The sequence below is a fragment of the Streptomyces sp. NPDC056835 genome, from assembly GCF_042789485.1.
Taxonomy (GTDB): Bacteria; Actinomycetota; Actinomycetes; order Streptomycetales; family Streptomycetaceae; genus Streptomyces.
This window is the reverse complement of record NZ_JBHUBB010000005.1, coordinates 1-57671: the sequence shown is the minus strand read 5'-3', so window position 1 is coordinate 57671 and position 57671 is coordinate 1. Positions and strand designations below refer to the sequence as shown.

Below are 57671 nucleotides of genomic sequence, written 5' to 3'. Positions count from 1 at the left end.
GGCCGTAGGAAGGCCATCCGGGGCTTCCAGCGGTCCGGTGCGCCTAAGTCTTGTCCCGTAATGACCTTCAAGTCGAAGGAGACGCCGCGGTCTCCGCCCAGGCCGGAAGAGCCGCCGGGGAAGGGGTGGTTGAGGGTGCTCCCGTTGCCGATGCTCGTTGTGTGCAGTGGCATCAGGTACTCGGCTTCGTGGCCGCAGTCACACCTCTCACGTTGATTCCCGGCACCAGCTTCACCCTTGTCACGCAGCAGGTGATCGCGGGTTCGCGGTCCGATGGCGCGCTCGTCTCGTTCGGCTCGGCGTGTGGCTCCTGGTACATGCAGCGTTCGCTGCAGTTGGCTTGTCGGCCCTTGTCATGTCGTCGGCGCAGGCGTTGACGGTGGTGAAGATCCTGGGCGGGATCTATCGCATCTGGTTGGGCGTGACCACGTGGCGCTCAGCTTGTCGAGGCATCGATGCAACGAGACGGGTGCGATGGCGCTCGCCGTGGACTCAGCTTGGGGGCTTCGGGCAAGGTCTGTGGTCCAACGTCCTCAATCCGAAGGCGGCGTCGGTCTATCTCACCCTCGTTCCGCAGTTCCTCACGTCCAGCCGTCCCATCGCGCCGCAGATCGCGGCGCTTGCGATCGCGCATGTGATCGTCGTCCTTGTCTGGCTGCTGTTGTGGACGTCGGTGGTGGCCGCCGCGCGTTCGGCGATCGACACGCCCCGGTTCCGGCGTGGAATGTGTCGTCTGGCGGGAGTTGTGGTGGTCAGCTTGGGGATTCGAGCCGCAACGGCGAGGTAAGCCCCTGCACCCTTTGGTTGTCCCGGAGGCGCCGGTCACGGGTAGATGATCTTCGTGTGACTGGTGTGATCACGGCGTCGGAGTCGTCCTGGATAGTCCCGTTCACCGGGCTGAGCCCCCGCCGTTTCGGGAAGCTGATGACCGCGCCGCGCCGTGAGGGTGCGGACGCCGCACCGCGGGGCCGGCCGTGGGCCTGCCTCTCCCAGACCGCGTGTTGCTGGTCACCGCGTACTGGTGGACGAACTTGACGATGCGCCAGCTCGCCCCGCCGTTCGGCGTCTCGAAGTCGACAGCCGCCTGATCGTCGTGGTCGGCGAGCCCCTGCCGGGCAACGGAAACGACTGCAAGGCGGGGGCGGAATCCGGCGCTAAGGCCGCCGTCGGTAAAACGCTGACGATGGCCGACGGCGGCTATCCGGGCACCGGGCTCCTCTTGCCCCCACGGCCGCACCCCGGGTGAAAAGTTGCCCCAGTGGAAGCAGGAGCACAACCGCTCGCACAAACAAGTCCGCGCCCGCGTCGAGCACTTCTTCGTCCGCATGAAGACCTGGAAAATCCTAGCTGCAGCATGGGCGTCGCCTGGGTTCTTCATGAACTCGATGCCGCCGCTGTCTTTACCTTCGGTCGCCGCGCTGGGCAGCATCGCGAAGAAGCGTGACAGTGCTCTGAGCCGCTCCACCGACAGTCATTGTTGGGACCCTGCATCTTCCAGGAGTTTCGTCCACACGAAACGGCTATTTCTTGTATAGGCAGGGCGAAGCGTGGAACCTACACACAGCGACCACGTACTCGCGAGGCCTGAGCGACCGTCATCAACAGGCCGCCCCTGCCCAGTACGTCTCGCCGGGAATCCGCTCTCTCACTGCCGTAGCAGAGCGGGGGTCATGAGGCTTGATTTCCGTTCTTTGGTCGCCTGATCGTGTGGGTCCCCAGGATCCGGGCCAGTCGGCTGGCGCGCCGGGGGTGCGCCGGGGGCGCGCGCCGAAGACCCGATGGCCCTGTGCACCCCCGCACGCTGACCAGGCGATATTGCTACCAGTAGTTGATCCACAGCATGCTGTTACAGGCGTCTCCGCTATGCGGGGTGCTCGCGAACGTTCCACTTGGCGACCCATGAACGACGGGGTGAAATGTCCGGTTCTTCGATATCTGGCGCGGGCCGGCCCCCTTCAGGGCGGGACGCGCGGGACACCGCACGTGCGCTGCTGGCCCGGGCCGCCCATCCCCTGTTGCTGCTCTCGGTCGTGGTCGTCTTCGCCATGACCGCGCGGCACGGCTGGGACCCGAGCCGTGTCACCTTCGTCTTTCAGCTCACGATGCTCTGCTACCTCGCGGGGCTGGAGCGGCTGATCCCGTACGAGCGCACCTGGCACCCCAGTCGGCGGGAGTGGCGCTGGTACGCCGTGTACTACCTCCTCACGGCGGTGGGCGGCGGGCTGGCGCAGTCATTGGTGGTGGCCGCTGTGGGCGTCGTGGCCACCGCCGAACCCGCGCTTCCGCTCTGGGGCGAGATACCTCTCGCCCTGCTGCTGGGTTCGCTGGCCAGCTATGTCGTGCACCGGCTCGGACACACCAATCCGTGGTTGTGGCGACTGCACGGCGTGCATCATGTGCCCGACAAGGTCAACGTCGCCAACAACGGCGTCAATCACGTCATGGACGTTCTGATCTCCCAGGGCTTCACTCAACTGGCACTGGCCCTCGTCGGGTTCTCGCAGACGGCCGTCTTCGGAGTGGGCCTGTTCGTCGTCGCCCAGGGGTATTTCGTCCATGCCAATGTCGCCGTGAGGCTCGGCCCGCTCAACCATGTCTTCGTGGGGCCCGAACTGCACCGGCTGCACCACAGCACCGATCTGGCCGAGGCCGGGCACTACGGCTCCGACCTCTCCATCTGGGACCGGGCGTTCGGCAGCTTCACCTGGCGGCCCGGTCGCGAACCGGCCGCGGTCGGCCTCGTGGACCCGGATTCGTTCCCCGGGACCGGCTCGATCGTCGCCACCCTGGTGCATCCCTGGCGACGGTCGGCGAAGGCCGGTGAAACCGCGGGCTGACCTCCCAGCTCCCAGCTTTCGCGAACACATCGCTTTCGCGTCGCCCGTACCGCACCCGCTCTCCGCCACCGCATCGGCGCTGAGGCCCGGGTGCCCGTGCCTGCCCTTCGTGCACGTTGCGTGTTGACGACTCAAGGACCCTTCCATGGCTGAATCGCTCCCCACCACGCCTCCCGAGAAGATCGCACTCATTGGCATCGGCTGCCGATTCCCCGGCGGAGCCGGTGACCACCGGACCTTCTGGCAGAACCTGCTGGACGGGAAGGACTGCATCACACCGACACCACGCGACCGGTACGACGTGACCGCCCTCGGCAGCCGGGACAGGACCAAGCCCGGCCGTCTGGTGGGTGGCCGGGGCGGATACATCGACGGTTTCGACGAATTCGATCCCGCCTTCTTCGGTATCAGCCCCCGCGAGGCGGACCACATGGACCCACAGCAGCGAAAGCTGCTGGAGGTGACCTGGGAGGCGCTGGAGGACGGCGGCCAGAAGCCGGCCGAACTCGCCGGAGGCGATGTCGGTGTGTTCATCGGCGCGTTCACCCTGGACTACAAGATCCTCCAGTTCTCCGACCTCCGGTTCGACACCCTCGCCGCGCACACGGCGACCGGCACGATGATGACAATGGTGTCGAACCGCATCTCGCACTGCTTCGACTTCCGCGGCCCCAGCGTCTCCATCGACACCGCGTGCAGTTCATCCCTGGTCGCCGTGCATCTCGCCTGCGAGAGCCTGCGCCGAGGTGAGAGCACCCTCGCCCTGGCCGGCGGCACCCTGCTGCATCTGACGCCCCAGTACACGATCGCCGAGACCAAGGGCGGCTTCCTGTCCCCGGAAGGCCGCTCCCGTACGTTCGACGCCGGCGCGGACGGATATGTGCGCGCCGAGGGCGTCGGTGTCGTAGCGCTGAAGCGTCTGTCCGACGCCCTGCGGGACGGTGATCCGATCCACGCCGTGATCACCGCGAGCGGGGTCAACCAGGACGGCCGCACCAATGGCATCACGGTACCCAGCGCCGACGCCCAGGTCACCCTGATCGAGCGGGTGTGCGCCGCGGCCCGGATCGCACCGGGCAGCCTCCAGTACGTGGAAGCCCACGGCACCTCCACCCCGGTCGGCGACCCCATCGAGGCCGACGCGCTCACCCGGGCCCTGGCCATCGGCCGCGAACCGGACGCTCCCTGTTATGTCGGCTCGGTCAAGACCAACATCGGGCACACGGAGTCGGCCGCCGGAATCGCCGGTCTCATCAAGACCGCCCTCAGCATCGAACACCGCACGATCCCGCCGCACATCAACCTGGAGCGGATCAACCCCGCTATCGACCTCGACGCCGCGCCCTTCAGCATTCCGGCGCGGGTCACCGACTGGCCCGCGCACAAGGGCCCGGCGCGGGCCGGCGTCAATTCGTTCGGCTTCGGCGGCACCAACGCGCACGTCCTGCTGGAGGAGGCACCGCCGTCCACCGCCGAGGCGCGGCCGTCGGTACCCCGCCCGCGCCACAGCGTCCTCCCGCTGAGCGCGCGCGACGCGTCCGCCCTGCCCGTACTGGCCGAGGCGATCCGCCGGGAGCTGGCGGAGCCCGCCGCGGGCGCCCCCGGGCGGGCCGTGCCCCTCGCGGACCTCGGTCACACACTCGCGCACCGCCGCCAGCACCATGACGCCCGGCTGTCCGTCGTCTACTCCTCCCGTGACGACCTGGACGACGCGCTCGCGGCGCATGTACGGGGCGAGGCCCACCCCCGCGTGCTCGTGGGCCGACGGCGCGAGGACCGACGGCGGCCGGCGTGGGTGTTCACCGGCATGGGCCCCCAGTGGTGGGGCATGGGCCGCGAGCTGTTCGCCTCGCAGCCCGTCTACCGGGACGCCGTCGTACGCTGCGACCGCGAGATCGCCGCGCTCACCGGCTGGTCCCTCATCGAGGAGATGAGCGCGGACGCGGCCGACTCCCGGATGGCGGAGACCTGGCTCGCCCAGCCCGCCAACTTCGCCGTACAGATCGGCCTCGCCGCGCTGTGGCGCGCTCATGGGGTGCACCCCGGCGCGGTCGTCGGTCACAGCACGGGTGAGGTCGCCGCGTTCTACGAAGCGGGCGTGTACAACCTGCGCGACGCGGCGCGGATCGTCGTGCACCGCAGTCGTCTGCAACAGCGGCTGGCGGGTACCGGAACGATGCTCGCCGTGGGCCTCACGGAGGACGAGGCGGCGCGCCGCCTCCAGCCGTACGGCGACCTGGTGTCCGTCGCCGCGGTGAACAGCCCGGGCGCGATCACCCTCGCCGGGGATGAGACGGCCCTTGGCGCACTCGCCGAAGAGCTGCGCGCGGAGAAGGTCTTCGCCAAGTACCTCACCGTCCGCGTGCCCTACCACAGCGCCCGCATGGGGGAGATCAAGGACGAACTGCTGTCCTGCCTCTCCGGCATCGAACCACGCCCCGCCCAGGTGCCGCTTTACCTCACCGCGCGTGAAGGCCGGGCCCATGGCACCGAACTCGACGCGGACTACTGGTGGAACAACGTCCGCGACCGCGTCCTGTTCCGCTCGGCCGTCGAGCGCATGGCCGACGACGGCCACCGCGTCTTCCTGGAGATCGGCCCGCATCCCGTACTGGCCCACGCGATCAGGGAATGCCTGGCGAACAGACCGGCCGAGCAAGGCGCGGAGGTGGTGACCCTGCCCTCCATCCGCCGTGAGGAGGACGAGGAGATCCGCTTCACCACCTCGCTCGCCGCGCTCCACAACTCCGGCTTCGACATCGACTGGGGCGTGCTCCAGCCCGCGGGAAGGCACGTACCGCTACCGGGCTACCCGTGGAAGCGCGACCGGTACTGGACGGAACCGGATCCCGTGGCGCGGGTCAGGCTCGGCCGGGTCGACCACCCTCTCCTCGGCCGCCGGCTGGCCACCGCGGAGCCGGTGTGGGAGACGGAGCTCGACCTTGAGACCGCCCCGTACCTGGCCGACCACCGCATCCAGGGGCGAGCCGTGTTCCCGGCCGCCGGCTACCTCGAAATGGCCGCTCAGGCGGTACGGACCCTGACCGGCGGCACCGAGACCGCGCTCGGCGACATCGAACTGCGCAAGGCTCTGTTCCTTCCCGATGACGCGCCCCGCACCGTGCAGTTGGCGTTCTCCCTGGAGGACTCCTCCTTCACCGTCGCGACCGGCACCGGCGAGAGCGGGGAGCGCGTGGTCCACGCCAGCGGTGTGGCCCGCGCCGACCACCGCCCCGCTCCGCCGGCGCCGCTGGACATCGACGCGGTCAGGGCACGCGGCGAGCGTCATCTCGACAGCGGAGCCTGCTATGCCTCGCTGAGCTCTCTCGGCTACCACTACGGTCCCGCGTTCCAGGGCATCGAGGAGGTGTGGACCGGCCGCGGCGAGGCGCTGGCCCGGATCCGCCCGCCCGAGGCCATCGGCGACGCCGCGGCGCGCCACCATGTCCATCCCGTCCTGCTCGACTCCTGCTTCCAGGCTCTTCTCGCCGCCGGGAGCCTGGACGGTCCGCGCGCCCTGCCCGCCCCGGCGGGGGACGACGGCCGGGCGGGCGGGTCCACCGGCATCCTGCTGCCCCTGTCCATCGCCGAGGTACGCACCGGCCCGGTCGGCGACCGGCCGCTGTGGGTCCATGCCACCGTCACCCGGCGGCGGAACGGCGAACTCGTCGGGGACATCGCCCTGTACGGCGACGACGGCCTCCCGCTGGGCCAGGTCAGCGGTTTCCGGGCCGCCGACGTGGAGCAGGCGTCGGCCGCCGTCGGGCTGGGCACGATCGACAACTGGCTCGCCGAACCCACCTGGACCGCGTGCCCTCTTGAGTCCGATCCGGCCACCGCTCCCGCGCCCGGCGGCTGGCTGCTGTTCGCCGACGCGCCCGGCGGAGTCGCGGACGCGCTCGCGGAGCTCGTCACCGCGGCCGGAGGCCGCTGTCACCTCGTACGCCCCGGCGACTCGTACACGATCGGCCGAGGCGCGCGTACCTCGACCGTGCTGCCCGGCAGCGCCGACGACCTGCGCCGGCTGCTGGCCGATCTGGCGGAGGACTCGGAGGGTTCCGATCCCGCCATGGCCGTCGACACCGTCGTGCACCTCTGGAATCTCGATCTGCCGGCCCTGGACGAGACCGAGCGCGGGCGCCTCGAAGAGCACAGCGCCACCGGGGCGTACTCCCTGGTCGCCCTCGCGCAGGCGCTTCAGGAGGACCGGCGGCAGATCGCCGCGCCCGCCGCTCTGCATATCGTCACACGCGGTACACAGGCCGCCGATCCCGGCGACGCCGTCGAGCCACTGGGCGCTCCGGCCTGGGGCATCGGCCGCGTCCTGCGCCACCAGGAACTGACCGCGCATCGGGGCAAGCTGATCGACCTCCCCCTCGTACCGGACGGCGCGCGGGCGGCCGACGGGCGAGGGGCGGAGGCGCGGTCCCTGCTGGACGAGATCCTGACGGCCGCCGCGCATCCCGGTCAGTACGAGGACGAGATCGTTCTGCGCCGAGGCCGCCGCCTCATCAGCAGGCTCACCCGCCCCAGCGGCCTCACCCGCCCTCTTCCGCCGCGGCTGCGGCCGGACGGCGCCTATCTCGTCACCGGGGCATTCGGCGCCCTGGGCCGGCTCCTGTGCCGCTTCCTCGTGCGGCGCGGTGCCCGTCACCTCATCCTCGTCGGCCGTACCCCCCTCCCCGACCGCGCCACGTGGCGTGAGCTGGACAGCGACTCGCCCGCCGACCGCAACGCGCGGTTCGTCAAGGAGCTGGAGGCCCTTGGCGCGCACGCGGTCCACGCGCGGCTCGACGTCAGCGACGAACCGGCCCTGGTGGCGTGGCTGGACGCCTACCGGAGCCAGGACGCCCCGCCCGTGCGCGGCGTGTTCCATCTCGCCGGGCACGTGCGGGACACGCTCGTGCCCGCCATGGACCGAGCGGCCTTCGACTCCGTACTCGCGCCCAAGGCGGCCGGTGCCTGGCTGCTCCACCGGCAGCTGCGCGACGCACCGCTCGATCACTTCGTCCTCTTCTCTTCGATCGCCTCTCTGCTCACCACCGCGGGCCAGACCAACTACGCGGCGGGAAACGCCTTCCTCGACGCGCTGGCCCACCACCGCCGCGCCCGCGGACTGCCCGCGCTCAGCATCGACTGGGGCCCCTGGGCGACCGGCATGATCGAGGAGCTGGGTCTGGTCGAGCACTATCGCGCCGGCCGCGGTATGAGTTCGCTCTCGCCGGACGCGGGCATGGCCGTGCTGGAGCGTGTCCTCGGCCAGGGGCGTCCCCAGCTGCTGGTCGCCACGGTGGTGGACTGGAAGGTCTTCCTCGCCTGGTACGCGTCGCCGCCGCCGCTCGTCACGGAACTCGCCGACAGCGCCGGCACCGGCACCGGATCCGACGAGGACGGCAGCTTCCTCGATGTCTTCCGCGCTGCGGACGAGGAGCGCCGCGCCGAGTTGGCCGCCGAGCGGTTCACGGTGATGGCCGCCACCGTGCTGCGGGTGCCCTCCGAGCAGGTCGAGCGGACGAACAGCCTGGCCGCCCTCGGTCTCGACTCGCTCCTGGCGATGGAGCTGCGCGCTCGCGTCCTCGCCGAGACCGGTGTCGCCCTGCCTCTGGTGGCTCTGCTCAGCGGCGCTCCCGCCGCCGAACTGAGCGGTCAGCTGCACCGGGCGGCGGCTCTCGTCGCGGAGACGGCGGAGATGGCGGAGACGGCGGAGACGGCGGACACCTCGGGTACCGCCGCCGCGGTCGAGATGTACGAGGACGAGTCCTGTCATCCCCTCACCCAGAACCAGAAAGCGCTGTGGTTCCTCAAGCAGCTCAACCCCGACGGCTTCGCCTACAACATCGGCGGCGCCGTCGAGGTCAGGACCCGGCTGGAACCGGAGCTGATGTTCGACGCCGTCCGTGCGCTCGTGGCGCGGCATCCCATGCTCCGCGCCAACTTCTCGCTGGAGGACGGCCGTCCGGTGCAGCGGATCTCGGCCGCGGGCGAACCCGACGTGGGGCTGTTCGACGTCCAGGACCGGGACTGGAACGACATTCACGATCTGATCGTCCGCGAGTACCGCCGGCCGTACGACCTTGAGAACGACCCGCTGATCCGGATCCGGCTGTTCAAGCGCGGCCCGGACCGCTGGATCATCATGAAGGCCGTCCACCACATCATCTCGGACGCCGTCTCGACCTTCACGTTCATCGAGGAACTTCTCTCGCTGTACGAGGGGACGCGCGAGGGCCGCCCCGTCGCGCTGCCGCCCGTACCGGCCCGGTATCTGGACTTCCTGAACCGGCAGAACCGGTTCCTGGCGTCTCCCGACGCGCGGCGCATGCTGGACTACTGGCGCGGCAGTCTGCCCGCCGAGGTGCCGGCCCTCGATCTGCCCACCGACAAACCGCGGCCGGCGGTGCAGACCCACAACGGCGCGTCCGAGTTCTTCGTCCTGGACGCGGACCTCAGTGCCCGCGTGCACGCCCTCGCCCGTGAGCACGACGTCACGGTCTACATGGTGCTGCTGAGCGCCTACTACGTCCTTCTGCACCGCTACTCGGGCCAGGACCGGATCATCGTCGGCAGCCCGGTGACCGGCCGCACCGATGAGGAATTCGCCGCCGTCTACGGCTACTTCGTCAATCCGCTCCCGCTGTACGCCGACCTGTCGGGCGCCCCGTCCGTCGCCGCGCTGCTCTCCCAGGTCCGCCGGATCGTTCTGGGCGGGCTCGACAACCAGGAGTACCCGTTCGTCCTGCTCGTGGAGGAGCTGGGCCTTCAGCACGACCCGAGCCGGTCGGCGGTCTTCCAGGCGATGTTCATCCTGCTGGCCCACAAAGTGGCCTCCGAGCAGTACGGATACCACCTGGACTACATCGAACTCCCCGAGGAGGAAGGCCAGTTCGACCTGACGCTGTCGGCGTACGAGGACGAGGCGGAGCGGTGCTTCCACTGCGTCCTGAAGTACAACACCGATCTCTTCCTGCCCGAGACCGTGGGCCGGATGGCCGAGCACTACGTGAATGTGCTCGACGCCCTCACCCGCGCGCCCGCCGAGCGGCCGGTGGCCCGTCTCGACCTGCTCGGCGCCGAGGAACGCGCGCGCCTCATCCATGACTCCACGGCGCTGGGGCGCTCACTCCCCCACGACAAGCCGGTGGACCAGCTGATCTCCGAGGCCGCCGCCCGCCACCCGGACGCCGTCGCGGTCTCCGTACCGTCCGAGACGGGCGGCACCGAGCATCTGACGTACGGCGAGCTGGAAAGCCGGGCCCGGCGCCTGGCCGGCCGCCTGGCCGACCTGGGTGCGGGGTGCGGGGATGTCGTCGCCGTGTGCCTGCCCAAGTCACCCGGGCTGATCGTCACCTTGCTCGCCGTCCTCAAGGCCGGCGCCGCGTATCTGCCCCTCGATCCCGACCATCCCACCGACCGGCTCGCCCTCATGCGGGACAACGCGGGGGCGGCCCTCGTCATCACCGGCGCCGCGGACCGGGAACGGCTCGCGGCCCCGGGGGTCCAGATTCTCACCGATGTCCTCGTGGCGGACGGCCCCGCCGGGGCGGACGGCGGCGCGCCACTCCGCTACGGGCCCCGCACCGATCCGGACTCGCCCGCCTATGTCATCCACACCTCCGGGTCGACGGGCCGCCCCAAGGCCGTGCGCGTCAGCCACCGCGCCCTGGCCGCCGTGCAGGCCGCCTGGCAGGAGGAGTACGGCCTCGGCAGGGAGCCCGGTGTCCATCTCCAGCTGGCCGCCGTCTCGTTCGACGTGTTCACGGGCGACCTCGTCCGCGCCCTGTGTTCGGGCGGCCGGCTGGTCCTGATCGGCCGCGATCTGCTGCTCAACACCGCCCGGCTGTACGAGACGATGACCGCCGAGGGCGTCGACTGCGCCGAGTTCGTCCCGGCCGTCGCCCGCGCGCTCATGGACCACTGCGCGTACGGCGGCCACCGGCTGGACTTCATGCGGCTGCTGATCGTCGGCTCCGACGCGTGGAAGGTAGAGGAGTACGAGCGGTTGCGCGGCCTGTGCGGCCCGGACACCCGGGTGATCAATTCGTACGGCCTGACCGAGGCGACGATCGACAGCGCGTATTTCGAAGGCCCCACGGAAGGACTCGAACCGAACCAGCAGGTGCCGATCGGCAAGCCGCTGCCGAACTGCTCCCTGCACATCCTGAGCGACCACCACGACCCCGTACCGCCCGGCGTCACGGGCGAACTGTGGGTCGGCGGCGCGGGTCTCGCCCTCGGGTACGCGGGCGACCCCGAACAGACCGCGGAGCGCTTCGTGTCCCTGACCCTGGACCGCGGTCCCGGGGCCGCCCCCGAGCGGCTGTACCGCACCGGCGATCTGGCCCGCAGGGACGCCAGGGGCCTGATCCACCTCCTCGGCCGCGCGGACGCGCAGCTGAAGGTGCGCGGCCACCGCATCGAACCCGGCGAGATCGAGTATCCGCTGATGTCCCTGCCCTGCCTCGCCCAGGCCGTCGTCACGGTCCGTACCGACGCCCGGGGGGAGGCGGCCCTGTGCGCCTACTACGTACCGGTGGCGGGGAGCGAGCCGGACCCGGGCGAGCTGCGCGGTCATCTCGCCGAGCGGCTGCCCACCTATCTCATCCCGGCCTACTTCACCGCGCTCGACACTCTGCCGCTCACCTCGAACGGCAAGGTCGACGTCGCCGCGCTGCCGGAGCCCCGGGCCGAGTCCGGCGAGGAGGGCCATGAACCACCGGTCACGCTCTACGAGGAGCGGATGGCCGCCCACTGGCAGTCCCTGCTCCCGCTGGGAGAAGTGGGTCTGCGGAGCGACTTCTTCGCCTCCGGCGGCAGTTCCATCAAGCTCATCGAGCTGATCCACCGGCTCCAGGCCGAGTTCAACATCACCGTCCCGGTCAGCCTGCTCTTCAAGGTCACGACCCTGCACGGCATGGCCAGGACGGTCGAGGACATCATCACCGGCAGGATCTCCGGCGGCCGGCCCTATCTGTTGTTCAACACCGGCCAGGGCCCCACGCTGTTCTGCTTCCCTCCGGCCGGTGGACACGGACTCGTCTACCGCCGGTTCGCCACGCAGCTGCCCCAGTACGAACTTGTCGCCTTCAACCACGTCGACGGCGACGACAAGGTGATCCGCTACGCGGACCTCATCGAGACACTGCGCCCCGAGGGTCCCTGCCCCGTGTTCGGGTACTCGCTCGGCGGCAACCTCGCCTTTGAGGTCGCCAAGGAACTGGAAGGGCGCGGACGTGAGGTTCCGCATGTGGTGATCATGGACTCGTACCGCATCCTGGAGGCCCACTCGCTCGCCGCCGAGCACGTCGAGGCGTTCGAGCACGAGCTGCGTGGCCATCTGCACCGCCACACCCGCTCCACGGCCGTCGCCGACGAAACGCTCGCCCAGGCCAGGGAGTACCTGGACTTCTGCGGCCGCACCCCCAACCTCGGCACGGTCGCGGCGACCGTCAGCGTGATCTCCGACGAGCGGAAGGCGGCCCTCTACTCGGCGGGCCGGCGCGGCACCTGGCACGGCAGCTCGACCACCCGCACCGAACTGCTACGGGGCCGCGGCACACATGCCGAAATGCTCGACGAGAAGCATCTCGCGCGGAACGCGGAACTCACCGTCGCCATCCTCACCGGCGTCACCGGTCTCGCCGGAGGTGAGACGCATGTCGCGTGAGAGCAGGCCCGTGTGGCGGCGGCGTGAGCGAAGTCCGGGCGACAAGCCCCGGGTCATCATCGTCGGCGCCGGCATCGGAGGGCTGTCCACCGGCTGCTACGCCCAGATGAGCGGCGCCGAGACCCGTGTCTTCGAACGGCACGTCCTGCCGGGGGGCTGCTGTACGGCGTGGTCCCGGCAGGGCTTTGTCTTCGACTACTGCATCGAGTGGCTCACCGGCACCGGCTCCGGCAACGACGCCAACCGGGTGTGGCGGGAGCTGGGGGCCCTGGACGGCAAGACCATCGCCAACTTCGAGATGTTCAACACCGTGGTCGACGACGCCGGGCGGGCGGTGACGTTCTACAACGACCCCGACCGGCTGGAGAAGCACCTGCTGGAGATCTCGCCCGTCGACGCACGGCCCATCCGGGCCTTCTGCCGTGATCTCAGGCGCTTCATCGGCATCAACCACTATCCGTTCATCACTCCCCCGCCTCTTCGGACGCCCAGGGAGAAGCTGGCCGAACTGCGCGTGATCCTGCCGGACTTCCTGCTGTTCTGGCGGACCGCCGTGACCCGTATGGAGCGCTTCTCCGACCGGTTCCAGGACCCGCTGCTGCGCCGGGCGTTCCCGTTCATCTTCTTCCAGGACCACGAGGTCTTCCCGCTGCTGCCGTACCTGTTCAACATGGCCAGCGCCCACCACCGGAACGCGGGCTTCCCGCAGGGCGGTTCGCTGGGCCTGGCCAGGTCGGTCGAAGAGCGGTACACCTCGCTGGGCGGGCGGGTCGACTACCGCACCCGGGTGGCGCGCGTCCTGGTGGAGAACGATCGTGCGGTCGGTGTGGAACTGCGCGGTGGCGAGCGGCACTACGCCGACCACGTCGTCTCCGCCTGCGACGGCTACACCACGATCCACGGGCTGCTCGACGGCCGGTACACCAGTCCCAGGGTCGACAAGCTCTTCCGGATGATGGACCGCCCGGAGCTCGTCTACTCCGGGGTCGTCTCCGCCTTCGTCGGGCTCAAGGGCGAGTTCGACCCCGCGGAGAGGCACAGCACCACCTATCTGCTGTCCGACGAGGACAGCGCCGCCCTGCCGAGCGTGCTGCAGAAAAGCATGGTCGTCCAGCTGCGCTCCCGCTACTCGGACGGTTTCGCCCCACCCGGCAAGTCGGTCGTGCACTGCACGTATTTCAGCGACTACGCGTACTGGAAGGACTTGCGGCGCACCGACCGCAAGGCGTACTGGGCGCGCAAGCAGGAGGTGGCCGATTTCGTCCGCGCCTTTCTGGAGCGGCACCACCCCGGCATCGCCGAGACCATCGAGGTCATCGATGTGGCCTCCCCCACGACCACCGAGCGGTACACCGGTGTGCGGGGCGGCAGCATCCTGGGCTGGAAGTCCTTCACCGACGCCGACGACGTGATCACGGAACTGATCAACAAGGACCGGATGCGGCTGCCGAGCCTACGAGGTTTCTCGCTGGCCGGGCAGTGGTTCGGCGGCGGCAGCCTGATCCGCGCCGCCGCGAGCGGACGGTTCGTCACCCAGTTCATCTGCCAGGAACTGGGGCTGGAATTCCGCGCCTGGGAGAGCGGCGGAACGGAGCCGTGGCATCCGGGAAAGCTGGGCCGGCTGCCGCAGCTCGAACAGCGGGGTGTCCGGTGAGCGCATGGTGAGCGCCCGGGAAGCCCCGGCCCCCGCCGCCGACCCGGGTTCCGGATCGAGCTCCTGCCCCAGTCGCCCCGGAAACCGAGGAGGAGAGCAGCGTATGGCGTCTGCCGAACGCAGGGAATCCATGATCATCATCGGTGGAGGGCTCGGTGGCCTGTCCACCGGCTGCTACGCGCGGATGAACGGCTACCGCAGCCAGGTCTTCGAGATGCACGAGATCCCCGGCGGCTGCTGCACCGGCTGGGGCCGGGGTGACTTCACGTTCGACTGCTGCGTCAGCTGGCTGCTGGGCAACGGCCCCGGCAACGAGATGCACCAGATCTGGCTCGAACTGGGCGCCCTCCAGGGCAAGGAGATGCGCCACTTCGACGTGTTCAACATCGTGCGCGGCCAGGACGGGCGGGCCGTGTACTTCTACTGCGACCCGGACCGGCTCGAAGCCCATCTGCTGTCCCTGTCACCGGCCGACGCCCGCCCCATCCGCTCGTTCTGCGCGGGACTGCGGAAGTTCCGCTCCTGCCTTCCCGGCTATCCGTTCCTCAAGCCGGTCGGCCTGATGAGCCGGTGGGAGCGCTGGCGCATGCTGGCCGGTTTCATCCCGTACTTCAACCTCTTCCGGACCTCGATGTCCGTACTGATGACGGAGTATTCGTCCCGCTTCAAGGACCCGCTGCTGCGCGAGGCGTTCAACTACATCCTCTACGAGAAGCACCCCGCGTTCCCGGTGCTGCCCTTCTACTTCCAGCTGGCCGCGCAGGCGAACCTGTCGGCGGGGGTGCCCGAGGGCGGCTCCCTGGGGCTCGCCCAGTCGATCGCCCAGCGCTATAAGCGGCTCGGCGGTGAGATCACGTACAACGCCAAGGTCGAGGAGATCCTGGTCGAGAACGACCGCGCGGTCGGTGTGCGGCTCGCCGACGGGCGCGAGTACCACGCGGACATCATCGTCTCGGCCTGCGACGGCCCCACCACCCTGATGAAGTTCCTCGGCGGCCGGTATCTCGACGACGACTACCGGCGGCTCTTCACCCGGACCATCGAAGAGCCCGGCATGATTTTCCCCGGCTATGTCAGTGTGTTCCTGGGCCTGCGGCGGCCCTTTCCGCAGGGGGAGCCCACCACCACGCATCTCCTCGGCGAGGAGACCGCCTCGCGGCTGCTCGGTATCCGGCATCCCAGCCTCAATGTCCAGTTCCGCAGCCGGTACTACCCCGAGCTCTCGCCGCGCGATACGACCGTCATCTACGCGACGTACTTCTCCGACACCGCGCCCTGGCGCGAGCTGAGCGAGGGACCGGAGCAGCTGAGCCGTCTACGCCGGGGAGGGGAGCTGCACACGCTGCCCGTACGGCGCGGACGCGCGTACTCGCTCGCCAAACGCCGGGTCCGGGACACGGTCGTCGACTTCCTGGACGAGCGTTATCCGGGCCTCAAGGATTCGATCCAGGTGCGTGACACCTCCACCCCCCTCACCCAGATCCGCTACACGGGCAATTACGAGGGCACCTTCCTCGGCTGGCAGCCCTTCGTCGAGAGCGGCGAGGCCATGGAGGAGCTGGTCAAGAAGCACGGACCGGTCCTGCCCGGTCTGGAGAACTTCTACCTCTCCGGCGTCTGGGCCACCACGGGCGGCCTCATCAGGGCGGCGGGCGCCGGACGGCAGGTCATGCAGTTCATCTGCCGCGACGACGGCATCGGCTTCACCGCCTCCGTCGACGACTCCGCACCGCCGCCGACCCATGTCCTCATCCCCGTGGGTCCCGGTTCTCCTGTGCGCGAGCCTGACACGTCCTCACCGCCCGAGCCCGCGCGGCTCCCCCACTGAGGACCGCCGAGCACGGTGAGCGCCGCCGACCGCTCGGCACGGACCTCGCCCCCAGCCCCGCACCAGGAAAGACCGCACCGCACCAGGAAAGGCTGACACCCCCATGTCTCCCCTGTCCCCCCGTCCGGACCAGCACTCCGCGCGGCATCCGAAGCCGCTCGCCTATCCCTTCTGGACCAGCGAAGGTCTGGATCTGCACCCCGAATACCGTCGGCTGTGGGACCGGCCGCTGGCCCGTGTGCGTCTCCCCTACGGTGAAGACGCCTGGCTGGCGACCCGTCACGAGGATGTCCGCACCGTTCTGTCCGACCCCCGCTTCAGCCTCGCCGTGGCCGTCAGCCGCGACCAGCCCCGGATCGGGCGGATGCCCCGAACGGGCGGTGGCCTCATCGCCAGCGACGCCCCCGACCACACCCGGATGCGCTCCCTGCTGAGCAAGGAATTCACCGCGCGCCGTATCGAGCGACTGCGCGACGAGATCCGGGAGATCGCCGACGGTCTGCTCGACCGGATGACGGAGACCGGACCGCCCGCCGACCTCATCGAGGAGTTCGCCTTCCCGCTGCCCATGACACTTATCTGCCAACTGGTGGGCGTGCCCCACTCGGACCATCCTCATGTCCGGGCCTGGGCCGACACCGTGTGTTCTGGCAGCGCCTCACCCGAGACGATTCAGCGGCAGGCCAGGGACTTCTTCGCCCGTATGCGGGACTGGACGGATACACGCCGCCGGGAGCCCGCCGACGATCTGCTCACGCTCATGGTCCGGGCCTGCGACAAGGACGGAAGTGTTTCCGAGGGCGAACTGATGGGGTTGCTCAACGAACTCCTCGTCGGCGGATTCGTCACCACCACCAACCAGATCGGCAATTTCTTCTCTCTCCTGCTGCTCCCCCGGGGCGACGAGGAGGACCTGACGGCCCGGCTGCGCGCCGAGCCCGGTCTCATCCCGAAGGCGGTCGAGGAACTTCTGCGCTACGTACCGCTGCTCAACGGACTGAGCCTGCCGCGCTATGCCACGCAGGACACCGAGCTGGGCGGGGTGCTGGTCCGCGCGGGTGAGCCCGTCATCGTCTCCCCCTCAGCCGCCAACCGGGACCCCAAGGTTTTCGACGACCCGGACCGTGTGGTCCTCGACCGCTCCAACAACACGCATGTGAGCTTCGGGCACGGGACGCACTACTGCCTCGGCGCCCACCTCGCCCGGCTGGAGCTTCAGGTGGCTCTGGAACGGGTACTCAGCCGAATGCCTGACCTGCGTCTGGCCGTTCCCGTGGACGAACTGCGCTGGCGCTCCAAGGAGTTCTTCAGCGGCCTGCATGAGCTGCCCGTCACCTGGTGACCCACCGGGCGGGCCGGCGTTCCCGCGCGGGGACCACCGCGAATTGGCCGCGTGCTCGCTGCCGTGATTACAGGACTCCGGTCACTTTCACTCCAGTTCCACCCATCGTGTGGACGACTGAGCCTCAACGGCACAGTCCGGGCCGTCCACACAACCTCAGCCTCGCCGGACAGGCAAACCGGCCACGCTGTGGCCGCTGCCATGACCTGCCGGTGAACGAGCCGGTCCACACGACTCCCTGAGGGCTGTCCCGAGCTCAGTTCAGCCGCCGGCGGGCCCGCTTCACCTCGCGGCCGACGGCCCAGGCGTCGGCGACCGGTCCGATATGACCGAGCTTGTCGGGGTTGATCACCGTGCGGATGGTCTGGATCTGCCCGCCGAGCACATCGAGAGCCAGGATGTGGAGCACCTTGCCGTCCCGGTCGCGGAAGATCGCGCCGGGCTGGCCGTTGATCTCGTGCGGTTCGAACGTTACGCCGATCCGGCTCATCGAGAGGAAGGCCGTGCCCAGCAGGCGGGCCACACGCTCCGCGCCCACGACGGCCTTGGCCAGCTGCGGGGCCTTGCCGCCGCCATCCCCGACCATGTGCACGTCGGCGGCCAGCAGATTCCGCAGCCCGCCCACGTCACCGCTCTTCAGCGCGTCGAAGAACCGCGTCGCCAGCTCGTGCCGTTCCCGCCGGTCCGCTTCGAACCGCGGCCGCCCGGCTTCCATATGCCGCCGTGCCCGTACCAGCAGTTGCCGGCACGCCGCCTCCGACCGCCCCACCGCCGCGGCGATCTCGTCGAACCCGAAGGCGAACACCTCACGCAGCACGAACACCGACCGTTCCAGTGGGCTGAGGCGTTCCAGGAGCAGCAGCGCCGCCATGGACACCGAGTCGGCCAGCTCGGCCGAGCGTGCCGGATCCTGATACGGATCGCTGAGCAGCGGCTCGGGGAACCACGGCCCGGTGTACTCCTCGCGCCGCACTCGCGCGGAGCGCAGTACGTCGATCGAGATCCGTGTCGCCACGGTCGACAGGAAAGCCTTGGTCGACGTGGGCCGGGTCGCCGACGCGTCGAAGCGCAGCCAGGTCTCCTGCACCACGTCCTCGGCCTCGGCCACGCTGCCCAGAATCCGGTAGGCGATCGAGAACAGCAGCGGCCGCAGCTCCTCGAACTCCTCGACCTCGCTCACGCCGAACCCCTTCCCTTGACGCCCTCACGCCCGGCCGCGTCCGTCGGCGCAGGCATCATCCGTTGATCCGGTCGTTGGGTGGCGGGCGGAGTAACGCCCAGGACCCAGCGGCCCGGAGCCCGTTGCCGGGCCCCGAGCCGGTTGGCCGATGCGGAGAGGTCGTTGCCCGACATCCTGCCGCCATCTCTCAGTGGAACCGCCCGGCCTCGTACTCGCCGGCCGGCTGCTGGGTGATGATGTTCAGCCGGTTCACCGAGTTCATGAAGGAGACCAGGACCACCAGGGTGGTGAGCTGTTCCTCGTCGTAGTGCTTGGCGGCGTTCGCCCACACCTCGTCGCTGACCCCACGGGCCGCGTCCGCGACCCGGGTTCCCTCTTCCGTCAGCTCCAGCGCGGCACGCTCGGCCTCGGTGAAGACCGTGGCCTCCCGCCATACCGCGACCAGGTTCATCCGCACCGAGGTCTCGCCGGCGGCGGCGGCTTCCTTGGTGTGTACATCGATGCAGGCGGCGCATCCGTTGATCTGGCTCACGCGCAGCGCCACCAGCTCCTGCGTCGCGGCCGGAAGCGGTGAGTCCTTGAGCGCCTTGCCCACCGTCATGAAGGACTTCAGGGCCTTTCCGGCGGTCGGGCTGGTGAAGTAGTTCAGTCGCGCGTCCATGGTGGGTTCCTCTGCGTTCGTCGGTGGCTACATCCCTGAGACGAGGTAGCCCGGCCGCTTGTGACACGGACGGCGGCGGACGTCGGTCCCGGGCGCGGCCCGCGGAGTCCGCGGCGGCGACTCGCCCCAGCCGCGGCCGTGGTCGACACGGTGGCTGGGCTACGGGCGGCCTGTCCCAACCCCCGCGCGGCCTGTCCCAACCCCCGCGCGGCCTGTCCCAACCCCCGCGCGGCCTGTCCCAACCGCCGCGCGGCCCGTCTCAGCCGATCGCGTCGAGCAGCAGCCTCGCGGCCACCGCCGTGCCGTCGGTACGGATCTCACCGGCCACGGCCCTCGCCCGGTCGTGGGTCCCGGAGGCCAGGGTCGTCCTGAGCGCCGCCGACAGGGACTCGACGGTCGGACTCGGACCGTCATGTGCCACGCCGATACCCAAGTCGGCCACCCGGCCGGCCCAGTACGGCTGGTCCGTGGCCTGGGCCACCACCACCTGCGGCGCGCCCGCCCGGGTGGCCGTCGTCGTCGTGCCCGCGCCGCCGTGGTGCACGACAGCGGCCATCCGGGGAAACAGCGCCCGCTGGTTGACCTCGCCGACGATGAAGCAGTCGTCGCCGTCGTCGACAAGGTCGAGATCCGCCCAGCCGCGGGCCAGGACCACGCGCCGGCCCTGCGCCCGGACCGCGCCGACGGCCACCCGGGCGACGTCGGCCGAGGCGAGCATGGGCATGCTGCCGAAGCCCACGTACACCGGTGGTGCGCCGGCGTCCAGGAACGCCAGCAGATCGGCCGGGAGCGGGTGGTGGTCGGGCACGATCCACGCGCCGGTCTGCACGACGTCGAAGTCCGGCGTCGGCCGCCACGGGTCCAGGACCGGGTCGGTGGCCAGCCACGGCCGGTCGCCGATGACGTAGTCGCGGACGTCGTCCACCGGCGGCAGTCCGATCGAGGCCCGGTTCGTGTTGAGCGCCGTACCGAACAGTGCGTTGTTGCTCCGGGCGTCCAGGTCCCACAGCACTTGGTTGTCGGTCTCCTCCGGCGGGAACGGCCGGCCCGGGTACGCCAGCGGCCTGTGGTGCGGCGACGGCAGAGTGAGCTGCTGGAAGGTCACGTACACCGAGCGGATGCCCAGTTTCTCCGCCACCGACAGCGCGCCGGCCGCGGCCGGCATCACCCCGGTCGCCACCAGCGCATCGCATCCCTCGGCGGCCGCGGTGACCACCTCGAACTGACCGGCGATCAACGCCGCCGCGCGCTCCGGCAGCGAAGAAGCCGGCGGCGCCCCGGTCGTCAGCGCACGCGCCGACCGACCGACCGGCACCAGCGGCACACCGATACCCGCCAGCCGCTGCGCGAACTCCTCGTCCGGCGGCGCGCACACCCGCGCCTGCGCTCCGAGTTCACGCAACCGCACCGCGAATCCCACCAGCGGTTCGACATCCCCGCGCGACCCATATGTCGATAACAGCACACGCACTTCGCGAATCTCCCGATCCCCTGGATTCCGGCCCGAATGCCGGCCGTGATCGACGATTCTGCGACACCACCCGGCTCTTGCCGCAAGGCCCCCCGTGCGCTATAAGTTGAGCACGGCGAGGAGTTGATCTCCTCGCCGTTGTCGTTGAAGCCGAACGGCCGTCAGCCCGGTTCGTGGTGGGCGAGAACTCGGCCGAGCAGGCGGGTCAGAGTCTGCCGGTCCTCGGCCGACAGTGGTGCGAGCAGGTCGTCCTGCACCTGATCGAGCAGCCCGTCCATGCGCCGCAGTTGCCGGACACCGCCCTTGGTGAGTGTCACCCTGTTGCGCCGCCCATGGTCCGGGTCCGCCGACCGGTCGACAAAGCCCTGCTCGGCCAGTTCGTTGACCGCGGCCACGACGTCGCTGCGGTCGATGCGGCACCGGCGGCCGAGATCCGCCTGGCTCGCGGGCCCGAACTCGTGCAGCGCCGACAGGAGGCGGTAGTGATACCCGCGCGCCCCGGCAGCGGTGAAGCCGTCGGACACCAGCCGGCGGACGTGCACGGCCAACTGACTGATCAGCCAGCTCGGCTTCACTGCCAAGCGCTGGGGAGTCTCATCCATGGCGACCACTCTATCGGCAAAGGTGTTGGCAGGACCAACACTCTGTCCGTAGTGTTGGTCCTGCCAATGTTGGAGTGACCATCAAGGAGTCGTTGTGCCCACCGCTGCCCAGATCATCGACCGAGCCGAAATAGCCGACCTGTTCGCCCACCTGGCCAACCTGCTGGACGAGCGCCGCCCCGACGACGCCGCCACCGTCTATCACGACGACATCGAGGTGCGTTCGCCGCGCGGCGAGCTGCACGGCCTCGACGAGGTGACCGCCCACCTGAAGCACAGCCAGGTCGAGGGAGAGCACACGCACCACGTCCACGGCGACGTGCTGGTGCACGTTGACGGTGACCGCGCGAAGGCCACCGCGAACCAGCTCGTGTACTTCTACCGCGACGGCGAAGCGCCCCACCGGACGAGCGGGCTGCACGTGGCCTGCACCGCTGTGCGGACCCCGGCGGGCTGGCGGTTCAGCGAATCGCACATCGCGCTCGCCTGGACGCAGGAGAAGTGACGTGGTGAGCCGGGCCGGGACCCCGGCCCCGACCGCGCGGCAGGCCGGGGCGGCCCCGCTCACCTGACGGTGTGGCTCCGCCGCCGGGCCTCGCCGCGACCGTACGCTGACCCCGCCCGGAAACCGGGGGCCCGCTCCGCTCTCCTTCCGGCCGTGCCGGACAAGTGAAGGCGCAGGAGATGGAAGGCGACCACATTCCTACCGAACCGGACGACGCGCGGCGCCAGCTGTCGCCGACCGACGCCGTCCTCTCCGATCCCCGTCTGGCCGCGGCGACGGACCGGCTGGGAAGGAAGCTGGTGAAGGCGGTGGTGGTCGGCGTACAGAAGCGGGCCCGGGCCGGTGAGATCCCTCCCTCGGAGGTCACCGAGCAGGCGGTGGCCGCGCTGCCCGCCACGGCGTCCGGGCTCCGGCCGGTGATCAACGCGACCGGAGTACTGCTCCACACCAACCTGGGCCGGGCGCCCCTGTCCGCGGCGGCGTGTGAGGCCGTGCTCGCCGCCAGCGGCACCACGGACGTCGAACTCGACCTGGCCACGGGTACCCGGTCCCGGCGGGGCGGGTCGGCGATCGAGGCACTGCTCCAGCAGGTGGCGCCCGCGGAAGCCGCCCACGTGGTCAACAACGGAGCGGCGGCACTGGTGCTGGCGGCGACCGCGCTGGCGCGGGGCGGGGACATCGTCGTCAGCCGGGGCGAGATGGTGGAGATCGGGGACGGCTTCCGGCTGCCGGACCTGCTGGTGTGCACCGGCGCCCGGCTCCGGGAAGTCGGTACGACCAACCGCACCGCTCTCGCGGACTACGCCTCGGCCGTGGGACCGGAGACCGGGTTCATCCTCAAGGTCCATCCCTCCAACTTCCGTATCACCGGCTTCACCCGCGAGGTCGACGTCGCTGACCTGGGCCGGCTGGGGGTGCCCGTGGTCGCGGACATCGGCTCCGGGCTGCTGGCCCCCGAACCGGTGCTTCCGGACGAGCCGGACGCGACCACCTGGCTGCGTGCCGGTGCCTCCCTGGTGACCGCCAGTGGCGACAAGCTGCTGGGCGGTCCGCAGTGCGGCCTCCTGCTGGGACGCGCCGACCTTGTGCGGCGGCTCGCGCGCCACCCCCTCGCTCGTGCGATGCGCGTGGACAAGCTGACCCTGGCCGCGCTGGAAGCCACCCTGCGGGGTCCCGCGACCCCGGTCCACGCCGCGCTTCACGCGGACCGCGGGCGGCTTCGGGAGCGTGCCGAGTGGCTTGCGACGGAGCTGCGCCGGCAGGGCCTGGACTGCCGGGCGGTCGACAGCGAGGCGGTGATCGGCGGCGGTGGCGCACCCGGTGTCACGTTGCCGAGCGCCGCGGTGTCGCTGCCCGCGTACTGCGCGGGCCCGCTCCGCCGAGCGGTACCCGCGGTGATGGGCAGAGTGGAGAGCGGGCGGTGTCTGCTGGATCTTCGAGCGGTCCCGGAGGCGGCGGACCCCGCGTTGGCCGCCGCCGTGCGGCAGGTGTGCTCCGTACCGCCCAACGCCCGTGCCCAGCTGGGGAGGTGACAGCGCGTGCACGTCGTCGCCACCGCCGGACACGTCGACCACGGCAAGTCCGCCCTGCTACGGGCTCTGACCGGGATGGAGCCCGACCGGTGGGCGGAGGAACAGCGGAGGGGCATGACCCTGGACCTGGGGTTCGCCTGGACCCGGCTGCCCGGCGCCGGGGATCTCGCCTTTGTCGACGTGCCGGGACACGAGCGGCTGGTGGGCAACATGCTCGCCGGTGTGGGGCCGGTCCCCGCCGTGCTGTTCGTGGTCGCCGCGGACCAGGGCTGGCAGCCGCAGTCGGAGGAGCACCTGGCGGTCCTGGACGCGCTCGACGTGCGCCACGGGGTGCTCGCCGTCTCCCGCAGCGACCTGGCGGACCCGGCGGCCACCCGGGAGGAGGCGCTGTCCCGGATCGCGGAGTCCTCGCTGGGAGCCGTCGCGTCCGTGGCCCTGAGCTCGGTGACCGGCGCCGGCCTGGACGACCTGCGTACGGCCCTGACCCGGCTGGCCCTCGCGCTCCCCGCTCCCGATCCCGCCGCGGACGTTCGGCTGTGGGTCGACCGCGTCTTCACGGTGCGCGGCCGGGGCACGGTCGTCACCGGCACTCTCGGCGCGGGCTCGATCCGGGTGGGCGATCAGCTCGAACTCGCCCGGGACGGCAGGCCGTTGCGGGTACGGGGCCTGGAGACGCTGAAGGAGCCACGGCCGGAGGTGAGCGCGGTCGCCCGGGTGGCGGTCAATCTGCACGGACCCGGAGCCGGGGCGCCGCACCGGGGTGACGCGCTGCTCACCCCGGGCCGCTGGCTCACCACGGACACAGTGGACGTACGGCTCAACGGCGATCGCCGCCGCGACCTGCCGCGGCACCTGACCCTGCATGTCGGCTCCGCGGCCGTCCCGGTGACGTTCCGTCCGCTGGGCGAGGACACCGCCCGCCTGAGGCTCGCCGTGGCCCTGCCGCTCCGGATCGGCGACGGGGCGCTGCTGCGCGACCCCGGGCGACACCGCGTCCCGGCCGGGGTCACCGTACTGGACGTCCGCCCGCCGTCACTCACCCGGCGCGGCGCCGCCGCCGCCCGGGCCCGTGAACTCCGTGCGGTGACCGGACCGCCGGACGGAGCCGTGGAGCTGCGCCGCCGCGGCCTGGTGCGCCGTACGGAACTGCTCGCCATGGGGGTACGTCCACCGTCCGACCCGGTGGCCGGGGAGTGGCTGGCCGACCCCGCGCACTGGGCCGGCCTGCGCGACGGGCTCCGCCGAGCCGTCGAGGAGCACGCCGTACGCCATCCCCTGGAACCGGGCCTTCCGCTGGAGGCGGCCCGTCAGGCGCTCGGCCTGCCGGAGCGCTGCCTGGTCGAGGCGCTGCTGACGGCCGCCCCGGGGCTACGGCAGCGCGACGGCCGAATCCACGGCGACCGGGCCCGTCCCGCACTTCCGCCCCCGGTCCAGGCCGCCGTCGAGGCGGTACGGGCCGACTTGGCCCGAGCACCGTTCCGCGCCCCCGAGGCCGAACGGCTGGAGCGACTTGGTCTGACGTCCCGGATGCTCGCCGCGGCCGCGGCGGCGGGGATCCTGCTGCGGATCGCAGACGGCATCGTGCTGCTGCCGGGCGCGGACGCGCGGGCCGCGACGGTCCTCTCCCGGCTGGAGCAGCCGTTCACCGCGAGCCAGGCGCGCCGGGCCCTGGACACCACCCGCCGCGTCGCCATCCCCCTGCTCGAACACCTCGACCGGCGGAACTACACGGTCCGCCTGGACGGTGCCCTGCGCCGCTGCGCGGCGGGCAGTCCCTGGGACGGGGAGAGGCCCAACTGATGCGGGCCGGCACCGCCGGAGGCACGCGGGCCGTGCGACGGCTCACTCCTCCCGCGCACCGCGGCACGGGCGCTGAGCGGAGACGGACGGGAATCGAACCCGCCTGCCCGAGTTGCTCGGGCACCTCGGTTTTGAAGACCGGGAGGGCCACCAGGCACCCTTACGCCTCCCTGCCGGGCCTTCGGCTTGGCGGCCCGAACAGGGGCCCATCGAATCTCCCGGTCGGACAGGTGTCAACGCGCCGCGCTGCGCACGCGATCCCGTACCGGCCCCAGGACGAGTCCGACGTGAGAAGGGAATCGTGATGACGACCACAACCCAGCGGGGCAGCGTCCGGCTGACCCAGTACGCCCACGGCGGCGGCTGCGCCTGCAAGATCCCCCCGGGCGAGCTGGAGGAGATCGTCGCCGGACTGACCGGCCGCACACCGGTCGCGGGCCGGGGCGCGGACCTCCTCGTCGGCCTGGACAGCGGGGACGACGCCGCCGTGGTGCGGCTGCCGGGCGGAGCCGGCGCGGCGGCCGTCGTCGCCACCGCGGACTTCTTCACCCCGGTGGTCGACGATCCCTACGACTGGGGCCGGATCGCCGCCGCCAACGCGCTGTCCGACGTCTACGCCATGGGAGGCTCCCCCTTGGTGGCCGTGAACCTGCTGGCGTGGCCCCGAGAAGTCCTCCCCCTCGCACTGGCCCGGGAGGTGCTGCGCGGCGGGCTGGACATCGCGGCCGAGGCGGGCTGCCACGTGGCGGGCGGCCACAGCGTGGACGATCCGGAACCCAAGTACGGCATGGCGGTCACCGGCGTCGCCGATCCCGCGCGCCTGCTGCGCAACGACGCCGGCCGACCGGGGATGCCGCTGTCGCTGACCAAGCCGCTGGGCCTCGGCGTCCTCAACAACCGGCACAAGGCCACCGGCGAGGTCTTCCCCGAGGCCGTGCGGACCATGGTGACGCTCAACCGCGACGCGGCGGAGGCCGCCCTGGCGGGGTCGGCGGTCTGCGCGACCGATGTCACCGGATTCGGCCTGCTGGGGCACCTGTACAAGCTGGCGCGTGCCTCAGGAGTGACCGCCGTCGTGCACGCCTCGGCGGTCGCCGTCCTCGACGGGGCCAGGGAGGCCGCCAGGGACGGATACGTCAGCGGCGGCACCCGCCGCAACCTCGCGTGGGTCGCTCCGCACACCGACTTCGGCAGTACGAGCGAGCTGACCCGGCTGCTCCTGGCGGACGCCCAGACGTCCGGCGGGCTGCTGGTGGCCGGGGAGGTGCCCGGGGCGCCGGTCATCGGGGAACTCGTCCCCGAACGCGAGCACCGGCTGATCGTCCGCTGATCCGGCGTCCGGCCGGACGAGTCATTCCGAAGTCACGATTCGCGTCGCTCGGCCTCTCGCGCCCTCAGGCGTTCACGCTGCGGCACCACGACATAGGCGGGATCCTTCGTGGACGCGACGCCCGCTTCGAACGTGCCGAAGCGCTGCAGGGCGCTGCCGGCGAGCAGAGCCAGCCCGGCCGCGGCCGCGGCCGGGCGGCTGCGCCGGGCGACAGTCACCGCGGCGAGCGCTCCGCCCAGCGTGAGATATTCCGATGCCCGGCGCAGCCGGTGCGCCCGCCCGGTGGTGTACGCCTTGGTCACCAGGCCGGGCCGCCGCTCGATCAGCCGGGACGCGACGAGTTCCGCCACCGCCCCGGCCGCGCCGAGCCGACGAGCGGGGCCGGCCTCGGCCACCGGCGCCAGCAGCATCCCGAGGCCGCCTCCGCTGGCCGCCGCGGACCCGGTGAACACGAAGGGCAGTTCCCGGTGGGCCTCGTGCCAGGCCGGCACGGCCGTCTGGGAGAGCAGCGCCGCCGTGTAGGAGGCGACCCCAGGGGCGAAGACGGCCGCGGACAACCCGGCCGGGCGCGCGGCCATCCGCAGCAGCCGACCGGGCAAGGTGGCGCGCAGGGACACGGGCAGCAGCTCGGCCATGGCCGCCAGGGCGTCGCCGGGCCCGAAAGCCACCAGGATCCAGGTGCCGACGGACATCGGGGAGCTCGGTTTGGCGACCCGCAGCATATGGAGGAACCGCTCGGGCCTGCCCAGGTCCGCGACCAGCAGGTACATGCTGGCCGCCAGCGCGCCGAAGCTGCCCAGCCGGCTCGCCCTGCACAGCGCCGGCCGCCCGGTCAGATCGGCGCCGGCCGCGAGCAGGGCCGCACTGGCCGACAGCCCACCGGTGAACAGGTACGCCGGGATCTTCCACTCCCACACAGGTGGCTTCAGCACTGGCCGGCCGTAGTAGGAGCGGAACTCCGCGCCCGGTACGACCGAGCGCTCACGGCTCCCGTCGCCGTGCCGGCCCGCGTCGAGCGTGCGCACCCGGTCGCCGGCCGATCCGGTGTCGCCGCGCGGCTCCCGCGGGCTTCCGTCGTCGTCGCTCATCGCCGGCCCCCGCCCAGGAAGGCAGCGGCAGAGGCGGCCAGCAGGGCCGAGGCGGCCACGCCCGCGTACTTCCACATCGCGGGCAGGTCACGCGTGGGCACGACCGGGTCCGGCGGCAGGCCGTACACCTCGGGATCGTCCAGCAGCAGGAAGAACGCGCCGTCGCCGCCCACCCCGTCATCGGGGTCGTGGCCGTACAGCCGGGCTTCGCCGACCCCGGCCTGGTGCAGCTGTTCCAGCCGCCGGTCGGCCCGCTCGCGCAGCTCGTCCAGCGGGCCGAACTGAATGGAGTCCGTCGGACACGCTTTCGCGCAGGCCGGTTCCAGGTCGCCGCGCAGCCGGTCGTAGCACAGGGTGCATTTCCAGGCCCGACCGTCGTCGGGCCGCCGGTCGATCACCCCGTACGGGCAGGCGGACACGCAGTAGCCGCAGCCGTTGCAGATGTCCGGCTGTACGACCACGCTGCTGAACTCGGTGCGGAACAGGGCCCCGGTGGGGCACACGTCGAGGCATCCGGCGTGGGTGCAGTGTTTGCACACGTCGGAGGACATCAGCCAGCGGAAAGCCGTGCGGCTCTCCGCGCCGGTGCCGGCGCCGGGCAGTTCGAAGGAGGGGAACCCGAGGTGGACCGGGGCGGTGCCCAGATCGCCACCGCCTCGTTCGGAATGAGCGAGGGCACCGGCCACCAGCGCGGCCGCGGCTTCGGTGCTGGAGGCGCCGGTGGGAAGGCCGGACAGACCCGCGTCCTGCCGGCCCAGCGGGCGTTCCTGCTCGATGAAGGCGACGTGCCGCCAGGAGTCCGCGCCGAGCATGCCGGTGTTGTCGAACGACATGCCCAGCAGGTCGAGGCCGTCCTCGGGCACGTTGTTCCATTCCTTGCAGGCCACCTCGCACGCCTTGCAGCCGATACAGACGGAGGTGTCGGTGAAGAAGCCCACCCGGGGCGGGTGGTCGCGGTGGCCGGCGTCCGCCGCGGGATCCGCGAGCGCCCCGTACAAGCTGTGCTCGTTCATGCTGGTCCCTCCGATGGGCCCGGTTCGGTGTGGGGCGGCTTCGGGCCTTCGCCGGCCGTCACGATGCGGGTGCCGGTTTCCGGTGTGATCCCGGCCCGGTGGCGATAGCCCTGGACATAGTCCAGCAAGGCCGGCCCCCGCGGCCGACGCCCGGGCCGGATATCGCAGGTCAGCACCTTGCTCTCCTGGATGAACACGTTCGGCTCGGCCACCACGCCGATCAGGTCGTTGACCACGTCCCCGGTGGTCAGTCCGCTCTGCCCCCAGTGGTAGGGCATCCAGACCTGGTGGACGATCCGGCCGTCGACGCGAAGCGGCGCCAGCCGGTCGGTGACAACGACCCGGGCCTCCACCGCGGTCCGGCTGGTGATCACGTGTCCCCAGTCCAGATGGCGCAGACCGCGTTCGGCCGCCAGCTCCGGTGACACCTCCACGAACAGCTCCGGCTGAAGTTCCGACAGATACGGGAGCTGACGGCTCATGCCGCCCGCGGTGTGATGCTCGGTGAGCCGCGCCGCGGTGAAGACATAGGGGAACACCTCGCTGTGCGCCTCGGGCGGAGCGGGGTTGGACGGGTTGTCAGGACGCCCGTAGACCATCCGCACCGGGTTGCCCTGCTGGCCGTAGAGGAGGTTGCGCATGGGCGACTCGTGCGGCTCGTAATGGGTGGGCAGCGGGCCGTCCGCCAGCCCGGCCGGGGCGAACAGCCACGCCTTCCCGTCGGACATCATGATGAACGCGTCGTCGCCGCGCAGCGCCTCGGTCCCTGACGCCCCCTCGGGCGGCCGGTAATCGGGCGGCTTGCCCTTCTCGAAGTCGGGGGTGTCGTACCCGGTCCACTCACCGTGCTCCTCGTCCCACCAGATGAGGGCCTTCCGCTCGCTCCAGGGCCGGCCCCGCGGGTCGGCGGAGGCGCGGTTGTAGAGCACGCGCCGGTTCAGCGGCCAGGTCCAGCCCCACTCCGCGTCGTACGGTCCCTGCTCGAACCGGGACTTCCGGCGCCGGGCCTGGTTGACTTCGTCGGCGTACACCCCGCTGTAGATCCAGCAGCCGCAGGACGTGCTGCCGTCGGCCTTGAGGTCGGGGTAACCGCTGACCGTCCGTCCGGTGCGCAGGTCGATCCCGTTGATGTGACGCAGCACGTCCGCGGCGGACGGCTCGTCGCCCTCGGTCTCGTAGTCCCAGGCCAGATCGAGGACGGGGCGGTCGCGCTCGTCGGCCGAGCCTGCCAGCTTCTCCTTGACTCGCCGGCCCAGTTGGTAGAAGAACCACAGCTCCGACCGCTGGTCACCGGCCGGCTCGACGGCCTGGTCCCGCCATTGCAGCATCCGCTGGGTCTGGGTGAAGCTGCCGGACTTCTCCACGTGCGAAGCCGCGGGGAAGAAGAACACCTCCGTGCGGCAGCGCTCGGTGACGATCTCGCCGGTCTCGATCTCGGGGGCGTCCTTCCAGAACGTGGCGCTCTCGATCATGGCGAGGTCGCGGACGACCAGCCAGTCGAGGTTGGCCATGCCCCGGCGCTGCAGTCGGCCGTGGGCCGAGCCGACCGCGGGGTTCTGGCCGAGCAGGAAGTAGCCGAAGACCTTCCCGTCGATCATGTCCATCGCGGTGCGGTAGGTACCGTGGTCGCCGTTGATCCGCGGCAGGTAGTCGAAGCAGTAGTCGTTCTCCGCTGTCGCCGTCTCGCCCCAGTACTCCTTGAGCAGCGAGATCATGTAGGCGTCGGCATTGCCCCAGAAACCCTTCTGGTTACGGGGGCGGACGGCGTCCAGATAGGCGGCCAGGTTCCCGTGGGTGAGGTCCGGCATGGGCAGGTAGCCGGGCAGCAGGTTGAACAGGGTCGGGATGTCCGTGGAACCCTGGATGCTGGCGTGCCCGCGCAGCGCGAAGATCCCGCCGCCGGGACGGCCGATGTTGCCCAGCAGAAGCTGGATGATCGACCCGGCCCTGATGTACTGGGCGCCGACGGAGTGCTGGGTCCAACCGACGCTGTACACCAGCGCGGTGGTGCGCTCCCGGCCGGAGTTCGCCGTCCAGTCGCGGCAGACTCCCAGGAACAGGTCTTGGGGAACCCCGCAGATCCGCTCCACCATCTCGGGGGTGTAGCGGGAGAAGTGCCGCTTGAGCACCTGGAACACACAGCGTGGATGCTCCAGGGTGGGATCGGACGCGATCTCCCCGGCGGCCCCTTCGACCGCCGGACCGCCGGCGCCGTGCTGGTAGGGCGCGGACTGCTCCTTCTCCTGGCGGCCCGGTCCCTTCTCCGCCTCGATGGTCTCGTACAACCAGGTCGACGAGTCGTACGCGGCGGTGTGCGGGTCGTACCCGCTGAACAGCCCGTCCAGGTCCTCGGTGTCCTGGTACCGCTCGCTGAGCAGGAACGACGCGTTGGTGTACGACCGCACGTACTCCCGGAAGTCCAGGTTGCCGGAGAGGATGTGATTGATCACGCCGCCGAGGAAGGCGATGTCGGTACCGGCCCGCAGCGTGACGTACTGGTCGGCCAGGGCGCTGGTACGGGTGAACCGCGGGTCGATGTGGATGACCCTGGCGCCGCGGGCCTTGGCCTCGATCACCCACTGGAACCCGACCGGATGGGCTTCGGCCATGTTCGAGCCCATGATGATGACGCAATCGGAGTTGGCCAGGTCCTGCTGGTAATCGGTGGCGCCGCCGCGCCCGAACGAGGCTCCCAGACCGGGAACCGTCGCGGAGTGTCAAATACGTGCCTGGTTCTCGACCTGTAGTGCTCCCAGGGCGGTGAACAGCTTCTTGATCAGGTAGTTTTCCTCGTTGTCCAGCGTGGCGCCGCCGAGGCTGGCGATGCCCATGGTGCGCCGCAGCGTCTTGCCGGCCCCGTCGGTGTCCTGCCAGCCCCTCCGCCGCGCGTCCAGCACCCGGTCGGCCACCATGTCCATAGCCGTGTCCAGGTCAAGGTCCTGCCACTCGGTGGCGTAGGCCGGCCGGTAACGCACCTTCCGCTCACGCTGCGGGCCGGTGACGAGCTGCTTGCTGGCCGACCCCTTCGGGCACAGGCGACCGCGCGAGATCGGGCTGTCCGGGTTGCCCTCGATCTGGATGACCCGCTCGTCCTTCACGTAGACGCGCTGCGCGCAGCCCACGGCGCAGTAGGGGCAGACCGAGTCCGCCACCCGGTCGGCGCCGGCCGTCCGGGGCCCGAGGCCCGCGGAGCGTTTGGACTCGGCCGCCTTACCCCGCCCCAGCGGGTCCGTCCCCACGAGCTGCCGGTATACCGGCCACGCACCGATCCACCGTTTCACGCCCATCCGCCTGCTCCTTCGTGCGGTGGTGCCTACCTGGTCCGGACTGTACGCCTCGGCTCTTCTTCCGCAATCCCAGGAACTGGCGGAAAGCCCGGGCATCGCGTCCGTGCGAGCGGGCCGGGTTGATCGCCGGACCCTCTCGCCGGTGGGCCCGGGCCTGACCGGGCTGGGCCATCCGGGTCAGACGATCTCGCCCGCGCAGGACCCGTGGGGGCCGCAGGCGTAGCAGGCGTACCGCATGCATCCGGTGCACAGCCCCATGTTCTCCAGCCGGTAGGTGTCCTGGCAGCTCTCGCACACGGCCCGCTCACGCAGCATGGCGTTCCAGCCGTCGCCGCCGCCTATGAGGTCGTACGAGGCGGCGACGTACTCCGCGCTCGCGGTGTCGAGGCCGGCGCCGTGCCGGGAGTACGAGACGTACCAGGAGTACAGGCCGAAGAACGCCTTTCCGGTCAGCAGTTGGTCGCGGTCGCGGCCGTCGCGGAGCCATACCTCGGCGAGTTGCCTGACGCGCTCCTCGATGGGCGGTCCGCTGCTGAGAACGACATGGTTGTTCTTCATCGCAGCATTATGCGGTCGGGCATGCCCCCGTAGGGCATCTTTCGTCGGTGTCCTGCCGTACGAACGGGCGGGGCGACGGGAGGGGGTGTATGCAGGAGGCATGGACGTGCGGCGCTCTCTGGCACGCCTCGGCAGGCCATGGCGGCCTGGCGACGGGCTGGTCGCCGTGCCGCTCGCGATCATCCTGGTGATCACCCTGGTCGATATCCGCACTCCGCAGAGAATCCATCTCGATCCGTTTCTGGTGGCGGCGCCGGCGATCACGGCTTCGTTCGGCGGACCGGCGCTCACCGCCGCTGTCGGGGTCGTCACGGTGTTGGCCCAGGTCCTGGTCGAGTACTCGCAGGGCGCTCTGACGACCGCGAACCATCAGGCGCAGCTCGCCGCTCTGGTCTTGATCTCTGTCTTCGTCACGCTCTTCCGTTTCGCGCTGGACCGGCATCACCGGCAGATGCGCCGGGTACGGTCTGTGGCCGTCGCGGCACAGAAGCTTCTGCTGCGGCCTCTTCCCCGCCGGTTCGGACCGCTGCTGATCGCCTCCGTGTACGTCGCGGCCGAAGAGGAGGCGCAGATCGGCGGGGATCTGTACGCGGTGGTGCCCGTCGCGGGCGCGGTCCGCCTGGTCATCGGGGATGTCCGCGGCAAGGGCCTGCCCGCGGTCGAGGACGCCGCGGGCCTGGTCGCCGCCTTTCGCGGGTCCGCGTACCGGAACCTTTCGCTGCCCGCCATCGCGGCGCACCTGGCGAACTTCACCCACTGGAACATCGTCCACCGCGCCGAGGTGGACGATGACGCCGCGGAGTCCTTCGTGACCGCGCTGGTCCTGGACATTCACGACGACCGCCCGTGCGTGGACATGGTGGACTGCGGGCATCCCCCGCCACTGCTGCTGCGTGACGGCACGGTACGGACGCTGGAGGTCGACGAGCCCGCACCGCCCCTGGGGCTGAGCGCCACGTCGGAGAGTGAGTACGTGGTCGAGACGTTCCGTTTCGCGCCCGGCGATCTGCTCCTGCTGTACACGGACGGCGTGGTCGAGGCCCGGGACCGGAGTGGCGGCTTCTATCCCCTCGCCGACCAGGTGGCCTCCTGGAACGAGGCCGACCCGCAGGTCCTCGTCGACCGCATCCACAAGGACCTGCTCCGGCATACCGGCGGTGATCTCGGCGATGACGCGGCCATCGTCGCGCTCACGCGGTCCCTGGCTGAGGTGGGTCCTGAGGCGGCTGAGGTGGGTCTTGAGGCAGCTGAGGTGGGTCCTGGGGCAGCGGCCACCGGCAGCCGGTGAGTGCGCCTTCGGGGTCCGGCCGCGGTGATCCGTCGTGAACCGTCGGCCGGGTCCGGGTGGTCATCGGGCGGGTGTATGGTGGGCCGCTGCGAAGGGGAGTAGCCCCGCGAACCGGTCGTCGACATACTGGAACCCGCCCGCGGGTTCCCGGTGACCGGGCCTGTGTCAGGTGATGAGACGGGCGGGCGAGACCTTCGGCCCTTTTGTCGACGACTGATTGCGCGTCGGCGGGGCCGAAGTTGTGCCGCCGCCCCGCGCTGGTCGACCTTCGGAGCCCCCGCCGGTGCGGGAAGGCTGAACGAGTCCCGTGATTGCTTTTCTCCTGCTCATCGTGTGCGCGGTGGCGATCTATCTCGCGTGCGAGTGGTTCGTCAACGCGGTGGAATGGCTGGGCCAGAGGCTCAAGGTCGGGAAGATGGCGGTCGGCACGATCCTGGCCGCGTTCGGCACCGCCCTGCCCGAATCCGTGGTAACCCTGGTCGCGGTCACCACCGGCGCGACCGAGGAGGCCAAGAACATCGGGGTGGGCGCCGCGATGGGCGGCCCCCTGGCGCTGGCCACCGTCGCCTACGGCGTGACCGGCACGATGCTCCTGCTCAAGCGCCGCAGGGAACGCCTGCTCGTCCTGGCCGATACGGGCATGCCGCCCGGCGGCCCCGACAGCGGTGAGGCGCTGGGCGACGAGAAGGACATGAAGCGCCTGGCCAAGGACCAGCAGTGGTTCCTGCCGATCTTCCTCGTGAAGGTCTCGCTCGGCCTGGTCGCCTTCGCCTTCAAGCCCGCCCTCGGCCTGCTGTTCTTCGCCGCCTACGCCGTCTACTTCTGGCGTGAGATCCGCAGCAGCCGCGCTGACGAGGACACCGAGGAAGAGGAGCTGGAACCGCTGAAGCTCCAGCCCAAGAAGGCGTCTCCCGACACCTGGGCCGTGGTCGCGCAGACTCTGGCCACCCTCGGCGTGATCTTCCTCGCCGCGCACTACTTCGTCGCACAGCTCGATGTCATCGGCCCGATGCTCGGCCTGTCCGCCACCGTGACCGCCCTGCTGCTGTCCCCGATCGCCACCGAACTCCCGGAGATCATGAACGCGGTCATCTGGGTACGGCAGGGCAAGATCAAGCTGGCGCTGGCGAACATCTCCGGCTCGATGATGATCCAGGCCACCGTCCCCAGCGGCATCGGCCTGCTGTTCACCAAGTGGCACTTCGACGGCGCCCTGCTGTGGTCCGGGATCATCACCATGGCCGCGATCGCCTATCTGCTGGCCACGATGCGGGCCCACAGACTCACCCCGGCCCGTCTCGCCGTCGCGGCCGGCTTCTACATCGTCTTCGCGCTCGGCCTCGTCCCGATCCTTTCCTGACCCCCGCCGTGCCGGGGCCGCGGCTCCCGGCCCCGGTGACCGCACCCCGGCACGGCGGGCCCGAGGACGCGCCCGTCCGTGTCATGCTCCGGATCCAGGTCCCCTACATCCCCAGGATGACCCGCGGGACCGGTTACATCCGGGGAGGGACGTCGCCTCCGTACCCCTGCTTCTAGGTTCATGCCATGACTACTGATCTGGCCGGCTCCCAACAGATCGTCGTGCGGCTGGACGACGTCCATAAGGAGTACGGCGACGCGAAGGCCCTGGACGGCGTGTGTTTGGAGATCCGTGCCGGGGAAGCGGTCGCGGTGATGGGTCCCTCGGGGTGCGGCAAGTCGACCTTGCTCAGCATGGTCGCGGGCCTGGACCGTCCGACGTCGGGCACGGTGCGGGTCCACGGCCAGGATCTGGGGAAGCTGAACGAGACCGGGCCGGCGCTGTTCCGGCGGCGGCACATCGGCATGATCTTCCAGTTCTTCAACCTGATCGACGACCTGCCGGCCCTGGACAATGTCGCGCTGGCCGCCCAGCTGACCGGCACGTCCGCCCGCCAGGCGCGCCGCCGCGCGCTGGAACTCCTCGACGAACTGGGCGTCGCCGGCCGCAAGGACACCTAAAGGCATCGAACCACCGCGGAAACGAGTAGCCTCCTCGCCCTCGGCGAATGGGAGTCCTTGGGGATTCCTCAGGGAATTCTCCGGGATTTCCGGCCGCATCCGCGACATTCAATCGGAATGTACGGGCAATCGGAATGTACGGACTCACACGGACCCCGCCGGGCCGGAAATCATCTCCGGCCCGGCGGGGCTTTTCTCGTATGGTGCGGCTGAGTTATCCCACGACCTTGCCGACGGCGTAGGCACCCGTGACGAGAGCCGCGCCTCCGGCGAAGGCGAGGGCAGGCGTGGCCAGAACCGGAGACGTCTCATGCGCCAGCCAGCCGGGGGTCTCCTCGGAGAGCCCGCCGAGGCTCTCCATCTGTGCGTTGAACTTGTCTTCGATCATTTTTCCCTCCCCATGAGGAATGTGCGGTGGACACACGGAAGGCGGCCGGGGAAAGGGATGGATGCGCAGCCCTTTACCTACCTGGACTCACCCGGGGTGAGATACAAGCATCAATTCGAACTGAGCGAGTATGACGCGGATCACATCGCAAATGGAATGGGTAATTCCAATGCCATATGGACACCATGACATTCATCAGTCATGCGCATGACATACGTCAGCCGACGCCATGAGGAACCTCATCACCGAGGCCTCCGCTCCGCGGTGATGGCTCGTACACGCATCCGCACCCCACTGTGACCGAGGTCACAGATCCATCCGAGGTCGGCGGGCCGCACAACGCCGCGCCCGGGGAAGGGCGTTCATCCCCCGGGCGCGGCTGACTACGGGTCACACGGCTGGGCGCACTACTTCAGCAGGTACGCCTTCACGATGGTCGTGTCGTACGTGTTGCCGCTCTTGTCGGTGAGCTTCGCCTTGAAGGAGACCGACTTGGCCGTCTTCGGGTGGCTCAGCGACAGGCTCTTCTTGCCATCCTTGTCCGTGGTGACCGGGGCCTTGGCCCACTTGGTCCCGCCGTCGTAGGAGACCTGCACGGAAAGGGACTTGAAGCCCTTGCCCGCGGCCGGGCCCTGAAGGGTCAGCGGGACGGTGAGCTTCTTGCCGGCCGCCGCGGCGCTGCCCAGATCCAGCTTCGGGGCGAAGCGGACGGTGGAGAGCGGAAGGGTGACGATGGTGTCATCGGCGGGCTTCTTCGAGGTGAACGCCCACTCCGCGGTGATACGGGTGCTGACGCCGGCGACCGTGGTGGAGCGGGACGCGTCCGTGCTGATGCGGTACGCGGCCGACTTCGCGGGCAGACCGCCGATGAACTGGCAGAGGGCGTCCTTCTCGTCGAGGACCTTCTTGCCGTCGATGGTGATCAGCGTGCGCTGCTTGGAGACCTCCGACTGACCGAAGTGACCGGCTCCGTCGGTGAACTCCGGTATGCAGACGGCCAGTTCGTTACCCAGACGCTGCGCGGTGTTGTTCGAGTCCACCTTCGGGCTGAAGACACCGACGTTGTACGTCTTCTCGTAGGTCTTCTTCGCCTGGTAGGTGCGGGGCGGGTCGGACTGGAGGAACAGGCCGCCGTCCTCGCCCGTGCCGTCCTGGCCGATGTTGAACTCCCAGTCGAAGCCCTTGGGAGCGGTGACATACGTCTTGGCCGTGGTGGGGAGGGCGAACGGCTGGGTGACCGTGCCGACCCCGAACATCGGGGTGCTCCAGAACGGGTTGATCGTGCCCTTGCGGCCCTTGGCCGAGGCGCCGATCTTGACGTTCACCAGGGCCAGTTCACTCTTGGACGCGGTGTGGCTGAAGCCGGTGTACAGCGAACCGGTGCGGTTGTAGAGCAGGTTGTAGCTGGTGCTGCCCTTCTGCCAGCTGCCGCCCAGCTGGCTGCTGAACTCCTTGGCGGGGAGCGCCGCGCCGAGCTGCGCGGTACGGAAGCCCTGGAACGAGGGCAGGTACCAGGTGCTGCCGTAGCCGCTGTCCCCCGTCACCAGGACGTAGTTGAGATACGTGTCGAGCACCTTCGCGGAGTCCGGCGCCGTGATGGAGATGGGCTTGGCCTTGCGGGCGTCGAAGGTGACCGTGGTGTTCTTGGTGACCGAGTACTTCGGCTGCACCATCAGCGCGATGTCCGGAGGCGTGTCGCCGCCCCTGGGGGTCTGCACCGGTGCGTCGAGCGCGTACACACCCTTGGGGACCCGGATCTCGGCGATGCCGTCGCCGTCGGTGTCGTACGGGTTCTGCCAGAAGTCGCCGCTGAGACCGTAGACGGTGGTCTCGGCCTGGGCGGGCTTGCCCTTGGTGTCGATGAACTTCATCGTGAGGTCGTACGACTCGACCTCACGGGTCACGGCGAACGACGTACGGGCCTGCTGACCGCCCTCGGCCGCCTTGGCGGTGACCGCGCCGGAGTACGTGCCGTCCAGCGTGCCGATCCGGGTGTCCGCGGTGAGCGCGACGTTCGCGGTGCCGCCCGCGGGCACGGCGACCCGGTTCGCGCCGAGCGCGAAGAAGCCGGCCGGGGCGGGCTTGCCCTTGGGGCCGACCGTCTCCACCGACAGGTCGAGGGTGACCGGCTTCGTCCCGCTGTTGCGGTAGGTGATCGACTTGGTCACCGGCTTGTCGTCGGTGTGCGGCCACTGCTGTGTGCCGAAGCCCAGCGACGTCTGCTCGCTCGCCACGGTCTGGGTGATCGCCCTGGCCACATCGGCGCGGCCGGTGCCCTGCTGATGGACCGTCAGTCCGGTGCCGGGCTTGGCGGACGCGGTCAGCGTCTGCTTGATCCGCTGACCGGTCCAGTCCGGGTGCTGCTGGGCGAGGATCGCGGCGGCGCCCGCGACGTGCGGGGTCGCCATCGACGTGCCCGACATCGACACATAGCCGTCGGCGGCCGGGTCACCGATCTGTCCCTGGGCCGCCTTCGCCGCGACGATGTCCACGCCCGGCGCGGTGATGTCCGGCTTCAGCGAGCCGCCGGCCGTCGGGCCCACGCTGGAGAAGTCGGCGATCTTGTCGGCGCGGTCGACCGCGCCGACGGTGAGCGCGGAGGCCGCGCTGCCGGGCGAACCGATCGTCGCGGCGCCGGGGCCGTCATTGCCCGCGGCGATGACGAACAGGATGCCCTTCTCGACGGAGAGCTTGTCGACCGCCGCCTCCAGCGGGTCGGTCTCCGCGGTGTCCCCGCCGCCGAGGCTGAGGTTGGCCACCTTCGCGCCCTGGTCGGCGGCCCACTGCATGCCCGCGATGATGCCGGAGTCCTCGCCGAATCCGGAATCGTCCAGCACCTTGCCGTCGAGGATCTTCGCACCGGGCGCGACACCCTTGTACTTACCGCCGGACTTGGCACCGGAGCCCGCGGCGGTGGACGCGACATGCGTGCCGTGGCCGAAGTGGTCGACGGTGTTGCCCGAGCCGGAGAAGTCCTTCTGGGCCAGTTCCACACCCTTGAGGTCCGGATGGGTCTCGTCCACGCCGGTGTCCAGGACGGCGATCTTCACGCCCTTGCCGTCGTATCCGGCTTCCCAGGCGGTCGGTGCACCGATCTGCGGGACGCTCTTGTCGAGGCTCGCCCGGCGCTTGCCGTCCAGCCATACGCGCTCGATGCCCGGTGCGACCGTACGCTCCTCGCCGCGGCGCTCGCCGGCCGCGGTAAGTGCCTGCCACACCTCGGACGTACCGGTCTTGGGCGCGGTCACGGCCTCGCCCTTGACCGCGGGCAGTGCCCGGCGTACCGAGACGTCCGCGGCCGAGATGGCCGACTTCGCCCGTGCCTTGTCCTCGGCTGCCTTGGCGTACGACACGATCAGCGGGAGCGTCCCGCGGTGCGCGTCGTCGTAGCGGTCCTCGATCAGCCGGCTGACATTGAACAGCCGTCGGTCCAGCTTGCCCTGGGCCACCAGCCGGGACGCGTCGGAGGGCAGCACATAGGTGGCGCCCGCGATCCGGTTGACGGCTATTCGGACGTCCTCGCGGCCCTTGGCCGGCTCCACCCGCGTCACCCGGCCCTCGGCGTCCACATGGACGCGGTCGCCGGTGATCAGGGTGACCACGGACGACTCGCCCTTCGCCTGCCGCGCCTTCGCGGCGAAGGTCTCCGCGCGGTCGCCGGCCGAAGCGGCGCCGGACGCGGTCCCCGAAGCGGCGCCCGTCGTGAGGCCCGCGGTGAGCAGCGCCGCCACCATGGCCGCGCCCGCCCTGCTTGTCTTTCTGAGCAACTCTCCCCCAAAGGTGAGGTGTTGTGTTGAACGGCCCCAATGCGACGCCTGCCGGGATGCGTGGTGATCAACCGGGACCAGCGTCGGCACGGAAGACGGTGGGCGGCATCGAGGGGTTCCTTCGCACAACCGTCGAATTGACGCCACTTCGCCGAGCGTCTTCGGCCACGCGCCGCTGGTAGTGGGCCCCCAACTGGGTCCGGGGGCCCTCCGTTTGGGCCCGGACCCATCCTTAAGCTGCGGTCACCCCGGGGAACGGGAGACGACGCGGGCGAGGAGTACTGATGAAGGGCGCCGAAAGATTTCGCAGATGGCATGCGCATGACCACTTTGTTCCGTCGCGGCGTGACCGGGGTCAGAGCGGGGCCGAGTACGCCGCGATGGTCGGTGTCGTGTCGCTGGTCCTGGCGGCGATCGTCGGTCTGAGCGTGCCCGCCGACGAGGCGACCGGACTGAAGAGCGCGGTGTGCCGAATACTCCACCCGCTCAGCGGCGCCGAGGCATGCTCCACCGGCGACTACGCGGGCGACGACGGTGACGGGGGCGACGGAGGGGGTGACGGAGGCCCGGACGATCCCTTCGTACCCAACGGCGACCCGTTCGAGCCCGCGAAGTGCCTGCTGTCCCAGGACCAGACCAAGACCACCGTCGTCATCCAGATCCTCTTCATCAAGATCAGCAGCTCGGAGACGATCAAGCTCCAGCAGTGGTCCGACGGCACCGTCACCCTGGAACGCGTGACCGAGACCGGCGGCGGCGTCACGGCAAGCATCTCCGCCGGCATCCCCGGCCTGAAGGACTGGGGCGGCAGCGCTTCGCTGAGCGGCAGCTATGTGAAGGGCAGCGGCAGCGGCGGGCAGTGGCTCTTCAACGGGAACAAGAGCGACGATCCGCAGGCGGACCTGGCGGCCAACCTGGAGGACGCACAGCAGTTCACCGAATACCTCAAGGCACAGAGCGAGTGCAACAGCAGGCCCGCCGGCCCACGCTCCTCGGAGCTGGGAATGATCTGCGGCTACCACGCGAACAAGAAGAAGCCCGACCTCGATCCGGAGAGGGCGCCGGACGTCGACATCACCAAGACCTCCACCGAGGCATCCGGCGGAGTGAGCTTCGGCAAGTCCTTCAAGAGCAACGGCAAGAGCGGCAAGGACACCAAGGGCGGTAAGGACGGCAAGGGCGCCGACGGCCCCAAGGACCTCGGCAGCATCTCCTTCGAAGGGCTGTCCGGCTCGATGACCGAGGACGTGGTCGTCATGCGCGCCAAGACCGGCCCGGACGCCGGCAAGATCACATTCGTCTACACCTTCTCCGTCAGCGGCACGGCCGGCGGCGTCGCACAGGCCAAGGGCAGCAGGATGCAGCAGGTCGCGGTCACCTACGACGCCGCCGCCTACGACCAGGAGGAGAAGGACGGCAAACCACACCGCCCGCAGAAACTGACGATCACCACCAGCCAGGAATCCGGCGACGGACCCGGCATCCAGACCGGCGCGGGAGCCAACGCCGGACCCGTGACCATCGACATCGGCGGCGGCGGCGGAACCATCAACTCACAGATCCACACCGAGTCCGCCGAGGTCACCCTCGACAACGACGCCGACAGCACCGCCGTCGAGGACTGGCTGCGCGGACGCGGCGACACCCCCGCAAGCAACCCACTGCCCACCCCCTCCGACGCCGCCGAAGCACTGGACGACGACGCGGGCCCCATCGAACGCCTCCTGCACGACAAGGGCAAACTCACCCGCCTCGACTACAACGCCAACACCGACTGGTGGAACGCCTCCCTCGGCATCGGCTTCGGCATCTCCGCCGGACAGCTCACCCTCGGCTTCAAACTCTTCGGCATCGACATCACCCACGAGCAGAAGAACCAGACGATCACCGGCGACCCGACCTACGCCACCGGCCCGCAGAGCGGCGGCGCCCGCCCCTGGGTCGAATGGAAGAACTGCACACGGACCAAACCCATCCCCACCTGACCGGTCCGGCGCCCGTGGGCGGTCCTCCGGGACCGCCCATGGGCAATCCTCCGGTTACAGCACGGCCGCCCCCGCCAACGGCCGTGCCGGTCAGGGCAGTACGGCGATACCGTCCAGCTCGACCAGTGCCTGTTCGTCCCAGAGGCGTACGACCCCGATCACCGCCATCGCGGGATAGTCACGCCCGGCAAGCCGGCGCCAGATCCGGCCGAGTTCGGCGGCGTGGGCTCGGTAGTCCGCGACATCGGTCGCGTACACGGTCACCCGGGCGAGATCCGCCGGCCCGCCGCCCGCCGCGGCGAGCGCGGTGAGGAGATTGCCGAGCGCGGTCTCGAACTGGACGGGAAGGGTCTCCCCCACCACCGCGCCGCTCCGGTCGAGCGCGGTCTGTCCGGCCAGCAGGACCAGCCGCCCGCCGGTGGCCGTGACGGCGTGCGAGAAGCCGGTGGCGGGCGAGAGCCCGGCGGGGTTGAGACGCTCCAGACTCATCGCTCCCACCCTCGCTCCGGCTCCCGCCCTCGCTCCGGCTCCTGCCCCCGCTCCCGCTCCTGCCCCCGCTCCCGCACTCCGCGCGAGGACCCGTACAACTCCCTGGCGATGATGGTGCGCTGGACCTCGGTGGCGCCCTCGTAGATCCGCGGCGCCCGGACCTCGCGGTAAAGATGCTCCAGCGGATGGCCGCGCTGGAGGGCGCGGGCGCCGTGCAACTGGACGGCGGCGTCGACGACATACTGCGCGGTCTCGGTGGCGAACAGCTTCGCCATGGCCGAGCGCCGCGGCACATCGGGGGCGCCCGTGTCGTACGCCGTGGCCGCCGCGTACACCAGCAGCCGCGCCGCTTCGGTACGGGTCGCCATCTCCGCGATCTGGTGTGCCACGGACTGGAGTTGGCTGAGCGGGCCGCCGAACGCCCGGCGTTCCGCCGTGTGTTCCAGAGCCGCGTCCAGCGCGGCCTGTGCCATGCCGACGGCGAAGGCGCCGACGCTGGGACGGAACAGGTTCAGGGTGCGCATGGCCACCCGGAAGCCGTGGTCCACCTCGCCCAGGACGTCATCGCCGGTCACGGGTACGGAGTCGAAGGCGAGGGCGCCGATGGGGTGCGGCGAGAGCATCTCGATGGGGGTGCCGGTGAGCCCGGGACGGTCGGCGGGGACGAGGAAGGCCGTGACCCCGCGGGCTCCGGTACCCTCGCCGGCCCCGTCGCCGGTGCCGGTGCCGGTGCCGGTGCGGTTGCCGGCCGCCGTGTCCGTGCGGGCGAAGACGGTGTAGAAGTCGGCGTCGGGGGCGTTCGAGATCCAGCGCTTCTCGCCGGTCAGCAGCCAGCCTTCGCCGTCCGGAACAGCCCGCAGGGCCAGCGCGGCGGCATCGGATCCGGCGCCCGGCTCACTGAGCGCGAAGGCCGCCACGGCGCGGCCCGCGCGTACCTCGGGCAGCCAGCGCGCGCGTTGCCCGCCGGTGCCCGCCAGGACGAGCGGGTACGCACCGAGGCCCTGGAGCGCGAGGGCGGTCTCGGCCTCCGTGCAGCCCTGGGCGAGGGATTCACGCAGCAGACAGAGTTCCAGCGCCCCGGTCCCGAACAACCGCTCCAGCAGGCCGAGTTCACCGAGGGCCCCGATCAATGGACGGTTCACCGCGCCCGGTTCGCCCTTCTCGGCGATCGGGCGCAGCCGTTCCGCGGCGAGGGTGCGCAGCCGCGCGCACCAGTCGTTCTGTTCCGGATCGAGCGAGAATACGGGCATCCGGGCCCCACTTCCAGCGCGCCTATCGCGAACCGTTGACTGTCGTCATCTTAACGATACGCTCGATGGGCGAGCCCACCCCAGCACCTCGATGGACGACCCCACCACCGCAAGGGGGCGCACCATGGAGCTGACACCGTCGGCCCACCGGGACACCTTCGCGCGCGACCATCTGCCGCCCGCGGACCAGTGGCCCCGGCTCCTTCCTCTGCCGCCCGCGCCGGACTCCCCCGGCCATCAGGGCCGGCTGAACTGCGCGGCCGAGCTGCTGGACCGTACGGTCGAACGCTTCGGCGCGGACCGGCCCGCCTTCCGCGTGCCCGACGGGGAGGTCTGGACGTACGGGGAGTTACGCGGGCGCGTCGACCGGATCGCCCATGTCCTCACCACCGATCTGGGCGTGGTGCCGGGTAACCGGGTGCTGTTGCGCGGGCCGACCACGCCCTGGCTGGCGGCCTGCTGGCTGGCGGTGCTCAAGGCGGGCGCGGTGGCCGTGACGGTACTGGCCCAACAGCGGGCGGCGGAGCTGGCCACCATGGGCGAGATGGCACGGATCGGCCATGCGCTGTGCGACATCAGGTCGGTGGACGAGCTGATCCGGGCGGAGATACCGGGGCTGCGGATCACGACCTATGGCGCGGACACACCGGACGATCTGCTGCGGCTGACGGACGACAAGCCGACGCGATACACCGCGGTGGAGACGGCGGCGGACGATGTGGCGCTGATCGCCTTCACGTCGGGGACCACTGGCCGGCCCAAGGGGTGCATGCACTTCCACCGTGATGTTCTCGCCATCGCCGACACCTTCTCGCGAGAGGTGCTGCGTCCCGGGCCCGACGACCTCTTCACGGGCAGCCCGCCGCTCGGGTTCACCTTCGGCCTCGGCGGTCTGGTGATCTTCCCGATGCGGGCCGGGGCCTGCGCGCTCCTGCTCGAACAGGCGCGGCCCGCCCAGTTGTTGGCGGCGATCGCCAGGCATCGGGTGTCGGTCCTGTTCACCGCGCCGACCGCCTATCGCCTGATGCTGGACGAGCTGGCCGCGCACCCGTACGACCTCTCCTCCCTGCGCCGCTGTGTCTCGGCTGGCGAGAATCTGCCGGCGGCCACCTGGCAGGCGTGGCGGGAGCACACCGGGCTGCAGGTCATCAACGGCATCGGGGCGACCGAGCTGCTGCATATCTTCATCGCCGCGGCGGACGAGGCGATCCGGCCGGGCACCACCGGGGTTCCCGTGCCGGGGTGGCAGGCGCGCGTCGTGGACCGCTCGGGCGCGCCGGTGTCCGACGGCGAGCCGGGACTGCTGGCCGTACGCGGCCCGGTGGGCTGCCGGTATCTGGCCGATCCACGCCAGAGTGAGTATGTCCGGGGCGGCTGGAATCTGACCGGCGACACATATGTACGGGAGCCCGACGGCTACTTCCGCTATGTGGCCCGCGCGGACGACATGATCATCTCGGCCGGGTACAACATCGCGGGCCCGCAGGTCGAGGACGCGCTGCTTGCTCATCCCGATGTGGTCGAGGCGGCGGTGGTCGGTCTGCCCGACGAACTGCGCGGCCAGATCGTCGCGGCGTATGTCGTGGTGCGCGACGGTGTGGAGCGAGGCGAGACGACCGCGGCGGCGCTGCGGGAGTTCGTCAGGGCGCGGCTGGTGCCGTACAAATGCCCGCGCGCGGTGGTCTTCCTGGACGCGCTCCCCCGTACCCCCACCGGTAAACTCCAGCGCTTCCGGCTGCGGGTACCGGGACCGGGACCGGCCCCCGACGGAGCCGGGGCCCTGTCCGAGAGGCCCTAAAGTGATCACGTGGCCGAGCAGCACACCCCCCGATCCCTGATCGTCACTCTGTACGGCGCGTACGGGCGCTCACCGGACGACACCCCACTCGCCGTGGCGGAGCTGATCCGTCTGCTGGGGGCCCTCGATGTGGACGCGCCGTCCGTACGCTCCTCGGTCTCCCGGCTCAAACGCCGCGGCCTGCTGGTCCCTGAGCGTACGGCGCGGGGCGCGGCCGGATACGCGCTGTCGGCCGAGGCGCGCCAGCTGCTCGACGACGGGGACCGCAGGATCTATACCGCACCCGCGCCCGAGCTGTCCGACGGCTGGGTCCTGGCGGTCTTCACCGTCCCCGAGTCCGAGCGCCACAAGCGCCATCTGCTGCGCTCCCGGCTGGGCAGGCTGGGCTTCGGTACGGCGGCGCCCGGGGTCTGGATCGCGCCGGGCCGGCTGTACGAGGAGACCCGGCACACCCTGCGGCGGCTGCGGCTCGACTCGTATGTCGATCTGTTCAGCGGGCGGCATCTCGGCTTCGAGGCGACGGCCGACGCCGTGGCCCGCTGGTGGGATCTGGACGCGATCGCCACCCAGCACGAGGAGTTCCTTGACGCGCACGAGCCGGTGCTGCGCGCCTGGGAGGGCCGGGGCTCGAACTCGGGCCGGGACCCGGACCCGGGCTCGGGCTCGGGCTCGGGCTCGGGCTCGGGCTCGGCCTCGGGCTCGGGCTCGGCCTCGGCCTCGGCGGAGGACGCCTACCGCGACTATCTGCTGGCCCTGGACTCCTGGCGGCATCTGCCGTACGCGGATCCCGGTCTGCCCGCCGAACTGCTCCCGAAGAACTGGCCGGGAGAGCGGTCCGCGGAGGTCTTCACCCGCCTGCACACCCGGCTGCGGGACAGAGGTCTGGCGTTCGTGGAGCGGCCGGTCACCGAAGAGTGAGGCGCGGCTTCGGGTCGTCGGTGCGGCCTGCCGGGGGTGTGCGGCTACCCGCGCGGTACGGCAGCGGCCACGGCGCGGCCGGGCCCTCGTACCCCTGGGCCGCGGCGGCGTGCAGTGTCCACTGCGGGTCGTGGAGATGAGGGCGGGCGAGCGCGCACAGATCGGTACGGCCCGCGAGCAGCAGGGAGTTGACATCGTCCCAGGACGAGATGGCCCCCACGGCGATGACCGGTACGGACAGGGTGTTACGGATCAGATCGGCGAACGGGGTCTGGTACGAGCGGCCGAACTCGGGCCGTTCGTCGGCGACGACCTGGCCGGTCGAGACATCGATCGCGTCGGCGCCGTGCGCGACGAAGGCGCGGGCGATCTCCACCGCGTCCTCGGGGGTGGTACCACCGGGCGCCCAGTCGGTGGCGGAGATCCGGACCGTCATGGGCCGGTCGTCGGGCCAGTCCGCGCGGATGGCGTCGAAGACTTCGAGCGGAAAGCGCAGCCGGGCGGTGAGCGAGCCGCCGTAGGCGTCGGTACGCCGGTTGGTCAGCGGGGAGAGGAAGCCGGAGAGCAAGTAGCCGTGGGCGCAGTGCAGTTCCAGTAGATCGAAGCCGCTGCGCTGGGCCCGTCGGGCGGCTGCTGTGAACTGTTCGCGGATCGTGTCGAGTTGACGGCGGTCGAGCTGGTGCGGGACCTCGCTGACACCGGGGCGGTACGGCAGCGGTGAGGCGGCGACGAGCGGCCAGCCGCCCGCGGGCAGCGGCTCGTCCATGCCCTCCCACATCACGCGTGTGGCGCCCTTGCGCCCGGCGTGTCCGAGCTGGACGCCGATGGCCGTCCCCGGTGACCGCGCGTGCACGAAGTCGGTGACACGGCGCCAGCCGTCGCCCTGTTCACGGTTGTAGAGACCGGCGCAGCCCGGGGTGATGCGGCCCTCCGGGCTGACACACACCATCTCGGTCATGACGAGTCCCGCGCCGCCCAGGGCGCGCGCGCCCAGATGCACGAGATGGAAGTCGCCGGGGACACCGTCCACGGCGGAGTACATGTCCATCGGCGAGACGACGACACGGTTGCGCAGGGTCAGCCCGCGCAGCCGGAAGGGCGTGAACATCGGCGGGGTGCCTGGCGGGCAGCCGAAGTCCCGCTCCACCGCCCGGGTGAAGCCCGGGTCGCGCAACCGCAGATTGTCATGGGTGACCCGGCGGCTTCGGGTGAGCAGCCCGAAGGCGAACTGGCGCGGCGGCTGATCGGTGTACGTGGCCAGCTCCTCGAACCAGCGCAGGCTGGCGGCGGCCGCGCGCTGGGTGGACTCGACGACCGGGCGGCGCTCGCTCTCGTACGCCGCGAGCGCGTCCGGCAGCTCGGGGCGCTCCTCGATACAGGCGGCGAGCGCGAGGGCGTCCTCGACGGCGAGCTTGGTGCCGGAGCCGATGGAGAAGTGGGCGGTGTGGGCGGCGTCGCCGATCAGGACCGTATTTCCGTGGCTCCAACGGTCGTTGACCACGGTGCGGAACGCGCTCCAGGACGAGGCGTTGGCGCGCAGCGGACGTCCGCCGAGCGCGTCGGCGAAGATCTCGGCGCAGCGTTCCGCCGACCGCCGCTCGTCGAGGTCGTCGAATCCGGCCGCCCGCCAGACCTCTTCGCGCATCTCGACGATGACCGTGCTCCGCGCGCCAGCGGCGCCGTTCGCGTAGGGGTAGCCGTGGAGTTGCATCACGCCGTGCTCGGTCTCGGCGATCTCGAAGCGGAACGCGTCGAGGGCGAAGTCGGCGGCGAGCCAGACATAGCGGCAGCGGTGGGTGGTGATCGTGGGGCCGAAGACCTCGGCGTGGGCCTCGCGGGTGAGGCTGTGGACCCCGTCCGCGGCGATCACCAGGTCGTACGCGGTGGCGAGTTCGGCGGCGGGCGGGGCCTCGGTGCGAAACCGCGGCCGTACGCCGAGGGACGCGCAGCGCTCGTGCAGGATCTCCAGCAGCCGGCGCCGGCCGAGCGCCGCGAAGCCGTGGCCGCCGGAGGTGAGCGTACGGCCGCGGTGCACGATGTCGATCGTGTCCCAGCGTACGAACTCGGCCTGGAGCGCCCGGTGGACGACGGGGTCCGCGTGCTCGATACCGCCGAGTGTCGCGTCGGAGAGCACGACGCCGAAGCCGAAGGTGTCGTCGGGTGCGTCGCGTTCCCAGACGGTGATCTCGCGGGCCGGGTCGAGCCGCTTGAGCAGGGCGGCGGCGTAGAGCCCGCCCGGTCCGCCGCCGATGACCGCGACGCGCGGGACGCGGGCCATCAGCGGCCCTGCCACTTCGGGGGCCGCTTCTCGGTGAAGGCGGCGTGGAACTCCCGGTAGTCCGCGCCGTTCATCAGCAACGCCTGGGTGGCGGCGTCCAGTTCGACGGCGGCGGCGAGCGGCATGTCGAGCTCGGCGGTGAGCAGGGCCTTGGTCTGCGCGTACGCGAGCGCCGGGCCGTCCGCGAGCCGGCGGGCCAGCTCGGCGGCGCGCGCGTCGGCCAGCCCTTCGCCGGTGAGTTCACTGATCAGCCCGATGCGTTCCGCTTCGGCGGCGGCCACCGGCTCGCCGAGCATCAGCAGCCGGGTGGCGTGCCCGAGCCCGACCACGCGGGGCAGCAGATAGGCCGCGCCCATGTCGCCCCCGGAGAGGCCGACCCGGGTGAAGAGGAAGGCGAAGCGCGCGGAGGGGTCGGCGATCCGGAAGTCCGCGGCGAGCGCGAGGACGGCGCCGGCGCCCGCGGCGACCCCGTGCACGGCGGCGATCACCGGGAAGGGGCACTCCCGGATCGCCCGGACCACCTGGCCGGTCATCCGGTTGAAGTCGAGGAGCCGGGCCGTGTCCAGGGCGAGGGTGGCGCCGATGATCTCGTCGACATCGCCGCCGGAGCAGAAACCGCGGCCCTCGCCGGCCAGGACGAGGGCGCGTACGGAGCGTTCCCGGGACAGCTCGGCGAGCAGATCGCGCAGATCGGCGTAGGCGCCGAAGGTGAGCGCGTTGAGTTTCGCGGGGCGGGCGAGGGTGACGGTCGCGACCCCGACGTCCCGGTCCCGGGTCAGTCGCAGATGGCGCCACTCCTCGGTGCGGGGCGCGGAGCCGGTGAACGGGCTCATGGAGTGCGACCTCCTTCGGCGAACCTCAGCGACCTCGGCGAACCTCGGCGAGCTTCGGACCCCGGCGAGCCGCGGACCTCGGCGAGCTTCAGCGCCACGAAACGGTATCACCCAAATATGACCGCCGTCACGAGTACGCGATACGCCCGTGACGGGTCCGCGATACGCCCGCGTCCCTTCCGTGACAATTCCGCGAGATTCCGCCCGTACGCCACCAAAGGTCCCGACAGGCAAGGGCCATTGGTCCCGTGCCGGGCAGGCAGGCGCCTCTTGTTAACCCGCTCACGCTCCGTATGGTTGAAGGTGATAACAATTACCCCCGCACCCCCCGGCCGTACGTGTGCCTTGATCGGATCACCCGCCATGCCAGAAGCCGCAGACTCCCCCTGGAGAGTCACGCTGCCCCACACTGTCGAAGCCGTGCCGATCGCGCGCGCTCTCGTCCGTGACGCTCTGGCACACCTGGAAGAGCCGACGCACAGCGACACGGCGGAACTGCTCACCGCGGAACTCGTGGCCAACGCCATCCAGCACACCCCGGGGAGCGATCCGATAGAGCTGGTCGTGGAGCTGCTGCCGACCGGCTGCCAGGTGGAGGTGCACGACTGCGACCCGGCACCGCCGGGCAATCTGTCGCACCCGGGGGCGATGCCGGACCCGTGGCAGGAGGGCGGCCGCGGCCTGCTGCTGATCAGTACGCTCAGCTCGGCCTGCGGCCACCGCACCACGGATCAGGGCAAGGCGGTCTGGTTCACGCTCCCGGCGGTCTGAGCCGCGCCCCGGGTCCTGGCCGCTCTGCCGGTTCCGGCCGCTCTACTGAGCCGCGCCGCTCTGCCGGTCCTGGCCGCTCTACTGAGCCGCGCCGCTCCCGGCCAGCGTCGCCACCAGCACCGCCTTGATGGTGTGCATCCGGTTCTCGGCCTCGTCGAAGACGACCGAGTGCTTCGACTCGAAGACCTCGTCGGTGACTTCCAGCTCCGTCAGACCGTGCCGCTCATGGATCTCCCGGCCCACCGCCGTGCCGAGGTCATGGAAGGCCGGAAGGCAGTGCAGGAACTTCACGTCGGGGTTGCCCGTCGCGCGCAGCACGTCCATCGTCACGGCGTACGGACCGAGCGCCACGATCCGCTCGTCCCAGACCTCCTTGGCCTCGCCCATCGACACCCAGACATCGGTGGCCACGTAGTCCGCGCCCGCCACGCCCTCGGCGATCTCCTCGGTGAGGGTGAGCCGTGCCCCGCTGACCGCGGCGGCCTCGCGGGCCAGGGCGAGGATGTCGTCCGACGGCCAGCAGGCCCGCGGCGCGACGATCCGTACGTCCATGCCCAGCAGCGCGCCGGTGACCAGGTAAGAGTTGCCCATGTTGAAACGGGCGTCCCCGAGATAGGCGAAGGCGATCTCCGTCAGCGGCTTGTCGGTGTGCTCGGTCATCGTCAGCACATCGGCGAGCATCTGAGTGGGGTGCCACGCGTCCGTGAGGCCGTTGAAGACCGGGACGCCCGCGTACGCGGCCAGTTCCTCGACGGTCTCCTGGGCGTCCCCCCGGAACTCGATACCGTCGAACATCCGCCCGAGCACCCGGGCGGTGTCCCTCGCCGACTCCTTCTTCCCGATGTGCGATCCGGCCGGGTCGATATAGGTGGTGGAGGCGCCCTGGTCCGCCGCCGCCACCTCGAAGGCGCAGCGGGTGCGGGTGGAGGACTTCTCGAAGATCAGGGCGATGTTCCTGCCGCGCAGCCGCTGGACCTCGGTGCCCGCCTTCTTCGCGGCCTTGAGTTCCGCGGCCAGTTCGACCAGGCCGCGGAACTCCCCGGCCGTGAAGTCCAGCTCCTTGAGGAAGTGGCGGCCTTCGAGGTGTATGGCCATGATGGCTGCTCCTGGGGCACGAGTCGCGAAGAGTGGCGAAGATACTGGACACTGGAACTATATACGACAACCTGCATCGCTATACGGCCCGCATCGTCGTATCACCCGACGGCACCCGACCCGGCCGGCCCCGCCAGGACCATCCCCATCACGGCCGTCCCCGGGTCGCTACACGGCGTCACGTTCCACCGGGCAGCTCATACAGCGCGGCCCGCCCCGCCCTCGGCCCAGCTCGCCGCCGGGGATCTCGATCACCTCTATGCCCTGTTTCCGCAAATGGGTGTTGGTGGTGACATTGCGCTCGTAGGCGACGACGACACCGGGCTCGACGGCGAGCACATTGCAGCCGTCGTCCCACTGCTCGCGCGCCGCCGAGTGCACATCCTGGGTGGCGGTCAGCACCCGGATGTCCGCCAGGCCCAGGGCCGCCGCGATGGCGCGGTGCATATGCTCCGGCGGATGGTCGGTGACCTTGAGCTCCCGGCCGTCGCCGCCCGGTTCGATGGTGTACGAGCGGAGCATGCCGAGGCCCGCGTACTGCGTGAAGGTATCGCCGTCGACCATCGTCATCACGGTGTCGAGATGCATGAACGCCCGCCGCTTGGGCATGTCGAGCGCCACGATCGTGGTCGCGGAGCCTGCCGCGAAGAGTCCGCGCGCCAGCATCTCGACCGCCTGCGGGGTGGTGCGCTCGCTCATCCCGATCAGTACGGCCCCCTTGCCGATGACCAGGACGTCACCGCCCTCGATGGTGGACGGGTAGTCGTCCTGCCCCTCCGACCAGTGGTGGAAGGCCCCGGCGGCGGACCCCGTGAACAGGGGGTGGTGCTTGTAGATCGCCTCGAAGTGCACGGTCTCGCGCTGCCGGGCGGGCCAGCGCATCGCGTTGATACTCACGCCGTCATAGATCCAGGCCGAGGTGTCCCTGGTGAAGAGATGGTTCGGCAGCGGGTCGAGCAGGAAGTCGTCCAGCTCCATCGCGTGGAAGCGAACGGACACCGGCTCCGCGTGCCGCTCCAGGTATTCCCGCTTGGTCATCCCGCCGACCAGCGCCTCGACCAGCCGGTCCGTGGGCAGTTCGTCGAAGATCGCCCGGAGATGACCGGTGGCGAGCGGACCGTACTCCTTCTCGTCGAACACCCGGTCAAGGACGAGCCGCCGGGCCGCCGGGAGGTCCAGGGACTCCCTCAGCAGATCGCCGAAGAGATGCACCTGAACCCCCCGGTCGCGCAGGAGCGCGGCGAACGCGTCGTGCTCCTCCTGGGCGCGGCGTACCCAGAGCACGTCATCGAAGAGCAGCGTGTCCTTGTTGCCGGGTGTGAGGCGTTTCAGCTCCAGATCGGGGCGGTGCAGTATGACGCGGCGCAGCCGCCCGGTCTCGGAGTCGACATGGAATCCCATGTCTCCCATCCTCACCGCGGGGAGCACGGTTCACCCGGCGAACGGGAGAGTCCGCCGTCAGAGCCGGGGGTCGACCGGTTCCGACTCCAGGGCCAGTACCGCGAAGACCGCCTCGTGGACCCGCCACAGCGGTTCGCCGTCCGCCAGCCGGTCCAGGGCCTCCAGACCGAGGGCGTACTCCCGCAGCGCCAGCGAACGCTTGTGGCCGAGGAAGCGGTTGCGCAGCCGCTGGAGATTGTCCGGGCGGGTGTACTCGGGACCGTAGATGATCCGCAGATACTCCCGGCCCCGTACCTTGACGCCGGGCTGCACGAGCCGGTCCTTGCCGTCCCGTACGAGCGCCCGGAGCGGCTTGACGACCATGCCCTCGCCGCCCCGCCCGGTCATCTCCAGCCACCAGTCGACTCCGCCGCGCACCGATTCCTCGTCGCCCGTGTCCACGATCAGCCGACGGGTGACCTGGAGCAGACCGGTCGGGTCGTGCTCGACCAGCCGGTCCAGCCAGGCCAGCTGCTGGTCGTGCGGGACCCCGGCGAGGCTCCGGCCCTGGACGGCGAGCAGCTGGAACGGTGCCAGGCGCACGCCCTCCAGCCCCTCCGTCGGCCAGCAGTAGCGCCGGTACGCCTCGGTGAACGCGGCCGCGTCGGCCGCCCGTTCACGCTGCGTGGCCAGCAGTCCCGCGGTCTCGACGCCCCGGGACGCGGCGGCTTCGAGCGCCGCCGTGACGGCGGGGAAGGCGGCCCCGGCGGCGGCGCCCACCGCGGCGTACTGGGTGCGCAGCAGTCCGGTGGCCTTCAGCGACCAGGGCATCAGCTCGGCGTCCAGCAGCACCCAGTCGGTGTCGAGTTCCCGCCACAGCCCGGCGGCGGTGACGGCGGTGCGCAGCCGGTCCAGGATCTCCTCGGTGACGGCCTCGTCGTCGAAGAAGGGCCTGCCGGTACGGGTGTGCAGCGCGCCGGTCGGCCCGGCCACGCCGAAGCGCTCGCGCGCCGCCGCGGCGTCACGGCAGACCAGCGCCACCGCGCGCGAACCCATGTGCTTCTCCTCGCACACGACCTGTCCGACGCCGTCGGCGCGGTACTGCGCGAACGCCTCGGCGGGGTGCTCCAGGTAGCCGTCCCGCTCGGAGGCGGCGGTGGGCGCCATGGTGGGCGGGAGATAGGCGAGCAGCCGCGGGTCGATCGCGAACCGGCTCATCACCTCCAGGGCCGCGGCCGCGTTCTCCTCACGTACCGCGAGGCGCGCCATGTGGCGGGTCTCCACGATCCGCTTGCCCCGCACATCCGACAGGTCGAGCGGACGGCCCTCCGTGCAGGCATGGCAAATCCCGTCAGAGATGTGGACTGGAGTTGCCGAACACGGCGGGGAACCTGGGGTCACACCGCCGAAGCGGGCCCCTGACCGGGGGCTGTGCCGCCCGGCTGCTCCCAGTGGAGCACGGGGGTTCACGCTGCGTCTATTTGCCTGTGGAGCAAGTCCGCTGAGGTCGTCGGCGGCCTCCCTGGGCACCTACGTGTCGTGATCGATCCCAACACGGGAGGTGACGGCCGGCGCGTACCTGGGGTCTCAACATGACTCCGGCCGTCCGGCGGCCTGGCCTGCGGTGCGGGCATACCCAGCGGCGGCCTCCCATGGGGTACGGGAGCGCACGAGACCCCGCCCGGGGCGTCCGGCCGTACCCGCCAGCACGAGGCCCGGAAAGACCCCACCGGAGCCCTCGGCCCAGATGACCCGTCAACGCGGTCCGGCTCCAGTAGAGTTGTCCGTGCGGCGAGCGGAGTGCCCGACACCTCCGTGAAGTTGAGTAGCCGGCCGTCCTTAGTTGATGGACCAGCTCGGACTGAATCGCAGGTAGGGAATTGGACCGCAGAAACGTCCGCGATCCCGAGCAAGCTTCCTCGGGACGTCATGCCAAAGCTAGGCGCTCAGCAGGGCGCACAGTAAGAGGGTGAAGGCTTCCTAAGTGAGCCCTGGTAAGGCACCGAGAGCCAGAAGTCGGCACGGCCTCAGCATGACCTCACGTTGTTCACGTGGTGGTCGGGCTGAGCGCTGCGTGCCAAGGTCCGAACCACCGGGAAGGTACTCGGACCGTTGAACCTCTCTCTCGGTATCAAGGTGCTGATCATCGTCATCTGCGCCTTGGTCTCCATCATCATCGGCATCGTGGCAGGGCTGCTCAAGTACACCCCCGCGACTCCCAAAGCTCCGGCCGTCCTCTTCGGCGGAGGCGCGTTCGGGGGCTCTCTGACGCTGTGTCTGCTCGTGATGAGTTCGCTCGGCGTGCTTTGAGCTGGGCAAACCCACAACGTCATCAAGGCGGGTTCAGCGCGCTCTTGGCCGCGTTGATGACGTTGTGGGCGTCGGCTCCGTACACGGCCGACTCGCTGAGGGTCTTCCAGACCTTCGAGTACAAGGCGATGTTGTCGGCGTCGTCCAACCACATCTCGGCGTGCCAGTCCTCGGCGACCACCAGGCGGTCATCAAGGACCCAGAAGCCGTTGGCGGGCACGATCTTGACGGACGCCGTGAACGGGATGATGCCCAGCTCGACCGTGTCCATCCCGAGCATGCCCGTAAGGCGGTCAAGCTGGGCGGCCAGCACCGAGGGCGGGCAGATCAGCGACCGCAAGGCGGCTTCCCACATCAGCACGTGCAGCTTGCGACCCGGCCGGTACAGCCACTCCTGCCGCTGCGCCCGGGAGCGCACGGCGGCCTCGATGTCGCTGGCTCCGCCCAGCAGCTCCGAGTACCGCTGGATGACATGGCGCGCGTACTCGGGGGTCTGCATCAGCCCGGCGATGACCGACTCTTCCCAGACCCACATTTCCGAGGTGCGGTCGATCTCCGCGCTCAACCCCTCGTGCATCGGCTTGAAGCCGTTCGCCAGCGCGCGACGCCATGACCTGATGTGCGACTCGAACCCGGCCAGCCGGGCGGCAAGCTCGGGGTACACGCCCGGCTGCTCGGTCGCGTCGGCCCACGCTTGCAGGTCCTCGGGGGTGGCCGTCTGTCTGCCGTTCTCCAGCTTGCTGACCTTGGAGCCTGGCCAGCCGAGCCGCTGGGCGAGCTGCTGACCAGTGAGCCGACCACCAGGGCAGGTGAACCGGAGTTCGCGCAGCCGTGTCCCCAGGGCCGCCCGTGCCTGTTGATAGTCAGTGCTCACCGGTCACGCGCGCTATTCGGTCGGGGCGAACTGATCGAACGGCACAGCGTGGTGCATCGCCGCGTCGCGCACGATGGCGTACCGCACGACCTCGGCCGGTTCGGTGATCGGCTCGATGTTCAGCAGGTTGTCGGCGTCGTCGAAGTGCAGCAGGGCGACCAAGCGCGAGTCGAAGATCCAGAAGTCTTCGGCGGGCAGGGTAGCCGCGTCCTCGCGCCACAGGTAGCGGATGTCCTCGCCGACAGCCGCGTTGTGCCGGGCGTAGTCGAGCAGGAAGAGCTGTTCCGTGGTGGGCGGGTTGTCGGCGACGCGCACACGGCCGACCGTCTTGCCGGCGTCCGTCTGGGCCTTGATGTTGACGAACCAGGGGTCGCTGAAGTCGCAGGGCGAGGAGCCGGTGTCCAGGAATGCCTGAAAGTCGCGGTCCTCGCGGTCGGACGCGTAACCGCGTCGCGTCTCCAGCCGCCAAGCGGTGTGCTTGAACGTCTCGAAGAGACGCCGAAAGGTGGCCCGGTCGACAAGCTCCGGCACCCGCTCCATCTCCTTCGGTCCCCAGTTCACGAGCAGTTCGCGCGGTACGGCCACCGCTGCCTCGTCCGGCCCGAAGTGCTGAAGCTGTGCGAGGTCTCCGGGGTCGGTGACCGGCGTGCCCTGAACGATGATCTCGCCGGTTCCCTCGTCCGTGTGCAGGGCGGGACAACCGTCGACCTTGCTGTCTGTGCCGGTGAAGCGCAACTGACGAGCCATGGACGCTCTCCCTTCCAGTGGTGTTGATCCAACAGCATGGCCGTGGGCCCAGCTCGGTTCTACCGGGTCAGGCAGGGTCCAGGAGAAAACACCAGCAACCTCGATGGGGCGTCGAGCAAAATCGAGAAAACAGCGTACCGCCAGCCAACTCCCGACTTCTAGCGTCCCGTTCATGGCTACGAAAAAACCGGACTTCGAGAAGCCAGCCACCACGCTCAGCCATGGCAACTTGCCCTATCCGGCCGGGACGTTGGTTCTGGACACGATCTCTGAACGCACGGGCCACCTGCCCGGCGTGATCGAGGAGCGCACCAAGGAGGGAAACAAGGTCGTCAGCCGACAGGCGTTCATGCGCCCGGAGGGTGGCGGCATCGAGTGGGACGTGCCCCTGGAGCGCATCAGGCCCGTCACTCCGTAGCTCCCGAAGCACGGCGCCCTGCCATCAACTACCGGATGGCAGGGCGCCGTTGTGTTTGATGACGTGGGCGCTGGTGGTAAACTCAGCCCAGCACGATTTCTTTGATAGTGATAGAGATCATTTTACGCGAACCTGATCGCCCTCATCGAGGAAGTCAGGACCATCCAAGCGTGGTAGCCCACGACGCACGGCTTGATCAAACTTGGATGGCGCGACCATATTGCTAACTTTACTTTTCTGATTTCACTTTATTGATCTTGATGCAAGGCGCCCCGCAGGAAGCGGGGCGCTCTTCGAGAACATCCGCGTGTCGCGTCAGCGCAGGTGTCTCGATCCAAACCCACGGGTTTGGATCGAGGACCTGCGTGCCCCGATCCAACCCCCTCACGGAAAGGTATGGATCGGTGGACGGCGCAGCCATCCTCTTCACTCTCGCCATCGCTGGCGTCTTTTCGATCGTCCTCTTCAGCCTGAAGGGGTTGCTCGACCAGCTTCCAGATGTGATCGACTCGGCCGGGCGAGCACGCGACGCGTGGCTACGGTTCAGAAAGCCACCGCTGCCCCCGGCGGACGACGAGGAGCCGCCCGCTGCCGCGTAGGCCCGTCGTGGGGTCTTCGTGGCTCTCCCTGGACATAGAGACGCCCCGCCGGTACTGGCGAATTCGAGGGGTCGTTGCAACACCGTGGTCGGTTGATCAGGCCGCGAGCAGTTTAGACAGGCGCTCGGCTGGGGTTTCCCAGCCGAGCGTT

Annotated in this window: 38 protein-coding genes, 1 tRNA gene and 2 pseudogenes; 21 read left to right on the top strand and 20 right to left on the bottom strand. The window is 70.3% G+C overall.

Annotation, left to right across the window (positions count from 1 at the left end; translation table 11 throughout):
• Positions 1–355: 355 nt before the first annotated feature.
• The 7 genes and pseudogenes from ACFRMN_RS07435 to ACFRMN_RS07405 all read left to right on the top strand — a co-directional run bounded on the left by ACFRMN_RS07435 (position 356) and on the right by ACFRMN_RS07405 (position 17325).
• On the top strand, positions 356–787 hold the full coding sequence (locus ACFRMN_RS07435) for a LysE family translocator (protein WP_383014676.1): 432 nt from the start codon (positions 356–358) through the stop codon (positions 785–787).
• Positions 788–843: 56 nt separating this feature from the next.
• Positions 844–1346 (top strand): annotated as a pseudogene (locus ACFRMN_RS07430) (transposase family protein); the annotation flags it as partial.
• Positions 1347–1916: 570 nt separating this feature from the next.
• Positions 1917–2837: a sterol desaturase family protein gene (locus ACFRMN_RS07425; protein WP_383014673.1), complete on the top strand. Its 921-nt coding sequence runs from the start codon at positions 1917–1919 to the stop codon at positions 2835–2837.
• Between the two features lie 145 nt (positions 2838–2982).
• Entirely contained in the window at positions 2983–12501 is a 9519-nt protein-coding gene (locus ACFRMN_RS07420) for an amino acid adenylation domain-containing protein (protein ID WP_383014670.1), read from the top strand.
• Positions 12491–14155 carry a phytoene desaturase family protein gene (locus tag ACFRMN_RS07415; protein ID WP_383014668.1) on the top strand — a complete coding sequence of 555 codons (1665 nt, stop codon included), beginning with the start codon at positions 12491–12493 and terminating at the stop codon, positions 14153–14155. The genes ACFRMN_RS07420 and ACFRMN_RS07415 overlap by 11 nt, the downstream gene beginning before the upstream one ends.
• A gap of 130 nt (positions 14156–14285) precedes the next feature.
• Complete coding sequence (locus ACFRMN_RS07410; protein WP_383015283.1) at positions 14286–15983, top strand: phytoene desaturase family protein; 1698 nt, start codon at positions 14286–14288, stop codon at positions 15981–15983.
• A 103-nt stretch (positions 15984–16086) separates the two neighbouring features.
• A complete protein-coding gene (locus tag ACFRMN_RS07405) occupies positions 16087–17325 on the top strand; it encodes a cytochrome P450 (RefSeq protein ID WP_383014665.1) in 1239 nt (412 codons plus the stop codon).
• Between the two features lie 256 nt (positions 17326–17581).
• On the opposite strand, the gene ACFRMN_RS07400 is transcribed toward ACFRMN_RS07405, so the two are convergent.
• The 4 genes from ACFRMN_RS07400 to ACFRMN_RS07385 form a co-directional block, all read right to left on the bottom strand.
• Positions 17582–18505, bottom strand: coding sequence for an RNA polymerase sigma-70 factor (locus tag ACFRMN_RS07400; RefSeq protein ID WP_383014662.1), 924 nt, complete (start codon positions 18503–18505; stop codon positions 17582–17584).
• Positions 18506–18692: 187 nt separating this feature from the next.
• Complete coding sequence (locus ACFRMN_RS07395; protein ID WP_383014659.1) at positions 18693–19166, bottom strand: carboxymuconolactone decarboxylase family protein; 474 nt, start codon at positions 19164–19166, stop codon at positions 18693–18695.
• 259 nt (positions 19167–19425) lie between these two features.
• On the bottom strand, positions 19426–20631 hold the full coding sequence (locus tag ACFRMN_RS07390; RefSeq protein ID WP_383015280.1) for a glycosyltransferase: 1206 nt from the start codon (positions 20629–20631) through the stop codon (positions 19426–19428).
• Positions 20632–20798: 167 nt separating this feature from the next.
• Entirely contained in the window at positions 20799–21239 is a 441-nt protein-coding gene (locus ACFRMN_RS07385) for a MarR family winged helix-turn-helix transcriptional regulator (RefSeq protein WP_383014656.1), read from the bottom strand.
• A gap of 94 nt (positions 21240–21333) precedes the next feature.
• Here ACFRMN_RS07385 and ACFRMN_RS07380 point away from each other — a divergent pair, with 94 nt between their 5' ends.
• The 3 genes from ACFRMN_RS07380 (at position 21334) to ACFRMN_RS07370 (ending at position 25076) form a co-directional block, all read left to right on the top strand.
• The gene (locus ACFRMN_RS07380; RefSeq protein WP_383014653.1) at positions 21334–21744 is read left to right on the top strand and encodes a nuclear transport factor 2 family protein; all 411 of its coding nucleotides are present in this window, start codon (positions 21334–21336) and stop codon (positions 21742–21744) included.
• A gap of 179 nt (positions 21745–21923) precedes the next feature.
• Positions 21924–23276: an L-seryl-tRNA(Sec) selenium transferase gene (selA, locus tag ACFRMN_RS07375; protein ID WP_383014650.1), complete on the top strand. Its 1353-nt coding sequence runs from the start codon at positions 21924–21926 to the stop codon at positions 23274–23276.
• A gap of 6 nt (positions 23277–23282) precedes the next feature.
• Positions 23283–25076: a SelB C-terminal domain-containing protein gene (locus tag ACFRMN_RS07370; protein ID WP_383014647.1), complete on the top strand. Its 1794-nt coding sequence runs from the start codon at positions 23283–23285 to the stop codon at positions 25074–25076.
• 76 nt (positions 25077–25152) lie between these two features.
• On the opposite strand, the gene ACFRMN_RS07365 is transcribed toward ACFRMN_RS07370, so the two are convergent.
• Positions 25153–25246 (bottom strand) — tRNA-Sec (locus ACFRMN_RS07365).
• A 134-nt stretch (positions 25247–25380) separates the two neighbouring features.
• Here ACFRMN_RS07365 and selD point away from each other — a divergent pair.
• Positions 25381–26406 carry a selenide, water dikinase SelD gene (selD, locus tag ACFRMN_RS07360; protein ID WP_383014644.1) on the top strand — a complete coding sequence of 342 codons (1026 nt, stop codon included), beginning with the start codon at positions 25381–25383 and terminating at the stop codon, positions 26404–26406.
• 32 nt (positions 26407–26438) lie between these two features.
• Here the strand turns inward: selD and nrfD are convergent, their stop codons facing one another.
• From nrfD to ACFRMN_RS07340, 4 genes are all read right to left on the bottom strand, one after another.
• Positions 26439–27494 (bottom strand): NrfD/PsrC family molybdoenzyme membrane anchor subunit, encoded by a 1056-nt coding sequence (gene nrfD, locus ACFRMN_RS07355; RefSeq protein WP_383014641.1) that lies wholly within the window; start codon positions 27492–27494, stop codon positions 26439–26441.
• Positions 27491–28507 (bottom strand): 4Fe-4S dicluster domain-containing protein, encoded by a 1017-nt coding sequence (locus ACFRMN_RS07350; RefSeq protein WP_383014638.1) that lies wholly within the window; start codon positions 28505–28507, stop codon positions 27491–27493. Before ACFRMN_RS07350 ends, nrfD begins: the two co-directional genes overlap by 4 nt.
• Positions 28504–31794 carry a formate dehydrogenase gene (gene fdh, locus ACFRMN_RS07345; protein ID WP_383014635.1) on the bottom strand — a complete coding sequence of 1097 codons (3291 nt, stop codon included), beginning with the start codon at positions 31792–31794 and terminating at the stop codon, positions 28504–28506. The genes ACFRMN_RS07350 and fdh overlap by 4 nt, the downstream gene beginning before the upstream one ends.
• Before the next feature lie 177 nt (positions 31795–31971).
• Positions 31972–32352 carry a hypothetical protein gene (locus tag ACFRMN_RS07340; RefSeq protein WP_383014632.1) on the bottom strand — a complete coding sequence of 127 codons (381 nt, stop codon included), beginning with the start codon at positions 32350–32352 and terminating at the stop codon, positions 31972–31974.
• Between the two features lie 100 nt (positions 32353–32452).
• On the opposite strand from ACFRMN_RS07340, the gene ACFRMN_RS07335 reads away from it, so the two are divergent.
• The 3 genes from ACFRMN_RS07335 to ACFRMN_RS07325 all read left to right on the top strand — a co-directional run bounded on the left by ACFRMN_RS07335 (position 32453) and on the right by ACFRMN_RS07325 (position 35620).
• Positions 32453–33640, top strand: coding sequence for a PP2C family protein-serine/threonine phosphatase (locus ACFRMN_RS07335; RefSeq protein WP_383014630.1), 1188 nt, complete (start codon positions 32453–32455; stop codon positions 33638–33640).
• A gap of 307 nt (positions 33641–33947) precedes the next feature.
• Complete coding sequence (locus ACFRMN_RS07330) at positions 33948–35000, top strand: sodium:calcium antiporter (RefSeq protein WP_383014627.1); 1053 nt, start codon at positions 33948–33950, stop codon at positions 34998–35000.
• A 185-nt stretch (positions 35001–35185) separates the two neighbouring features.
• Positions 35186–35620, top strand: coding sequence for an ABC transporter ATP-binding protein (locus ACFRMN_RS07325; RefSeq protein ID WP_383014624.1), 435 nt, complete (start codon positions 35186–35188; stop codon positions 35618–35620).
• 214 nt (positions 35621–35834) lie between these two features.
• Here the strand turns inward: ACFRMN_RS07325 and ACFRMN_RS07320 are convergent, their stop codons facing one another.
• Together ACFRMN_RS07320 and ACFRMN_RS07315 are read right to left on the bottom strand one after the other, a co-directional pair.
• Positions 35835–36008: a hypothetical protein gene (locus ACFRMN_RS07320; RefSeq protein WP_383014621.1), complete on the bottom strand. Its 174-nt coding sequence runs from the start codon at positions 36006–36008 to the stop codon at positions 35835–35837.
• 407 nt (positions 36009–36415) lie between these two features.
• The gene (locus ACFRMN_RS07315) at positions 36416–39775 is read right to left on the bottom strand and encodes a S8 family peptidase (RefSeq protein WP_383014618.1); all 3360 of its coding nucleotides are present in this window, start codon (positions 39773–39775) and stop codon (positions 36416–36418) included.
• A 392-nt stretch (positions 39776–40167) separates the two neighbouring features.
• On the opposite strand from ACFRMN_RS07315, the gene ACFRMN_RS07310 reads away from it, so the two are divergent.
• Positions 40168–41760, top strand: coding sequence for a hypothetical protein (locus ACFRMN_RS07310; RefSeq protein WP_383014616.1), 1593 nt, complete (start codon positions 40168–40170; stop codon positions 41758–41760).
• Between the two features lie 90 nt (positions 41761–41850).
• On the opposite strand, the gene ACFRMN_RS07305 is transcribed toward ACFRMN_RS07310, so the two are convergent.
• Positions 41851–42249 carry a RidA family protein gene (locus tag ACFRMN_RS07305; protein ID WP_383014613.1) on the bottom strand — a complete coding sequence of 133 codons (399 nt, stop codon included), beginning with the start codon at positions 42247–42249 and terminating at the stop codon, positions 41851–41853.
• On the bottom strand, positions 42246–43499 hold the full coding sequence (locus ACFRMN_RS07300; protein WP_383014610.1) for an acyl-CoA dehydrogenase family protein: 1254 nt from the start codon (positions 43497–43499) through the stop codon (positions 42246–42248). Before ACFRMN_RS07300 ends, ACFRMN_RS07305 begins: the two co-directional genes overlap by 4 nt.
• Positions 43500–43623: 124 nt before the next feature.
• Between ACFRMN_RS07300 and ACFRMN_RS07295 the strand changes: the two genes are divergently transcribed.
• Positions 43624–45297, top strand: a complete 1674-nt coding sequence (locus tag ACFRMN_RS07295) for an AMP-binding protein (RefSeq protein WP_383014607.1) — start codon at positions 43624–43626, stop codon at positions 45295–45297.
• A 9-nt stretch (positions 45298–45306) separates the two neighbouring features.
• Positions 45307–46215 carry a PaaX family transcriptional regulator C-terminal domain-containing protein gene (locus tag ACFRMN_RS07290; RefSeq protein ID WP_383014604.1) on the top strand — a complete coding sequence of 303 codons (909 nt, stop codon included), beginning with the start codon at positions 45307–45309 and terminating at the stop codon, positions 46213–46215.
• Here the strand turns inward: ACFRMN_RS07290 and ACFRMN_RS07285 are convergent.
• Together ACFRMN_RS07285 and ACFRMN_RS07280 are read right to left on the bottom strand one after the other, a co-directional pair.
• A complete protein-coding gene (locus tag ACFRMN_RS07285) occupies positions 46202–48493 on the bottom strand; it encodes a bifunctional salicylyl-CoA 5-hydroxylase/oxidoreductase (RefSeq protein ID WP_383015278.1) in 2292 nt (763 codons plus the stop codon). The two genes, ACFRMN_RS07290 and ACFRMN_RS07285, sit on opposite strands and share 14 nt — an antisense overlap.
• A complete protein-coding gene (locus ACFRMN_RS07280; RefSeq protein ID WP_383014601.1) occupies positions 48493–49326 on the bottom strand; it encodes an enoyl-CoA hydratase family protein in 834 nt (277 codons plus the stop codon). Before ACFRMN_RS07280 ends, ACFRMN_RS07285 begins: the two co-directional genes overlap by 1 nt.
• A 363-nt stretch (positions 49327–49689) precedes the next feature.
• Here ACFRMN_RS07280 and ACFRMN_RS07275 point away from each other — a divergent pair, with 363 nt between their 5' ends.
• Positions 49690–50097 carry an ATP-binding protein gene (locus tag ACFRMN_RS07275; protein WP_383014598.1) on the top strand — a complete coding sequence of 136 codons (408 nt, stop codon included), beginning with the start codon at positions 49690–49692 and terminating at the stop codon, positions 50095–50097.
• 78 nt (positions 50098–50175) lie between these two features.
• Here ACFRMN_RS07275 and argF read toward each other — a convergent pair whose 3' ends face one another.
• The 3 genes and pseudogenes from argF to ACFRMN_RS07260 form a co-directional block, all read right to left on the bottom strand.
• Positions 50176–51192, bottom strand: coding sequence for an ornithine carbamoyltransferase (gene argF, locus ACFRMN_RS07270; protein ID WP_383014595.1), 1017 nt, complete (start codon positions 51190–51192; stop codon positions 50176–50178).
• A gap of 168 nt (positions 51193–51360) precedes the next feature.
• Positions 51361–52593: an arginine deiminase gene (locus tag ACFRMN_RS07265; protein WP_383014592.1), complete on the bottom strand. Its 1233-nt coding sequence runs from the start codon at positions 52591–52593 to the stop codon at positions 51361–51363.
• A gap of 57 nt (positions 52594–52650) precedes the next feature.
• Positions 52651–53901, bottom strand: a pseudogene (locus ACFRMN_RS07260) (polynucleotide kinase-phosphatase); the annotation flags it as partial.
• 783 nt (positions 53902–54684) lie between these two features.
• Between ACFRMN_RS07260 and ACFRMN_RS07255 the strand changes: the two are divergent.
• Positions 54685–54882 carry a hypothetical protein gene (locus ACFRMN_RS07255; RefSeq protein ID WP_383014590.1) on the top strand — a complete coding sequence of 66 codons (198 nt, stop codon included), beginning with the start codon at positions 54685–54687 and terminating at the stop codon, positions 54880–54882.
• 22 nt (positions 54883–54904) lie between these two features.
• Here ACFRMN_RS07255 and ACFRMN_RS07250 read toward each other — a convergent pair whose 3' ends face one another.
• Both ACFRMN_RS07250 and ACFRMN_RS07245 read right to left on the bottom strand, forming a co-directional pair.
• Positions 54905–55756 carry a helix-turn-helix domain-containing protein gene (locus ACFRMN_RS07250; protein ID WP_383014587.1) on the bottom strand — a complete coding sequence of 284 codons (852 nt, stop codon included), beginning with the start codon at positions 55754–55756 and terminating at the stop codon, positions 54905–54907.
• A gap of 12 nt (positions 55757–55768) precedes the next feature.
• Entirely contained in the window at positions 55769–56503 is a 735-nt protein-coding gene (locus ACFRMN_RS07245; RefSeq protein ID WP_383014584.1) for a DUF6879 family protein, read from the bottom strand.
• Positions 56504–56675: 172 nt separating this feature from the next.
• Between ACFRMN_RS07245 and ACFRMN_RS07240 the strand changes: the two genes are divergently transcribed.
• Together ACFRMN_RS07240 and ACFRMN_RS07235 are read left to right on the top strand one after the other, a co-directional pair.
• Positions 56676–56921 carry a hypothetical protein gene (locus ACFRMN_RS07240; RefSeq protein WP_383014581.1) on the top strand — a complete coding sequence of 82 codons (246 nt, stop codon included), beginning with the start codon at positions 56676–56678 and terminating at the stop codon, positions 56919–56921.
• A gap of 404 nt (positions 56922–57325) precedes the next feature.
• On the top strand, positions 57326–57520 hold the full coding sequence (locus ACFRMN_RS07235; protein ID WP_383014578.1) for a hypothetical protein: 195 nt from the start codon (positions 57326–57328) through the stop codon (positions 57518–57520).
• Positions 57521–57671: the final 151 nt, after the last annotated feature.

Excerpts from the sequence above, each read along its gene's own strand:
- ACFRMN_RS07435 (WP_383014676.1), top strand. The coding sequence starts at position 356 with ATGTCGTCGGCGCAGGCGTTGACGGTGGTGAAGATCCTGGGCGGGATC.
- ACFRMN_RS07425 (WP_383014673.1), top strand. The coding sequence starts at position 1,917 with ATGTCCGGTTCTTCGATATCTGGCGCGGGCCGGCCCCCTTCAGGGCGG.
- ACFRMN_RS07420 (WP_383014670.1), top strand. The coding sequence starts at position 2,983 with ATGGCTGAATCGCTCCCCACCACGCCTCCCGAGAAGATCGCACTCATT.
- ACFRMN_RS07415 (WP_383014668.1), top strand. The coding sequence starts at position 12,491 with ATGTCGCGTGAGAGCAGGCCCGTGTGGCGGCGGCGTGAGCGAAGTCCG.
- ACFRMN_RS07410 (WP_383015283.1), top strand. The coding sequence starts at position 14,286 with ATGATCATCATCGGTGGAGGGCTCGGTGGCCTGTCCACCGGCTGCTAC.
- ACFRMN_RS07405 (WP_383014665.1), top strand. The coding sequence starts at position 16,087 with ATGTCTCCCCTGTCCCCCCGTCCGGACCAGCACTCCGCGCGGCATCCG.
- ACFRMN_RS07395 (WP_383014659.1), bottom strand. The coding sequence starts at position 19,166 with ATGGACGCGCGACTGAACTACTTCACCAGCCCGACCGCCGGAAAGGCC.
- ACFRMN_RS07385 (WP_383014656.1), bottom strand. The coding sequence starts at position 21,239 with ATGGATGAGACTCCCCAGCGCTTGGCAGTGAAGCCGAGCTGGCTGATC.
- selA (WP_383014650.1), top strand. The coding sequence starts at position 21,924 with ATGGAAGGCGACCACATTCCTACCGAACCGGACGACGCGCGGCGCCAG.
- selD (WP_383014644.1), top strand. The coding sequence starts at position 25,381 with ATGACGACCACAACCCAGCGGGGCAGCGTCCGGCTGACCCAGTACGCC.
- nrfD (WP_383014641.1), bottom strand. The coding sequence starts at position 27,494 with ATGAGCGACGACGACGGAAGCCCGCGGGAGCCGCGCGGCGACACCGGA.
- ACFRMN_RS07350 (WP_383014638.1), bottom strand. The coding sequence starts at position 28,507 with ATGAACGAGCACAGCTTGTACGGGGCGCTCGCGGATCCCGCGGCGGAC.
- ACFRMN_RS07340 (WP_383014632.1), bottom strand. The coding sequence starts at position 32,352 with ATGAAGAACAACCATGTCGTTCTCAGCAGCGGACCGCCCATCGAGGAG.
- ACFRMN_RS07335 (WP_383014630.1), top strand. The coding sequence starts at position 32,453 with ATGGACGTGCGGCGCTCTCTGGCACGCCTCGGCAGGCCATGGCGGCCT.
- ACFRMN_RS07325 (WP_383014624.1), top strand. The coding sequence starts at position 35,186 with ATGACTACTGATCTGGCCGGCTCCCAACAGATCGTCGTGCGGCTGGAC.
- ACFRMN_RS07320 (WP_383014621.1), bottom strand. The coding sequence starts at position 36,008 with ATGATCGAAGACAAGTTCAACGCACAGATGGAGAGCCTCGGCGGGCTC.
- ACFRMN_RS07305 (WP_383014613.1), bottom strand. The coding sequence starts at position 42,249 with ATGAGTCTGGAGCGTCTCAACCCCGCCGGGCTCTCGCCCGCCACCGGC.
- ACFRMN_RS07300 (WP_383014610.1), bottom strand. The coding sequence starts at position 43,499 with ATGCCCGTATTCTCGCTCGATCCGGAACAGAACGACTGGTGCGCGCGG.
- ACFRMN_RS07295 (WP_383014607.1), top strand. The coding sequence starts at position 43,624 with ATGGAGCTGACACCGTCGGCCCACCGGGACACCTTCGCGCGCGACCAT.
- ACFRMN_RS07285 (WP_383015278.1), bottom strand. The coding sequence starts at position 48,493 with ATGGCCCGCGTCCCGCGCGTCGCGGTCATCGGCGGCGGACCGGGCGGG.
- ACFRMN_RS07280 (WP_383014601.1), bottom strand. The coding sequence starts at position 49,326 with ATGAGCCCGTTCACCGGCTCCGCGCCCCGCACCGAGGAGTGGCGCCAT.
- ACFRMN_RS07275 (WP_383014598.1), top strand. The coding sequence starts at position 49,690 with ATGCCAGAAGCCGCAGACTCCCCCTGGAGAGTCACGCTGCCCCACACT.
- argF (WP_383014595.1), bottom strand. The coding sequence starts at position 51,192 with ATGGCCATACACCTCGAAGGCCGCCACTTCCTCAAGGAGCTGGACTTC.
- ACFRMN_RS07265 (WP_383014592.1), bottom strand. The coding sequence starts at position 52,593 with ATGGGATTCCATGTCGACTCCGAGACCGGGCGGCTGCGCCGCGTCATA.
- ACFRMN_RS07245 (WP_383014584.1), bottom strand. The coding sequence starts at position 56,503 with ATGGCTCGTCAGTTGCGCTTCACCGGCACAGACAGCAAGGTCGACGGT.
- ACFRMN_RS07240 (WP_383014581.1), top strand. The coding sequence starts at position 56,676 with ATGGCTACGAAAAAACCGGACTTCGAGAAGCCAGCCACCACGCTCAGC.